The 57086-nt window shown below is 41.3% G+C and carries 62 protein-coding genes (1 of these 62 only partly in view); 46 read left to right on the top strand and 16 right to left on the bottom strand.

Features of this window, described 5'->3' with window-relative positions; translation table 11 throughout:
- The first annotated feature begins 60 nt into the window (after positions 1–60).
- On the top strand, positions 61–255 hold the full coding sequence (locus CYL18_RS11710) for a hypothetical protein (protein ID WP_104849696.1): 195 nt from the start codon (positions 61–63) through the stop codon (positions 253–255).
- A gap of 42 nt (positions 256–297) precedes the next feature.
- On the opposite strand, the gene CYL18_RS11705 is transcribed toward CYL18_RS11710, so the two are convergent.
- The gene (locus CYL18_RS11705; protein WP_104849695.1) at positions 298–792 is read right to left on the bottom strand and encodes a sigma-70 family RNA polymerase sigma factor; all 495 of its coding nucleotides are present in this window, start codon (positions 790–792) and stop codon (positions 298–300) included.
- Positions 793–1010: 218 nt separating this feature from the next.
- Here CYL18_RS11705 and CYL18_RS11700 point away from each other — a divergent pair, with 218 nt between their 5' ends.
- The 4 genes from CYL18_RS11700 to CYL18_RS11685 all read left to right on the top strand — a co-directional run bounded on the left by CYL18_RS11700 (position 1011) and on the right by CYL18_RS11685 (position 5276).
- Positions 1011–1748 (top strand): SDR family NAD(P)-dependent oxidoreductase, encoded by a 738-nt coding sequence (locus CYL18_RS11700; RefSeq protein WP_104849694.1) that lies wholly within the window; start codon positions 1011–1013, stop codon positions 1746–1748.
- A gap of 461 nt (positions 1749–2209) precedes the next feature.
- Complete coding sequence (locus CYL18_RS11695) at positions 2210–2476, top strand: phosphocarrier protein HPr (RefSeq protein WP_104849693.1); 267 nt, start codon at positions 2210–2212, stop codon at positions 2474–2476.
- Positions 2476–4197 carry a phosphoenolpyruvate--protein phosphotransferase gene (ptsP, locus tag CYL18_RS11690; protein WP_104849692.1) on the top strand — a complete coding sequence of 574 codons (1722 nt, stop codon included), beginning with the start codon at positions 2476–2478 and terminating at the stop codon, positions 4195–4197. The genes CYL18_RS11695 and ptsP overlap by 1 nt, the downstream gene beginning before the upstream one ends.
- 173 nt (positions 4198–4370) lie before the next feature.
- The gene (locus CYL18_RS11685; RefSeq protein ID WP_330847594.1) at positions 4371–5276 is read left to right on the top strand and encodes an NAD(P)-dependent oxidoreductase; all 906 of its coding nucleotides are present in this window, start codon (positions 4371–4373) and stop codon (positions 5274–5276) included.
- Positions 5277–5323: 47 nt separating this feature from the next.
- Here the strand turns inward: CYL18_RS11685 and CYL18_RS11680 are convergent, their stop codons facing one another.
- A complete protein-coding gene (locus tag CYL18_RS11680; RefSeq protein ID WP_104849691.1) occupies positions 5324–6472 on the bottom strand; it encodes an aminotransferase A in 1149 nt (382 codons plus the stop codon).
- Positions 6473–6624: 152 nt separating this feature from the next.
- Here CYL18_RS11680 and corA point away from each other — a divergent pair, with 152 nt between their 5' ends.
- Positions 6625–7593 carry a magnesium/cobalt transporter CorA gene (gene corA / locus CYL18_RS11675; RefSeq protein ID WP_104849690.1) on the top strand — a complete coding sequence of 323 codons (969 nt, stop codon included), beginning with the start codon at positions 6625–6627 and terminating at the stop codon, positions 7591–7593.
- Between the two features lie 29 nt (positions 7594–7622).
- On the opposite strand, the gene CYL18_RS11670 is transcribed toward corA, so the two are convergent.
- The gene (locus CYL18_RS11670) at positions 7623–8120 is read right to left on the bottom strand and encodes a YkyB family protein (protein WP_104849689.1); all 498 of its coding nucleotides are present in this window, start codon (positions 8118–8120) and stop codon (positions 7623–7625) included.
- A gap of 201 nt (positions 8121–8321) precedes the next feature.
- Here CYL18_RS11670 and CYL18_RS11665 point away from each other — a divergent pair, with 201 nt between their 5' ends.
- Both CYL18_RS11665 and CYL18_RS11660 read left to right on the top strand, forming a co-directional pair.
- Positions 8322–8708 carry a fluoride efflux transporter FluC gene (locus tag CYL18_RS11665; RefSeq protein WP_104849688.1) on the top strand — a complete coding sequence of 129 codons (387 nt, stop codon included), beginning with the start codon at positions 8322–8324 and terminating at the stop codon, positions 8706–8708.
- A complete protein-coding gene (locus CYL18_RS11660) occupies positions 8705–9076 on the top strand; it encodes a fluoride efflux transporter FluC (protein WP_104849687.1) in 372 nt (123 codons plus the stop codon). Before CYL18_RS11665 ends, CYL18_RS11660 begins: the two co-directional genes overlap by 4 nt.
- Positions 9077–9110: 34 nt before the next feature.
- Here CYL18_RS11660 and CYL18_RS11655 read toward each other — a convergent pair whose 3' ends face one another.
- A complete protein-coding gene (locus tag CYL18_RS11655; protein WP_236636413.1) occupies positions 9111–9899 on the bottom strand; it encodes a metallophosphoesterase in 789 nt (262 codons plus the stop codon).
- A 311-nt stretch (positions 9900–10210) separates the two neighbouring features.
- Between CYL18_RS11655 and CYL18_RS11650 the strand changes: the two genes are divergently transcribed.
- Positions 10211–10417, top strand: a complete 207-nt coding sequence (locus CYL18_RS11650) for a hypothetical protein (protein WP_104849685.1) — start codon at positions 10211–10213, stop codon at positions 10415–10417.
- A 228-nt stretch (positions 10418–10645) separates the two neighbouring features.
- Positions 10646–11287 (top strand): DUF3993 domain-containing protein, encoded by a 642-nt coding sequence (locus CYL18_RS11645; protein ID WP_104849684.1) that lies wholly within the window; start codon positions 10646–10648, stop codon positions 11285–11287.
- A 49-nt stretch (positions 11288–11336) separates the two neighbouring features.
- Here CYL18_RS11645 and CYL18_RS11640 read toward each other — a convergent pair whose 3' ends face one another.
- On the bottom strand, positions 11337–11567 hold the full coding sequence (locus tag CYL18_RS11640) for a glutaredoxin family protein (protein WP_104849683.1): 231 nt from the start codon (positions 11565–11567) through the stop codon (positions 11337–11339).
- A 302-nt stretch (positions 11568–11869) separates the two neighbouring features.
- On the opposite strand from CYL18_RS11640, the gene CYL18_RS11635 reads away from it, so the two are divergent.
- The 6 genes from CYL18_RS11635 (at position 11870) to CYL18_RS11610 (ending at position 17188) form a co-directional block, all read left to right on the top strand.
- Positions 11870–12109, top strand: a complete 240-nt coding sequence (locus tag CYL18_RS11635; RefSeq protein WP_104849682.1) for a YkuJ family protein — start codon at positions 11870–11872, stop codon at positions 12107–12109.
- 90 nt (positions 12110–12199) lie between these two features.
- Positions 12200–12646 (top strand): cyclic-di-AMP-binding protein CbpB, encoded by a 447-nt coding sequence (cbpB, locus tag CYL18_RS11630; RefSeq protein ID WP_104849681.1) that lies wholly within the window; start codon positions 12200–12202, stop codon positions 12644–12646.
- 101 nt (positions 12647–12747) lie between these two features.
- Positions 12748–14259: an MDR family MFS transporter gene (locus CYL18_RS11625; protein WP_330847590.1), complete on the top strand. Its 1512-nt coding sequence runs from the start codon at positions 12748–12750 to the stop codon at positions 14257–14259.
- A 77-nt stretch (positions 14260–14336) separates the two neighbouring features.
- A complete protein-coding gene (locus tag CYL18_RS11620; protein WP_104849680.1) occupies positions 14337–15200 on the top strand; it encodes a LysR family transcriptional regulator in 864 nt (287 codons plus the stop codon).
- Between the two features lie 93 nt (positions 15201–15293).
- Positions 15294–16004 carry a 2,3,4,5-tetrahydropyridine-2,6-dicarboxylate N-acetyltransferase gene (gene dapD, locus CYL18_RS11615; protein WP_104849679.1) on the top strand — a complete coding sequence of 237 codons (711 nt, stop codon included), beginning with the start codon at positions 15294–15296 and terminating at the stop codon, positions 16002–16004.
- Positions 16005–16075: 71 nt separating this feature from the next.
- Positions 16076–17188 (top strand): N-acetyldiaminopimelate deacetylase, encoded by a 1113-nt coding sequence (locus tag CYL18_RS11610; RefSeq protein ID WP_104849678.1) that lies wholly within the window; start codon positions 16076–16078, stop codon positions 17186–17188.
- A 61-nt stretch (positions 17189–17249) separates the two neighbouring features.
- On the opposite strand, the gene CYL18_RS11605 is transcribed toward CYL18_RS11610, so the two are convergent.
- Positions 17250–18086 carry a mechanosensitive ion channel family protein gene (locus CYL18_RS11605; protein ID WP_104849677.1) on the bottom strand — a complete coding sequence of 279 codons (837 nt, stop codon included), beginning with the start codon at positions 18084–18086 and terminating at the stop codon, positions 17250–17252.
- A 293-nt stretch (positions 18087–18379) separates the two neighbouring features.
- Between CYL18_RS11605 and CYL18_RS11600 the strand changes: the two genes are divergently transcribed.
- Positions 18380–19399: a cytochrome d ubiquinol oxidase subunit II gene (locus tag CYL18_RS11600; RefSeq protein ID WP_104849676.1), complete on the top strand. Its 1020-nt coding sequence runs from the start codon at positions 18380–18382 to the stop codon at positions 19397–19399.
- Positions 19400–19428: 29 nt separating this feature from the next.
- Here the strand turns inward: CYL18_RS11600 and rnjA are convergent, their stop codons facing one another.
- Positions 19429–21096 (bottom strand): ribonuclease J1, encoded by a 1668-nt coding sequence (gene rnjA, locus CYL18_RS11595; protein ID WP_104849675.1) that lies wholly within the window; start codon positions 21094–21096, stop codon positions 19429–19431.
- 3 nt (positions 21097–21099) lie between these two features.
- On the bottom strand, positions 21100–21312 hold the full coding sequence (locus CYL18_RS11590; RefSeq protein WP_104849674.1) for a DNA-dependent RNA polymerase subunit epsilon: 213 nt from the start codon (positions 21310–21312) through the stop codon (positions 21100–21102).
- Between the two features lie 571 nt (positions 21313–21883).
- On the opposite strand from CYL18_RS11590, the gene CYL18_RS11585 reads away from it, so the two are divergent.
- The gene (locus tag CYL18_RS11585; protein WP_104849673.1) at positions 21884–22654 is read left to right on the top strand and encodes a Cof-type HAD-IIB family hydrolase; all 771 of its coding nucleotides are present in this window, start codon (positions 21884–21886) and stop codon (positions 22652–22654) included.
- Positions 22655–22698: 44 nt separating this feature from the next.
- Here CYL18_RS11585 and def read toward each other — a convergent pair whose 3' ends face one another.
- Positions 22699–23253, bottom strand: coding sequence for a peptide deformylase (gene def / locus CYL18_RS11580; protein ID WP_201741273.1), 555 nt, complete (start codon positions 23251–23253; stop codon positions 22699–22701).
- 173 nt (positions 23254–23426) lie between these two features.
- Between def and CYL18_RS11575 the strand changes: the two genes are divergently transcribed.
- From CYL18_RS11575 to CYL18_RS11545, 7 genes are all read left to right on the top strand, one after another.
- Positions 23427–24095: a YkyA family protein gene (locus CYL18_RS11575; RefSeq protein ID WP_104849671.1), complete on the top strand. Its 669-nt coding sequence runs from the start codon at positions 23427–23429 to the stop codon at positions 24093–24095.
- A 536-nt stretch (positions 24096–24631) separates the two neighbouring features.
- Positions 24632–25747, top strand: coding sequence for a pyruvate dehydrogenase (acetyl-transferring) E1 component subunit alpha (gene pdhA, locus CYL18_RS11570; RefSeq protein ID WP_104849670.1), 1116 nt, complete (start codon positions 24632–24634; stop codon positions 25745–25747).
- Positions 25748–25750: 3 nt separating this feature from the next.
- On the top strand, positions 25751–26728 hold the full coding sequence (locus CYL18_RS11565; protein ID WP_104849669.1) for an alpha-ketoacid dehydrogenase subunit beta: 978 nt from the start codon (positions 25751–25753) through the stop codon (positions 26726–26728).
- Positions 26729–26987: 259 nt separating this feature from the next.
- Positions 26988–28325 carry a dihydrolipoamide acetyltransferase family protein gene (locus CYL18_RS11560; protein ID WP_104849668.1) on the top strand — a complete coding sequence of 446 codons (1338 nt, stop codon included), beginning with the start codon at positions 26988–26990 and terminating at the stop codon, positions 28323–28325.
- 3 nt (positions 28326–28328) lie between these two features.
- The gene (gene lpdA / locus CYL18_RS11555) at positions 28329–29738 is read left to right on the top strand and encodes a dihydrolipoyl dehydrogenase (protein WP_104849667.1); all 1410 of its coding nucleotides are present in this window, start codon (positions 28329–28331) and stop codon (positions 29736–29738) included.
- A gap of 127 nt (positions 29739–29865) precedes the next feature.
- Positions 29866–30696 (top strand): polysaccharide deacetylase family protein, encoded by an 831-nt coding sequence (locus CYL18_RS11550; protein WP_104849666.1) that lies wholly within the window; start codon positions 29866–29868, stop codon positions 30694–30696.
- Positions 30697–30859: 163 nt separating this feature from the next.
- A complete protein-coding gene (locus tag CYL18_RS11545; protein WP_104849665.1) occupies positions 30860–31291 on the top strand; it encodes a VOC family protein in 432 nt (143 codons plus the stop codon).
- A gap of 233 nt (positions 31292–31524) precedes the next feature.
- Here the strand turns inward: CYL18_RS11545 and CYL18_RS11540 are convergent, their stop codons facing one another.
- The gene (locus tag CYL18_RS11540) at positions 31525–31938 is read right to left on the bottom strand and encodes a DUF1885 family protein (protein ID WP_104849664.1); all 414 of its coding nucleotides are present in this window, start codon (positions 31936–31938) and stop codon (positions 31525–31527) included.
- Between the two features lie 227 nt (positions 31939–32165).
- Here CYL18_RS11540 and CYL18_RS11535 point away from each other — a divergent pair, with 227 nt between their 5' ends.
- The 3 genes from CYL18_RS11535 (at position 32166) to CYL18_RS11525 (ending at position 33787) form a co-directional block, all read left to right on the top strand.
- Positions 32166–32279: a GapA-binding peptide SR1P gene (locus tag CYL18_RS11535; RefSeq protein WP_104849663.1), complete on the top strand. Its 114-nt coding sequence runs from the start codon at positions 32166–32168 to the stop codon at positions 32277–32279.
- A 240-nt stretch (positions 32280–32519) separates the two neighbouring features.
- Positions 32520–33479: an NAD(P)H-dependent flavin oxidoreductase gene (locus CYL18_RS11530; protein WP_104849662.1), complete on the top strand. Its 960-nt coding sequence runs from the start codon at positions 32520–32522 to the stop codon at positions 33477–33479.
- A 32-nt stretch (positions 33480–33511) separates the two neighbouring features.
- Positions 33512–33787 carry a UPF0223 family protein gene (locus CYL18_RS11525; RefSeq protein ID WP_104849661.1) on the top strand — a complete coding sequence of 92 codons (276 nt, stop codon included), beginning with the start codon at positions 33512–33514 and terminating at the stop codon, positions 33785–33787.
- Between the two features lie 67 nt (positions 33788–33854).
- Here the strand turns inward: CYL18_RS11525 and CYL18_RS11520 are convergent, their stop codons facing one another.
- Positions 33855–34475 carry a YktB family protein gene (locus CYL18_RS11520; RefSeq protein WP_104849660.1) on the bottom strand — a complete coding sequence of 207 codons (621 nt, stop codon included), beginning with the start codon at positions 34473–34475 and terminating at the stop codon, positions 33855–33857.
- Between the two features lie 176 nt (positions 34476–34651).
- Here CYL18_RS11520 and CYL18_RS11515 point away from each other — a divergent pair, with 176 nt between their 5' ends.
- Both CYL18_RS11515 and CYL18_RS11510 read left to right on the top strand, forming a co-directional pair.
- A complete protein-coding gene (locus CYL18_RS11515; protein WP_104849659.1) occupies positions 34652–34849 on the top strand; it encodes a hypothetical protein in 198 nt (65 codons plus the stop codon).
- A 170-nt stretch (positions 34850–35019) separates the two neighbouring features.
- The gene (locus CYL18_RS11510; protein WP_104849658.1) at positions 35020–35808 is read left to right on the top strand and encodes an inositol monophosphatase family protein; all 789 of its coding nucleotides are present in this window, start codon (positions 35020–35022) and stop codon (positions 35806–35808) included.
- 126 nt (positions 35809–35934) lie between these two features.
- Here the strand turns inward: CYL18_RS11510 and CYL18_RS19715 are convergent, their stop codons facing one another.
- The gene (locus CYL18_RS19715) at positions 35935–36111 is read right to left on the bottom strand and encodes a DUF5325 family protein (protein WP_161497130.1); all 177 of its coding nucleotides are present in this window, start codon (positions 36109–36111) and stop codon (positions 35935–35937) included.
- A 120-nt stretch (positions 36112–36231) separates the two neighbouring features.
- Between CYL18_RS19715 and typA the strand changes: the two genes are divergently transcribed.
- The 3 genes from typA to CYL18_RS11495 are packed head-to-tail and all read left to right on the top strand — an operon-like array spanning position 36232 to position 38731.
- Positions 36232–38070 (top strand): translational GTPase TypA, encoded by a 1839-nt coding sequence (gene typA, locus CYL18_RS11505; protein WP_104849657.1) that lies wholly within the window; start codon positions 36232–36234, stop codon positions 38068–38070.
- A 35-nt stretch (positions 38071–38105) separates the two neighbouring features.
- A complete protein-coding gene (locus CYL18_RS11500; protein ID WP_104849656.1) occupies positions 38106–38441 on the top strand; it encodes a YlaH-like family protein in 336 nt (111 codons plus the stop codon).
- Complete coding sequence (locus tag CYL18_RS11495) at positions 38441–38731, top strand: hypothetical protein (protein WP_104849655.1); 291 nt, start codon at positions 38441–38443, stop codon at positions 38729–38731. Before CYL18_RS11500 ends, CYL18_RS11495 begins: the two co-directional genes overlap by 1 nt.
- 334 nt (positions 38732–39065) lie before the next feature.
- Here CYL18_RS11495 and CYL18_RS11490 read toward each other — a convergent pair whose 3' ends face one another.
- On the bottom strand, positions 39066–39266 hold the full coding sequence (locus tag CYL18_RS11490) for a YlaI family protein (protein ID WP_104849654.1): 201 nt from the start codon (positions 39264–39266) through the stop codon (positions 39066–39068).
- 234 nt (positions 39267–39500) lie between these two features.
- Here CYL18_RS11490 and CYL18_RS11485 point away from each other — a divergent pair, with 234 nt between their 5' ends.
- Entirely contained in the window at positions 39501–40829 is a 1329-nt protein-coding gene (locus tag CYL18_RS11485) for a PhoH family protein (RefSeq protein WP_104849653.1), read from the top strand.
- A 412-nt stretch (positions 40830–41241) separates the two neighbouring features.
- Here CYL18_RS11485 and CYL18_RS11480 read toward each other — a convergent pair whose 3' ends face one another.
- A complete protein-coding gene (locus tag CYL18_RS11480; RefSeq protein WP_104849652.1) occupies positions 41242–41748 on the bottom strand; it encodes a molybdopterin-binding protein in 507 nt (168 codons plus the stop codon).
- A 192-nt stretch (positions 41749–41940) separates the two neighbouring features.
- Between CYL18_RS11480 and CYL18_RS11475 the strand changes: the two genes are divergently transcribed.
- The 3 genes from CYL18_RS11475 (at position 41941) to pyc (ending at position 47063) form a co-directional block, all read left to right on the top strand.
- Complete coding sequence (locus CYL18_RS11475; RefSeq protein ID WP_049671543.1) at positions 41941–42222, top strand: YlaN family protein; 282 nt, start codon at positions 41941–41943, stop codon at positions 42220–42222.
- Positions 42223–42320: 98 nt separating this feature from the next.
- On the top strand, positions 42321–43517 hold the full coding sequence (locus CYL18_RS11470; RefSeq protein ID WP_104849651.1) for an FtsW/RodA/SpoVE family cell cycle protein: 1197 nt from the start codon (positions 42321–42323) through the stop codon (positions 43515–43517).
- Positions 43518–43604: 87 nt separating this feature from the next.
- Positions 43605–47063: a pyruvate carboxylase gene (pyc, locus tag CYL18_RS11465; RefSeq protein WP_201741272.1), complete on the top strand. Its 3459-nt coding sequence runs from the start codon at positions 43605–43607 to the stop codon at positions 47061–47063.
- Positions 47064–47170: 107 nt separating this feature from the next.
- On the opposite strand, the gene CYL18_RS11460 is transcribed toward pyc, so the two are convergent.
- Complete coding sequence (locus CYL18_RS11460) at positions 47171–48133, bottom strand: COX15/CtaA family protein (protein ID WP_104849650.1); 963 nt, start codon at positions 48131–48133, stop codon at positions 47171–47173.
- 540 nt (positions 48134–48673) lie between these two features.
- On the opposite strand from CYL18_RS11460, the gene cyoE reads away from it, so the two are divergent.
- From cyoE to CYL18_RS11420, 8 genes are all read left to right on the top strand, one after another.
- Positions 48674–49636, top strand: coding sequence for a heme o synthase (gene cyoE, locus CYL18_RS11455; protein WP_407984529.1), 963 nt, complete (start codon positions 48674–48676; stop codon positions 49634–49636).
- Between the two features lie 90 nt (positions 49637–49726).
- A complete protein-coding gene (gene coxB, locus CYL18_RS11450; protein WP_104849649.1) occupies positions 49727–50797 on the top strand; it encodes a cytochrome c oxidase subunit II in 1071 nt (356 codons plus the stop codon).
- 33 nt (positions 50798–50830) lie between these two features.
- Positions 50831–52711: a cytochrome c oxidase subunit I gene (ctaD, locus tag CYL18_RS11445; RefSeq protein ID WP_104849648.1), complete on the top strand. Its 1881-nt coding sequence runs from the start codon at positions 50831–50833 to the stop codon at positions 52709–52711.
- On the top strand, positions 52711–53343 hold the full coding sequence (locus CYL18_RS11440) for a cytochrome (ubi)quinol oxidase subunit III (RefSeq protein ID WP_104849647.1): 633 nt from the start codon (positions 52711–52713) through the stop codon (positions 53341–53343). The genes ctaD and CYL18_RS11440 overlap by 1 nt, the downstream gene beginning before the upstream one ends.
- Before the next feature lie 6 nt (positions 53344–53349).
- The gene (gene ctaF, locus CYL18_RS11435) at positions 53350–53682 is read left to right on the top strand and encodes a cytochrome c oxidase subunit IVB (protein WP_104849646.1); all 333 of its coding nucleotides are present in this window, start codon (positions 53350–53352) and stop codon (positions 53680–53682) included.
- A 209-nt stretch (positions 53683–53891) separates the two neighbouring features.
- Positions 53892–54770, top strand: coding sequence for a cytochrome c oxidase assembly factor CtaG (gene ctaG / locus CYL18_RS11430; protein WP_104849645.1), 879 nt, complete (start codon positions 53892–53894; stop codon positions 54768–54770).
- A 110-nt stretch (positions 54771–54880) separates the two neighbouring features.
- Positions 54881–55348 (top strand): DUF420 domain-containing protein, encoded by a 468-nt coding sequence (locus tag CYL18_RS11425; protein ID WP_104849644.1) that lies wholly within the window; start codon positions 54881–54883, stop codon positions 55346–55348.
- 78 nt (positions 55349–55426) lie between these two features.
- Positions 55427–55924, top strand: a complete 498-nt coding sequence (locus CYL18_RS11420) for a hypothetical protein (protein WP_104849643.1) — start codon at positions 55427–55429, stop codon at positions 55922–55924.
- 45 nt (positions 55925–55969) lie between these two features.
- Here CYL18_RS11420 and CYL18_RS11415 read toward each other — a convergent pair whose 3' ends face one another.
- Positions 55970–56338: a YugN family protein gene (locus CYL18_RS11415; RefSeq protein ID WP_104849642.1), complete on the bottom strand. Its 369-nt coding sequence runs from the start codon at positions 56336–56338 to the stop codon at positions 55970–55972.
- 306 nt (positions 56339–56644) lie between these two features.
- On the opposite strand from CYL18_RS11415, the gene CYL18_RS11410 reads away from it, so the two are divergent.
- A protein-coding gene (locus CYL18_RS11410; protein WP_236636427.1) for a CAP domain-containing protein crosses the window boundary here: on the top strand, positions 56645–57086 show its 5' end (the start). 596 nt of this gene lie beyond the right edge of the window; 442 of the gene's 1038 nt are visible here — the first part of the coding sequence; its start codon is at positions 56645–56647; the stop codon falls past the right edge of the window.

Below are 57086 nucleotides of genomic sequence, written 5' to 3'. Positions count from 1 at the left end.
CTTGAACGTCCTAATGATAAAAATGTATGATGGAATCATATTAAAGGAGTGGTTAGCGGAATGAATCAGGAAGAAATTGAGCGTCTTTTTGAGCAATTAAAAAACAAGGAGATTGCCCGGTTAGATGTGAGTAAGGAAGATTTTCTCAGCTTTCGTGCGGTATTGGTAAAACGGGCCGACTTTAAGCATTTCAGAGGGATTGCCCATCTCGGAGGCAGCGTCACCTATGAATATTTGGATGAGCCGAGAAGTTAAATATGGACTGGCCAATGCAAAGAAAGCATTGGCCAGTTTTTTTCATGAAAAAGCTTCTGGGTGTAATCTATAGTATGCTTGTAGCTTCTTAATCGTTGTCCGTTTCCACGATTTTACGGATGCGGTGGTTGTGAGACAGTCTTTAGCGATTTCTGCCGTGGTTTTGCCATGCTGGATGTGATGGAACAGCCAGCAAGATTGATTAGGTGTTAAAGAATCGAGGAAGGCTCTTGGAATGAGCCATTCGAGCGTCATCATCTCATGTTGAGCAGAGTCCTCCAATTCTACTTCTTTGCTTGTCTCCCTGTCATGGATTTTGTTTGTTTTCTGTATATGTGACAGCATCCTACCTTTTATGGTCGTAAATGCGTAGGACATAAATTGTCCTTTGGCGGGATCGAAGGCCCTGCTTGCCTCCCAAAGTGCAATCAGGCCAATCTGAATAAACTCCTCCTTATCTTTATAGATATTTAACCGCTTAATCATGTGATGAATCAATGGCGTATATTGTTCAGCTATGTTTTCGAATTCCTCCATTATATCAGCCTGCTTTGAGGAGCGACCTCATTTATTCCCGGGTATCTATTAAGGTACAGAGGATTTGATGATGTGTAAAAAGGGGAAATGGTGATATGACAAGGTATATTTCAATAAATAGAATGTTTTCTATAGAGAAACGATCGATATTTAGGGGAATCTTTCCTGAAATTTGAATTTTCTCGGAAATTAACACAATTTTATAAGAGGTGATCTATATGGTGAATAAAGAATCAGTTGTAGTGGTAACCGGAGCTGCAAATGGAATTGGAAGAGAGATTGTAAAGCTTTATGGCGAGCTAGGGGCAAATGTTATCTTAGTTGATCAGGATAGAAAGGGCGGAGAGGAGGCAGCCGCTACCTTAAAGGATGCAGGTGTGAATGCATTATTCATTGAGGGGGATGTCGGTGAAGAAGCGACAGCTCTTCATGTAATGGATGTTATTCGAGGGCAGTTCGGACATCTTGATATCTTAATTAATAATGCTGGTGTGTCTGCTTTTGTTCCGTTGCTTGAAATGACGACAGAACAATGGGATCGTATTATTCATTCTAATTTACGATCTGTATTTTTGTTTGCCCGGGAAGGTTCGAAGTTAATGGAGGAGAATGGATGTATCATCAATATTGCATCCACAAGAGCCTTTCAATCAGAACCTGATTCGGAAGCCTATGCAGCGACAAAAGGAGGAATTATAGCCCTGACTCATGCCTTAAGTGCATCATTGGCTGAAAAAAGGATACGTGTCAATGCTGTTAGCCCGGGCTGGATAGAGACGAAGGAATACGAAGAGCTGCGTGAAAAGGACCATGAACAGCATTTCTCCAAGAGAGTGGGCACTCCAGCTGATATAGCTAGATTATGCTTATTCCTAAGCGATTCACGCAATAATTTCATAAATGGAGAGAATATTATCGTGGATGGTGGCATGACGAAAAAAATGATTTATGAGTAATAAGTGAATTTTTACGCAAATAAGGTTAAAGTCTACTCCTTCTAGTTGTTTTCTCACATTAATCTAGTGTAAAATTAAGATGGCCGAATGGCGCTATTTCCTTGTGATTTTGATTTCCTTGTTCTCTTTGGCTATGGAATTAGTGTCATCTTGCGGTTTACGTATAAAGTGTTTAATGGATGTTTGATTTTTTCTTCTTTGCATCGGTAAACACACTCTTATTATTCAGGAGTATCCGCGGGAAAATTATCATTCATGAAATAAAAAGCGTTGAAGTATTTGCGAATTTTCGGTACATTTTATGTGATAGGAGTTAACCTGTCTATTGATTAGGGTCCGGAAATTTAGACTGCTCAATGCTTTATACATAGAAACCGCAGAGTTTGGGTAAAATCACATAAAGATACAGCAGCTAGAAAATACTAATGGCCTGAAATTATTTATAAAGGAGTTTGATTATTTTGGTACAAAAATCTTTTCACGTAATCGACGAAACAGGAATTCACGCACGTCCAGCGACTTTGCTAGTTCAAACAGCAGGTAAATTCAACTCTGATATTAATTTAGAATATAAAGAAAAGAAAGTGAACTTGAAATCCATTATGGGTGTTATGTCCCTTGGTATTGGCGGTGGCTCTGATATCACGATTTCTGCAGAAGGCAGCGATGAGCAAGAAGCATTGAATGCAATCGAAGAGACTCTTACTAAAGAAGGCTTGGCTAAGTAATGACAGCGATGTTAAACGGAATAGCAGCATCTAATGGGATTGTCATAGCAAAAGCTTATCGTTTAATTGAACCTGATTTAACTGTTAGCAAGAAATCGATTGAGGATACTGAGACAGAGCTAGCGCGTCTTGATAACGCTGTTAAGAAAGCCCAATCAGAATTGGAAGCCATCCGTGAGAAAGTAAAAGTAGAACAAGGTGAAGACAAAGCGGCAATTTTTGACGCTCATATCCTTGTTTTAAATGACCCTGAATTGCTTGGTGCAGTTCAAGAAAAAGTGAAATCAGAGAACATTAATGCTGAATTTGCGTTGCGCGAAATTGCAGACATGTTCATTACGATGTTTGAACAAATGGATAATGAATACATGAAAGAACGTGCTGCTGATATTCGTGATGTTACGAAGCGTGTTATCAGCCACTTACTTAATGTACAAATCCCTAACCCGAGCATGATCTCCGAAGAGGTAATTGTCGTTGCGGAAGATTTAACACCGTCTGACACAGCACAATTGAACAGAGATTTTGTAAAAGGATTCACAACTGATATCGGCGGGCGTACTTCTCACTCTGCTATCATGGCTCGTTCACTTGAAATCCCAGCTGTTGTTGGGACAAAGCAAGCAACTGGGTCGATTCAAAATGGGGATATCATCATCCTTGATGGCCTTAAAGGTGAGGTTCACATCAATCCAACACCAGAATTGATTGAACAGTATGAGAAGGCGGCTGAAGCATATGCACAGCAAAAACTTGAATGGGCTAAGCTTGTAAATGAGAAAACCGTTACGGCAGATGGCCATCATGTTGAGCTTGCAGCAAATATCGGTACGCCAAATGACCTGTCTGGTGTAATTTCAAATGGCGGGGAAGCAGTGGGCCTTTACAGAACTGAGTTCCTTTACATGGGCCGTGAAAATCTGCCTTCTGAAGATGAACAGTTTGAATCCTATAAAGCCGTTCTCGAAGGCATGGAAGGAAAGCCTGTTGTGGTTCGTACACTTGATATTGGTGGCGATAAGGAGCTTCCATACTTAGATCTTCCTAAGGAAATGAATCCATTCCTAGGTTTCCGTGCAATCCGTTTATGTCTTGAAGAAAAAGATATCTTCAGAACGCAATTAAGAGCCCTTTTGAGAGCATCTGTTTATGGAAACCTGCGTATCATGTTCCCAATGATTGCTACATTGGATGAATTCCGTGCAGCGAAGGCAATCCTTGAAGAAGAGAAAGCGAAATTGGTTCAAGAAGGAATTCAAGTATCTGATTCCATCCAACTTGGAATCATGGTTGAAATTCCATCTACAGCCGTTCTTGCTGATCAATTCGCGAAAGAGGTTGACTTCTTCAGTATTGGAACAAACGACTTGATCCAATACACAATGGCTGCAGACCGTATGAATGAACGGGTTTCGTACCTGTACCAGCCATATAACCCGGCAATCTTGCGTCTTGTTAAGATGGTGATTGATGCAGCGCATAAAGAGGGTAAATGGGCAGGCATGTGTGGAGAAATGGCAGGCGATGAGCTAGCAATCCCACTTCTTGTCGGTTTAGGATTGGACGAGTTCTCAATGAGCGCGACTTCTATCCTTCGTGCTCGTTCGCAAATCAAAACTTTGTCATTAACAGATATGCAAGAATTGGCTGAAAAGGCATTGCAAATGCAAACAGCATCCCAAACTGTCGAACTAGTTAAGGAAGCTACAGCAAAGAAATAAATTTTTGGTAGAAATATATTTTTATGTTTGGCAACTTAAAAATAGGGGTAACTTAGTAGTGGACACAACAGCAACATGCTTTTAGTGACCCCCCTTTCTTAATCAACTGGGAAACCAGTTGATTTTTTTTGCGCTCTGTCTCTTGGCGGCGAGCCGTGATTCTATATGATAGAATAAATGAAGAAGATGTGAACTTTTTGGGGGGCTTATTGATGGAAAAACAGACAATTGGCTTTATTGGGTTAGGTGTAATGGGGAAAAGCATGGCAAGAAATATTATGAAGGCCGGCTATCCTATAATCGGCTATTCAAGAACAAAAGGGAAATGCCAAGATTTAATCGAAGAAGGCATGGAATGGGCAGATACGGTTGAGGATGTGGCCGTAAAAGCAGGGATTATTATCACGATGGTCGGATTTCCCTCAGATGTGGAAGAAGTCTACTTAGGCAATCATGGTTTAATCAATAGAGCGAAGGCAGGAACCTATTTGGTCGATATGACAACGTCTGCTCCGCGGCTTGCCAAGAAACTATATGAAGCAGGGAAAGAGAAGGGAATCCATGTACTGGATGCACCTGTTTCTGGTGGAGATATCGGTGCAAGAAATGCCGCGCTTACCATAATGGCAGGCGGAGAATATCAAGTCTTTGAGGCATTACTTCCACTTTTGCAAACAATGGGCTCTAATATCGTCTATCAAGGAGAGGCAGGTGCAGGCCAGCATACAAAGCTTTGCAATCAGATTGCCATTGCCAGCAATATGATAGGGGTTTGCGAATCATTAGTATATGCCAAAAGAGCAGGACTTGACCCAGAGAATGTGCTTAAGAGCATTTCAGGCGGAGCGGCAGGCAGTTTTTCATTGACGAATCTTGCTCCGAGAATCTTAAAGGGAGACTTCGAGCCTGGTTTTTATATTAAGCATTTCATTAAGGATTTGAAGATTGTGCTTGATGAAACAGAGGCGCTTGGTCTTGAATTCCCGGGTGTATCATTAGCGAAATCGTTATATGATGAGCTCGCAAATGAAGGACTGGGAGAAGAGGGTACACAAGCGTTATATAAATATTGGAAATAAGAAGGTGGAAAGCAGCATCCCTCCACAGTGATTGGGATGCTGCCTTTTTATCTTTCCTTGAGAAATCCTTCTAAACGATCTAGGCCGGTCATAAGTGACTCCATCGATACTGCGTAAGAAAAACGGAAATAACCTTCTCCATATGCAGAAAAAGCAGATCCAGGTACTACGGCTATTTTTTTTGAGCGAACCAATTCAAGTGCAAAATCAAGTGATGATTGGAACCCTTCTGGAACTTTTATAAAGAAGTAGAAGGCTCCATCGGGGAGGACGGTCTTCAAGCCCATTTGCTGCAAGCGTTCAAAAACATAATCCCGTCTATGCTTATACTCTTCCTTCATATTAACTGCATCGTTTATTCCATTTTGCATGGCCTCAAGCGCAGCCATTTGCGAGATAGAGGAGGCGCAGGAGACATTGTATTGATGAACCTTAAGCATATGCTGAGTGATACTTCCAGGCGCCATTAAAAAGCCGATTCTCCAGCCTGTCATGGCATGTGATTTAGAAACGCCATTAACAATAATTGATTGCTCTCTCAACATCGTACCAATGGAGGTGTGCTTTCTATCAAGGGTCAATTCACTGTAAATCTCATCGGCCAGGACAAAGATTTCTTTGCCGCGGATGAGTTCGGCAATTTCCGCTAATTCTTCCTTGGTTAAGGAAACGCCAGTCGGATTTGATGGATATGGAAGAACAACGCATTTCGTTTTCTCAGTCATGTGGGAGGCAATCACTTCTTTTGTCATCTTGAAGGATGTGGCCGTCGTGTCAGCATAAACAGGCACAGCCCCAGCGAGTTTAATGAGCGGCTCATATCCAGGGTAAACCGGACCAGGAAGAATTACCTCATCTCCCGGCTGAAGGATTGTGCGAAAAGTAATGTCGATTGCCTGGCTGGCTCCCACGGTCACGATTATTTCGCTGTCAGGGTCATAAACCAAGGAATACTTTTCATCCATAAAGGAAGAAATGGCCTTGCGGAGTTCTGGCATGCCAGCATTATGGGTGTAGGTAGTAATATCATTTTCAATAGCCTCAATGGCTTGTTCTTTAATATGCATGGGGGTCGGGAAATCTGGTAGGCCAATTGTAAAAGATAGGACTCCCTCTATCTCTGAAACAAGATTATAAAACTTCCTGATGCCGGAAATTTCGATTTGCCGTACATTCGGGTTAATCAGGTGTTCCATGTTTGCTCTCCTCTCTAGTATGTATCCTTCTATTATAAGCATGCTTTCTTAGTGTGTACACCTTCCGAATTTGCGCTCTTCCGATTATAGAAAATAAATCCAGGAATGTTTGGGGACGCTACCCATAATGGAATCAGTCGGGAGGAATCGAGATGAAACGCATGCTGGTGAAAAAGCATACAGGTGAAGTGGAGGAGATGCGCTATTCCTTATCGGAACTGAATGCATATGAATGGGTCTGGATTGATCTCTCTTCCCCTGCAAAAGAGGAGGCGGCCGCCCTTTTTCGCTTCTATCACTTTCACCCACTGGCAGTGGAGGATTGCTTAGATGCGATTAATCAGCGGCCTAAAGTAGATTTTTTTGATGAATATATGTTTCTTGTCATTTATGCCCTAAAAGAAAATTATCTGATGGAAGAGCTTGATATTTTCGTGAGTGAGAGATTGATTATTACTTATCATCAAAAGGCAATCAAGGAGATTGAGGATGCATGGGGAATGGCGACTGAAAGTCCGCCGGCAACCACGATAGATGTCCTTCATCAATTAATTGATAAGGTCGTGGATGAGTATTTTCCAAAGGCGTACGATATAGAGGAGCGATTGAATGCGCTGGAGGAGAATGCGGATTTGCTTTCTATCAAGGAATTGATGAACCACTTATATGATTTAAGAATGATTATCTTTCGTATTCGGAGAGTCATCCTGCCGATGAATGATTTACTGTACCGAATCACTCATACAGAAAAAATGCACCTTATCTCTGAGAAGCAATATTATTTTAATGATGTGTATGATCATCTTTTGAAATTGCGTGAGATGATAGAGGGGTACCGGGACTTTTCTGCAGATTTGCGTGATAACTATATGAGTGTCAATTCAAATAATATGAATGAGACTATTATGGCATTGACCGTCATTACGACGATTTTCATGCCGCTAAGTTTTATTGCAGGATTATACGGAATGAACTTTTCCTTTATGCCGATGGCTGGCTGGAGAAATGGTTTCTGGTATGTGATGCTTGTTATGGGGATATCCGCTGTTCTTATGATTATCTTCTTTATGGCAAAAGGATGGGTGTTTCGCACGAAAGTATATACGAGAAGAAAGCGTTAGAACTGCTGAAATTTTTGAGTCAGCAGTTCTTATTTTTTCCATTCGGTATATGGATAGCTTTCTCCCAGGCGGGTGAACGTAGGCTTATAATATTTCCGCGTTGATTGAGGTTTGTTCCGCGGCTCTTCTTTTTCCTCTTTAATGCCTGTATAGAGCATCAATCGTTTTTTTGCTTTGGAGAGCGGAATTCTAGAAGCGGGATTCCGGACGTTTTTTGATAGATGACCTAAATGAGGCAGCTGATCAAAATCTCCTTTGCAAGGAGGGATATGGAAGGTGTATTTGCCGCATTCAATCAGAACATCGGACTGCTGGAAGCTGTGGTGAGGATGGTCTGAGAACTGGAGCCCAATTTTTCTTGCCTTTCCTTCTTCAAGCATTTTGGTTAAAGAACACTTTTTTAAGTGATAGAGAAATTTTGGGTTAGAGGCGGTTTTGGCGTGTCTGTTTACAGAATAAATGGCTTCAGCCAAGTCATCTGCTGAGTAGGATTTTTGGTTGTGGTTGTTTCCTCTCGTTTCTTTCATGGATAATCCTTTCTATACTTTAATATTAAAATATATGCGCAATGAAATGATTGTAATAATTATACCTCGTCTTGCAAATGGATGAAAGAGAAAACGTCAGCTAGTTTTGTTTCGGCTAGATTTGCTGAAGGGGGTATATTGATTTTTTGAGGGTGGATGAGTATCCTAAATGCATATCTAACTGATAGGTGAGTGGATGAAATGATAAAGAATAGTATTTTGGTGTCTGTCGGAGGTGGAATTGGTGCCATTCTCCGTTACGGCTTAAATCAGTGGATTCCATATGCGGTCATTCCTTGGACAACTTTGTTGATTAATGTCATTGGCTCCTTTGTTTTAGCCTTTTTAACCTTTTCCCTTTTTCAGGATACCCGTTATTCAAAGCTGAAGCTGTTTGTTGGCACTGGGCTTTGCGGAGGATTCACGACAATGAGTACCTTTGCTCTTGAGACCGTCAAACTTTTGAATACATATCCAGCAGCAGCCTTGCTATATACAATGCTCACATTGTTTATTGGTGTCGGAATGTCTTTTGCAGGAATGGCTGCGGCATCCCAATGGAGCCGAAGAAGGGAAGTGCTTAAATGATATCAGTCCTGTTGGGCGGATTTATCGGCACGTTCCTTCGATTTACAATCATAGAACGACGAAAAGGGAGGACATCCATTTTTCCCTCTGCTGTCCTTTTCGTTAATTTAAGCGGCTCCTTATTGATTGGATTGATGGCTGGAGCCGGATTAAACGCAGCTTCTATGATAGGGAAGTTCCTATTTACCGGTTGTTTGGGCGCTTTCACAACATTTTCGACCTTTAGTGTTGAGGCTCTAGAACTATGGAAGGATGGGAAGAAAAAATTGTTTCTCTTCTATCTCCTTTTATCCTTGGTTGGTTCATTGCTATTGTGCTTTGCTGGATATTGGCTGGGACATATAACAAGGGGAGGGGCAGGCATTTAGTAAATGCCTGCTTTTAATGTAATCGGCTGCGGTTTTAGGATGGCAGTATGCCACCATTTCCTTTGTGCAAATCAAAAATTGTAATTTCCGGTCTGCAAAGCAGTCGGTATGGAACCCGGGTTGTCCCAAGTCCCCGGTTAACGTATAGGGAAAAATGGCTGTTTAACTCATATAACCCCTCATAATACTTCTTGGCGTGCGGCGGTGTAATGAGCGGGCCGATAAACGGGATTTGTATTTGTCCCCCGTGGCTATGACCGCTTAATTGCAAATTGACAGGATAGGAGGAGGCGGTTTCGGCATAATCTGGCGCATGTGACAAGAGAAGCGTGAATAGCTTATCAGGCTTTCCTCGGAGTGCCTGATTTATGTCCGGCACTCCGAGGCTCGCGTCATCCACTCCGGCGATAAGAATCTTTTCACTGCCTTTATACAGTATATCTGCCGAATTCTTTAGAACCTTAAAGCCGGATTTATTCATTATTAGTTCGTATAGTTCCGTTCCATACCCGCCGTGGTCATGATTTCCATATACGGCATACTTGCCTATAGGAGCTGACAAAGAGTTTAATATTTCATAAAGTTCAGGTGTAACTTTATAATCAACAGGGTTATCGAGGAGGTCCCCGGTAAAGCAAATCAAATCAGGCTTATAGGCGTTAATTATTTTAACCGTCTTTTTTAGGTTGTCCAGGTCATATTGGAATCCAATATGCGTATCATTAAACTGAACGATGCGGGTGCGATGGAATGACGGAGGAATGAGAGGATGTGAATATGTATACTGGTTGATCTCTACCCATTCTGGTTCAATCTCTTCCATGTAATATCTTCCTCCAGCCACCGAAGTGAGCAGAGTGACACCATATAGAGCACCTTTTTTTAAAAAAGAACGTCTAGAGAGTGTTTTCATGGAATATTCCTTTTCTTAAAAATTTTGCATAAGTTCTTCTCCAATCCTATCATGCGGGGCTTTCATTTGTTAAGCAATTAGAATGCAGGTAAGACTTTTTCTCAATTGATGGCAAAAGCTGGTGATATAAGATAAACTATACTTATAGCCTTATGCTTTTCAGGAGAAAGCTGATCATCGATGTAAATTTCCCGGAATCTAATAGGTGAGGATGTTGAAAAATGAATAAACAAAAGCAATATGAAATGCTGTATATTCCTTCACAATTCGGGATGATAAAAGTATATATTTATGGTTTTAAACGAGATGGCAAGACAGGTCGTGTATTTATTGTACTAAACGGCATCAAGGTTAACGGGAAAGGGATTCACAAAAAGCAAACGCTGATAAGCACATTAACAAAGTTTAACGAGAAGATTAAAGCATAGCTTTTAAGGAACTTCCATTTAATTTCATAAATATAGAGGGCGGAAACCTAAATGGTTCTCCGCTTTTTTATTGTCCGTTTACAAAGAATGATGAAGCTGTTATTGATCAAAGCAGAAGTCTCCTGGAAAGTTAAATACATTCATTTCTTCTAAAAAGTGTATTGCCTGTATAAATGGGGAATAGCCTAATAATACTTAGAGAATTCACAACTAGGAGGATAATAAAGGATGAAATATTTATTGAGGACGTTTCTTGCCTCTTTAGCCATATTTATCGTCATACCCATTTTAAATGTAAATGCAGATAGACAATTAAACGAAGAGGAGGCATTCCGCTTATTGCAGAATGCTTTTAAGACCCAGGTAGCGCTATCGGAGAAGCCAAGAAGTATGGAAGAGGTTAAAGAATCTTTAGGACGTTATTTTACACCTGAATATACGAATGATTTTATTGAAATGAATGTGCAGGAGAATTTGGATGGTGAAGGGTATTTGGCTTACGGTACGGACTTTGCCTTATATTATATCCCTTTCTTTACATACGATGAGAACACAAAGGTCGGGTATGACAGCGATCTTAATCAATGGTATGTGTATGAATGGTTTGAGGAATCATCTGAGGGACCTGTCACCTATAATGGTCACTATGAGGCTGTCGGCCTTACTTTTGAAGATGGCCGCTGGGCAGTCGATGACTACCAGATTCAATTTAATCCAGATGAATTGAGTACTAGTGCAGATTTAGAGGACGAACCGAATAATAAAAGTGTAAAGGAAGTTTCCACAGAGGAGCGCGGAATATGGGAATCGGTGCTTGGGTTTATCAGGTATACCTCCATCAAATCTCTCGCTTCATTAGGTTGGATATAGCCCGCATAGGGTTCCAAAGCCACTCAATATAAGAGTGGCTTTTTTCTGTCTAACCCAGCGCTTTGGTAATACGCTCTTGATCGAAGCCGATGATTACTTCATCGTTGATGACAAAGGTTGGTGTAGAGAAGGAGTCATATTTGTTCATTAATGTATTTCTTGCTTTAGCATCCTTCTTGATATCGAGTAAAGTATAGGGAATTTGATGTTCGTCAAAATAATTTTTGGCATAGGCGCACGGAGGGCAGCCGGGCTGTGTAAAAAATAAGATTGGTTCCATATTGATTGATCCCCTTTTTTAGTCATTTTAGGTCCATTTTATAGTAACACGGATGCCTTGTGGCATATATCAATTTGTCTCTCCAAAATATTCCGGTTGAAAAATAATGAAGCGGAATTTTTATCCTCTTAATTTTATGTTAAAATGGGTTAGTCTCTTAAAAAGGAAACATAATGTCATAATTGACAAAGAATAAGTAAAGACTTTTGGTGTACAATTGAGGTTTATTCCTCTATCCTATAACTGATAGATACCCAAGAGAATCTATTTGCTTGAAGTCATGAAAGGAGCATATATTAAATATGTCACGTTTACAAGGAATTCTTACCCGATTAAAAAATTTGCAAGAGCAAGCGAAAGTATCCGATACAGCACAACGTGTTTTTGAAGTAGAAGGTCAAGTGAAATGTCAGGTTACATTCTTTGACAAGACAGAAACATACGAATTAGAAATTTTCCAAGATAAAGGAAAGACTTTGAAGTATCAATTTGATAATATTGATATGATCGCGATTGAAATTTTCGAATTAATTTACAGCTGATTGATAAAAGGTGCTGACCCAAGCTATGCAAGCCATCCAAGAAATTAGCATCTGCAAATGATTGATGACTAGATAAAGGGGTTCTTTTCCATGTTGGAAACACAAAAATTAGATGGTTTTGAACTGGCTGTCAAAGATTTTATGATATCGTCGGAACGTGTGGCACATGTACAGAAGGGGAATAATCTTGAGCATGCGCTGCTCGTCCTGACAAGAAGCGGATATACGGCTATTCCAGTCCTTGATCATACTTTCAAGCTTCAAGGTCTGATCAGTACACCGAGAATCATGGATGTGATTATGGGAATCGAGCGGATTGAATTCGAGAAGCTTGACCAAATTAAGGTTGAAGAAGTGATGAATGCTGATCTTCCATGCCTTGATGAGAATGACCCGCTCGAGGAAGCGTTAGAATTGCTGATTGATCACCCGTTTATCTGTGTTGTTGAGGGAAAAGGCACTTTCGCCGGCATCCTCACCCGCAGACAAGTATTGAAGCAAGTAAACCGCTTAATTAAAAAAATCAAATATAATTGAATGAAGGGCCTCCGGAAACAGGGGGCTTTTTCCGTATATCCATAAGGATTTTTTCTTTGTTTGGCCGATCTGGATATTTTGTGTTTTAGGGGGGATTTGTTTTGAAGGCACCGAAGGAGAAGAGAATAAGAAAAGAAACAAATCGCCCGCTCGTTCTCATGTCTATCATTCTGGCGACCTTTATGAGTGCAGTTGAGGGAACAATTGTTTCAACAGCATTGCCTGAAATTGTTGGCGAGCTTGGCGGTTTTTCTTTATATAGCTGGGTATTTTCCGCATACTTACTAATGAATACCGTGACAGTATTGATATATGGAAAACTGGCTGATTTATTTGGACGTAAGCCTGTTTTGCTGTTTGGCATTATCGTATTTATGATAGGTTCCTTATTTGCTGGTTTTGCCGAATCGATGCAAAGCCTCATACTCTTCAGGCTTATTCAAGGATTTGGTGCGGGCGCCGTCACGCCAATAGCCATGACGATTGTCGGTGATATTTATTCAAGGGAAGAGCGGGCAAAGGTCCAAGGTTATTTATCAAGCGTTTGGGGAATATCGGCCATTCTTGGTCCTGCCCTTGGCGGCTTTTTTGTCCAATTTTCTACGTGGAGCTGGATTTTTTGGATTAATATTCCCCTTGGCTTATTTGCGGCTTGCGGATTGATTTTCTTTTTCCATGAGGAGGTTAATCGGAAGAAGCACAAAATTGACTATATGGGGGCAGCCTTGATTACCGGGTCCATTACACTGGCTATGTATGTCTTCGTGGAAGGAGGCATCCGTTTTAATTGGGTATCTCTTCAAAGTCTTATGTACATATGTATTATCGCGATTTTGTTCTATTTATTCGTTAAGCATGAGACTCGGTTTGAGGAACCGGTCATGCCTTTTTCAGTGTGGAGAATCCGCCCCATCCTGATTGCGAATTTGACCTCTCTACTAACAGGGATGATTTTAATTGGGATCTCAAGCTATCTGCCGGCTTTTGTGCAAGGTGTTATGGGACTCTCCCCGACGATTGCCGGATTTACCTTGACGGTTATGTCAATCGGCTGGCCCATTGCCTCTACGGCATCAGGGCACTTGCTGTTGAAGATTGGTTATCGCAACACCTGCATTATAGGCGGTTTCTTTTTGGTCCTCGGAGGGTCGGTATTCATGCTGCTGCCTCATTTCCCAAATCCCTTATTGGCTGCATTCGGTTCCTTCCTAACAGGTGCTGGCATGGGGCTGACAAGCACGGCTTTTATCGTCTCCATCCAATCTACTGTAGAATGGCAGGATCGGGGCGCAGCTACAGCGGCCAACATGTTTATGAGAAATCTGGGCAATACAGTTGGTGCTGCTATTCTTGGGGGACTATTGAACAACCGTTTACAGGCCTATTTTGCCGGTCAGGAGCTAAACGGCGAGAAGCTGGATCTTAACTCGGTGAATGAGCTGCTTAGTGTAGAGGTGCGGAGCTCATTGGCTCCGGATAGATTGACAGAGCTGCAGAATGGTCTTACTAACGCCTTGGGATATGTGTATACGGGGGTATTTATTCTTGGCCTTTGTGCGCTCTTTCTCATCCTATTAATGCCGAAGAAAGAAGTCAAGAACTCACATAGTTAATATTTGCCGTCACCCACAGAGAAAAGGTACAATAACTGTGCGTTCGATTAAAGGAAATAGGGCAGTGAGGGAACCGAATGGTCATTACGGATTTTGAATTATTGGACACGTTGGCAGAGGAACTGAATTTACGGAAGACAGCTGAGAGAATGTTTGTCTCCCAGCCGGCTTTATCCCAGAGGCTTCAATCAATTGAGAGAGAATGGGGAACCCCGCTTTTTATTCGGTCACCTAAAGGGATGATGCTCACGGAAGCTGGAGAGATTGTCGTTCAATATGCCAGAGATTCATTAAGGCTGAAAAATAAAGCTCGAGAGAAAGTGGATGCTCTGACGCATGATGTTCAAGGGACATTAAAAATAGCGAGTGCGTCGATTGCTGGTCAATACTGGCTTCCTTCTGTTTTGAAGAAATATGTGACAGCCTACCCTAATGTGAAAATCTCACTTGTAACGGGATGGAGCAGCGAGATGATTGAGAATTTATATAATGGAAATTCTCATATTGGCATTTTAAGAGGAAGCCCGGATTGGAGCGGCTATAAGAAGCTTTTATTCAATGATCCTTTGTATTTGGTCGATACTGAATTAAGTCAGCTGTCTGATGCAATGAACACAGAAAAACCCTTTATCTTATTTAAGAGTGATTCGAATTATTATCGTGAAATCCAGAATTGGTGGATTCGCCATTACAGCATTCCGCCGACTAGAACCATTCTTGTCGACCAGATTGAGACTTGCAAGCAAATGGTGATGAATGGTATAGGCTATGCCATTTTGCCCGGCATTTCGTTAAGGGAAGGGGAGGCTTCTTATTATAAGCTTCCTTTATATGATAAAGATGGGGAGGCAGTTGACCGGAAAACCTGGCTTGTTTGCAGTGAAGTATCCTTGGAGCTTAGACAGGTGAAGGCATTCGTTGAGCTGGCACAAAGCACATAAGTCTCATAATGAAATCTGCAAGAAGTGACTTGAATTTCATATTTTTGTTTGTTAAAGTTAAGAAAATTATGTATTTGGAGAGGGAGAATCAGGATGAATATGATGGACGCTAACGAGATTATTTCTTTTATCGGGAACAGTGTTAAGAAAACACCGGTAAAGATATATATAAAAGGACAGTTGGAAGGTTTAGACTTTGGGCCAGAGGCTTCGGTCTTTATTAATGGCAGCACAGGAGTTATCTTTGGAGAATGGTCGGTTATTCAGCCAGTGCTTGAAGAAAATGCGGACAAGATTGAGGATTATGTGGTCGAGAATGACCGCCGCAATTCAGCTTTGCCGCTTCTTGACCTTAAAGGCATAAATGCCCGCATTGAGCCAGGCGCTATCATTCGTGATCAAGTTCATATTGGCGATAATGCAGTTATCATGATGGGTGCTTCTATTAATATCGGCGCAAGCATCGGTGAAAAAACCATGATTGATATGAATGCGGTGCTCGGAGGACGTGCGACGGTCGGAAAGAACTGTCATATTGGTGCTGGTTCTGTCCTGGCTGGTGTCATCGAGCCGCCTTCTGCTAGCCCGGTCGTTATTGAGGATAACGTCCTTGTCGGTGCGAATGCAGTTATTTTAGAAGGTGTGCGTGTTGGTGAAGGCGCGGTTGTCGCAGCTGGTGCCATTGTTGTTGAGGATGTTCCTGCGCGTACGGTTGTAGCAGGTGTTCCGGCTCGCGTTATCAAACGTATCGATGAAGTTGAAAAATCAAAAATAGAAATCAAAGACGAGCTACGCCAGCTCTAAACCTAAATTATAGAGGCGCGGAAATGTTTATTTCCGCGCCTGTTTTCACATTAAAATTGAGGTGAAGAAAGTTGAATAACTTGGTTAAAATTCGAAGGGACCTTCATCAAATTCCTGAACTGGGATTCAAGGAATTTAAAACCCAGGCTTATTTGCTGGAATACATAAAAAGTCTGCCTCAAGAAAGGCTGCAATGGGAAATCTGGAAAACCGGGATTTTTGTGCGCGTTAAAGGACTTAAAGGAGTAAGAACAATTGGTTATCGAGCTGACATAGATGGGCTTCCAATTAAAGAAGAGACCGGCTTTCCCTATTCCTCTCTGCATGAGGGCAGGATGCACGCCTGTGGGCATGATTTCCACATGACGATCGCTCTCGGCGTATTAACGAACCTAATTAATGATCCTATCGATGATCATATGCTTTTTATGTTTCAGCCTGCTGAAGAAGGACCGGGCGGAGCTGAGGAAATGATCAAGACTGAGACATTCGCTAAATGGAAGCCGGATATGATTTTTGGACTTCATATAGCTCCAGAATATCCAATTGGAACAGTTGCTACAAAGCCTGGCCTCTTGTTTGCGAATACATCTGAATTATTCATCGATTTTATTGGAAAAGGCGGTCATGCAGCCTATCCGCATTTAACGAATGACATGGTAGTAGCCTCTTGTCAGTTTGTTAATCAGCTTCAGACAATTGTCTCTCGAAATATTAATCCGATGGACGCCGCTGTCGTCACGATTGGCAAGATTACAGGAGGGACTGTTCAGAATATCATTGCGGAGAACTCGCGAATCGAAGGAACGATTCGTACCCTATCAGAGGAATCGATGAATCTAATCAGAGACCGTATCCAACAGATGGCCAAGGGTGCGGAGATAACCTTTAATTGTCAAGTGAAGATAGACTTTGGCGCGTCTTACACCCAAGTGTACAATACAGAGCAGGTGACAAAGGATTTCATGGCATTTGTAGAAAGGCATAGTGAGGCAACTCTGTTTGAATGCAAGGAAGCGATGACCGGGGAGGATTTTGGCTATATGATTAAGGACATTCCAGGCTTTATGTTTTGGCTCGGGGTGAATTCCCCATATGGCCTTCATCATAGCAAAATGAACCCTGATGAGAGAGCAATTGAGTTTGCTGTTAACTTGATCAATGACTATTTACACCAGGCTTAAGGATTTTTCATTAAATAAAGGCCAAGTCCGACGTTGCTCGAGGACTTGGCCTTCTCTCGTTTTATTCAGCTGCTCTCGCTTCTTCCTGATGTCTGATTTCATCTATCGCTAGTTTGATTTGCTGACGCAGAACGCGCTCCACATAGGCTTGCTGACCATTGGCTGTTCTCGCGACGATTCGGATGGTGAAATCGGAAACGCCGATTTCCTGAATACCGAGGATATCTGGGCCAAGGACGATATCTTCATTTTCCTCTGCCATTTTTTTGCAAATATCCTGTATGACCAGGGTAATAAGCTCGAAATTATCATCCTTGCTTAATTTGATTTCAACCATAGCTCTCATGGTCCCTCGTGAATGATTGCTTACTGTGGCAATCTGTCTATTAGGGATGAAATGAAGGCTTCCGTCATAATCCCTTACTTGAAGGGTCTTAAGACCGACGACTTCAACGGTTCCTTTAATCACCCCGATTGTAACCTCGTCACCGACATCGATTTGTCTTTCAAGGAGAATGAAAAAGCCTGTGACGACATCACTGACAAGGCCTTGGGCACCAAAGCCGACAGCAAGCCCGACGATTCCTGCACCGGCAAGGATGGCGGTTACCCTGATATCGAATAGCTCCAATATCGTGACGATTAATATAAATGAATAAATATAGCTGATAATGTTTTTCGTTAAAGATTCAAGTGTTTTCGTTCGATTTTCTGTACCATTGCTTTTCGCTTGAAGGCGGGAGAAAATGGTTTCAACCACTTTGTTTGTAAAGATCTTGATGAGTTTGTAAACTAGATAGAAGAATAAGACCTTTAATAAAACTCCTCCTATATCAAAAAGTAATTGCTCCCATTGGAATTCAGCCCAATTGATTGCAGCGGACAGGTAATAACTCATGTAACCAATTCCTTTCTATGTGTTTGAATAGAGGTTCATCTAATAGAATAAAGGAAGAATAGAAAGGAAGACAATAGTTTCCCATTATAATAGGTGAATTTTTGACTTTGATGAATATTTACTTCATTTATGGATATTTAGAAGGTCTTGATTTTTGTCTGTCCATGCAATGATTTCTTCTGTATTTTTAAATTAGGCAAATTTGTCACTATTTATCCATATGATTGATTGGGTTAAAAACTATATAATGGTCAAATGGAGAAAACTTTACCGAAAGAAGAGGCGTAAGATTCATGACAGTTGAACTTATTACCATGGCAATATTATGGTGCTATTTGTATATTTATATCATTATTGCCTCCATTGAATTTGGAGTAGGATTTTACGCATACTACGGAAGATTCGTAAGCAAAAAACCAATTGTACATAAACTTGAGGATGCCTATGACCCGCGTCTTTGGCCAATTACGATTGGCTTTTTCGCTGTTTTTGTCATAGGGGTAATTGGATTCTTCCCTGAAACCCTCGAGTATTTTGGGAGAGCATTGATCATTCCAGGGATTGTCGTACTTTTGTTGGTTCTTATACGCTTTTTGGCGCATTTACTATACAAGAGAGAAAAGAATGCAGGACGATTTTTGTTTGTATATGGATCGACAGGCTTACTAATCCCGGCAGCGCTCTCGATTGGTCTAACAATCTCTGAAGGGGGCTTCATTCGACGAGCGGGAGGAGAGATTGAGCTCCTAACTCGAAAGCTGTTTTTGAGCCCTTATTCCTGGAGTGTCGTTTTCCTCGCCGCTGTCAGTGTCTTGTTCATAAGCGCTTCATTCTTATATTTCTATAAGCAGCATAAGGGAGATAAAGCGGCCAGCGAAATGACAAGGGGGTATGCTTTGTTCTGGAGTGTGCCGACAATATTCGCCTCCATACTTGTCATCGTTTCACTTAGAGGGCATAATTTACGTCATTTTGAGAGTGGCTTGAATCTATGGTGGTTATTTGCGCTTTCGTTAGTCTTTTACTTTGCAGCTGTTTATTTGATTTATAAGAGGAAAAGGCAAGGACTTGCTTTCTTATTTGTATTATTGCAATTCTTGACTGCTTTTATAGGGTATGGCGCCTCCCATTTGCCTTATATTCTCGACCCGTTTATAACTGTGCATGCCTTTGAGGGAGAGCGAGTGTGGGTGTCGCTCGGAATGTTATTATTGGTTGGCATATTATTAATCATTCCATATGGACGATTGATCATGAAGTTATTGATGAGTAATCAAAAGCAAGAAAATGAAAAAGCGCAGGGCACCTTATGAAAAGGGCCTTGCGCTTTTTTATGTGTTCATCAGACTTCCATGATAATAGGAAGAATCATTGGGCGGCGTTTTGTCCGCTCATATAGGAATGGTCCAAGTGTGTCCGTCACTTGATTCTTTATTTCAGACCACTGAGTGGTTTTCTTGGCCATTGTTTTGTTCAAATGTTGCGTAATTAAGTTTTGGGCATCACTGATCAAATCACCGGATTCTCTCATATACACAAATCCTCTTGAGATGATATCTGGTCCAGCCGCAATCTTGAATTCCTTCATATTGATGCTTACAACAACGATAACAAGTCCTTCCTCGGAAAGAATACGGCGGTCACGGAGAACGATGTTTCCGATATCCCCAATGCCGCTTCCGTCAATATACACATTTCCGGAAGGAACCTTTCCGGCTACTGATGCGCTATCCTGTGTAAGAGCGAGTACCTCGCCGTTATCCATAATGAAGCAGTTTTCTTCTTTTACACCGCAATCAACAGCTAGCTGGACATGTGTACGCTGCATACGATATTCCCCATGAATCGGCATGAAGAATTTCGGCTTCATTAAGCGAAGCATGAGTTTTTGTTCTTCTTGCCCGCCGTGACCGGATGTATGAATATTGCTAAGCGGTCCGTGAATTACATCTGCACCGGCACGGTACAGCATATTAATCGTGCGTGAAACACTGATTGTGTTTCCTGGGATTGGGGAGGAAGAAAAGACGACTGTATCTCCCGGGATAATTTGAATTTGTCTATGTGTTCCGTTGGCAATCCTTGATAGGGCAGCCATCGGCTCACCTTGTGATCCAGTACATAGAATCGTTACTTCATTCGCTGGCATACGATTCAATGTTTGGGTATCAATAAATGTTTCTTTTGGTGCATTGATATAACCAAGCTCGAGACCGATTTCAATTGCATTCTCCATGCTTCGGCCGAATACAGCAACCTTGCGTCCGTTTTCAACGGCGGCCTCTGTGACTTGCTGAAGACGATGGATATTGGATGCGAATGTAGCGAAAATAATCCGTCCGTCCACTTTCCTGAATATATCTTGGATGCTTTCGCCGACTTTGCGTTCAGACATGGTGAAATTAGGGATTTCACTGTTTGTGCTGTCTGACAGAAGACAAAGAACCCCTTCTTTTCCGATTTCAGCCATTTTGGTTAAGTTGGCAGGTTCTCCAACAGGCGTGAAGTCGAACTTAAAGTCCCCGGTATGAACAATATTCCCTTGTGGCGTCTTGACGACAATCCCGTAGGAATCAGGGATACTATGGGTTGTCCGATAAAAAGTCACAGAAGTTTTACGGAACTTGATAATGTCATCCTCTTTGATCTCATGGATTGTTGCTTGACGTAGCAGTCCGTGCTCTTCTAATTTTTTCTTGACCAATCCAATCGCAAGCTTACCGCCGTAGATTGGGATGTTGATCTGTTTTAGTAAATATGGGATTCCGCCAATATGGTCTTCATGGCCATGAGTGATGAATAATCCTTTAATCTTGTCAACATTCTTGACGAGATAGGAATAGTCAGGAATAACGTAATCAATTCCTAATAGTTCATCCTCGGGGAATTTGATGCCGGCATCAATCAAGACGATCTCGTCCTGAAATTGTACGGCATACGTGTTTTTGCCGATTTCGCCAAGCCCTCCAAGGGCGAAAACAGCCGTTTGATCATTCTTTACGAATTTCATAAATTACTCAATCTCCATTATGCGGAAATCCGGATTTTGTTTTTCAAACTCCAAATATTCCGCATCAAGAACTTGAACTAATTCGATATTATATGGAAGGCTTTTTAACTTTTGGCGAACATCTCGTTCAGATGTTCCTTCTACATAAGCAGTTTTTGTTTTTTCGCGCACAGGTACCTCAGCGGCATTTTCCTGGAAAAAAACTTTAAAAATCATAATAAAAATCTCTCCTAACTAACTCTAATAAAATTTATAAATAAAGAGGCGGCATGGAGCAACAACCAGGCCACCTTTTCTATTCTGCAAAGTGTTATCCTTTTTTGGTTTGTTCCTTTAAGTACTATTATAAGAAAATATCCCATCTATTGCATGTTTAAACAACTGTATGGACTGTTATCTACTTTACCGAAAGAATAAGCCCTCCGCAAGGATATTTGAAGGGCTTTTCAAAAAATTATGCAATTGACTTCCTGCCCATCAGGTCCTTCCATTGTTTAATAAGCTTTTTTCTGAGCTTTTTTAACATGGCTGACCATCTCCTTTACTTCTTATTTTAATGGTTATTCAATGAAAGTAAATACATATGGATATTTATATGCGCGCTTTTCATTAAATTCTTGCCGCTTTTGATATTCGTAGTATATGTGGGATGTGGTTTGTTTAGTTTGTTATATATTTACAGGGATCTTTTTTGCTCGTTGTTTTAAAAACGCTGCAAGAGGAGTATATGTGATAGGATGGAAAATGGAGAATAATTAATTTAATGTTTAGCAGCTGGAGGATAGACATGAGAAAGATTTGTTTTTTTGACATCGATGGAACTTTATTGGACTCTGATAAAAAAATTCCTCAATCCACTAAGGAAGCACTGCATTTATTGAAAGAAAATGGTATTTATACAGCCATCGCTACCGGAAGGGCACCCTTTATGATCAAGGATTTATTGGAAGAACTAGAGATTGACTCTTATGTTTCTTTTAACGGTCAATACGTGGTTTTTGAAGGGGAGGTTATCTACCGAAATCCCTTATCTAAAGAACAGTTGACCCAGCTGCAGGCTGGTGGCAGGCAGCATGGTCATTCCATGGTATTCATGAATGATCGAGCGATGAAAGCGAATGTCAAACATGACAGGTTCATTGAAGAAAGCTTTGCTACCCTTCACTTCCCGCATCCAGAACAAGATGAATCTTATTATAACGAACATGATATATATCAAGGTCTGCTATTCTGCGAGGAACAGGACACAGTTCTTTATGAGGGCAAGTATCCTGATATTCAATTTATTCGCTGGCATCCATATTCCATGGATGTTGTTCCATTAGGAGGCTCTAAGGCGATAGGGATTGAGCAGGTCATTAAGCGCAAGGGATTTAAGATGGAAGAGGTCTATGCCTTTGGCGATGCGCTAAACGATATAGAAATGATTCAGGCAGCAGGCTGCGGAATTGTAATGGGGAACGGCCTGCCGCAGCTGAAGCAGCATGCAGACTTTATCACCAAAAGTGTGGATGAAGATGGGATTTACTATGCATTAAAGCACCTAAAGCTTATTTAAGTAAAAACCCCCTTCCCGCATATTAGCTGGAAGGGGGTACTTCATTAGCGTTCGATAACGACAGCATCTGCAACTTCGGCAAAAGGCTGATCGTCATTAATATGATCATAAAACATTACACCATTTAAGTGGTCAATTTCATGCTGGATGACAATAGCCATCAATCCTGTTAAACGCAGGGTAACAGGTTCACCGTCAATATTAAAAGCCTGGACTTTTACTTTATGATACCGAGGAACATAGCCTGGAACAGGACGGTCCACTGATAGACAGCCTTCCCCTGAAGATAAATAGGCTTTTTGAACGGAGTGACTGACAATCTTAGGGTTAAATAAGGTATAGGAATGGAGTTTATCCTTCTCATCTGTTCCATAAATAGCGAGCATTCTTTTAGAAATATTAATTTGTGGCGCTGCTAAACCGATGCCTGCTCTGAGACCGTATTTCGCTGCTACTTCTGGATTTTGGCTGTTCTTTAAGTATTCTAGCATGTTGCTTAGAGTAGACTTATCCTCCTCAGTAGGAGGCATGGTCACTTCGCTAGCCCTTTGACGAAGGGTTGGATGGCCTTCCTTGATAATATCTGCCATAGTAATCATTATGTTTCACCTCATGAACATCTGCATTAATACCTTCTAGTGTATCAAATGAATCACTAAATGTTAATTGGCTTGATGATTTTTCATATGGTTCAAATCCGCGCAGGTAACATGATTTCAGTTGTCAAAATATGGCTGTTTGGATATAGTTATAGTGATGGGAGTGTAGAATAATGACAGGACAAAGAAAGTTTATGATTTTACTTCTAGGAATTGTGCTGGTTTTATCCGCAGCTGGGTGCAGCAACAAAACTCCTGAAGAGAAGAGCTACGATTTTTTAGAGGAGCTAGCCTCCATTGAAAAAGGATATGAGGAGCAGCATGAACCGCTGCAAAAGCTCGAAGCAGAAGATAATGAGATTTATGCACAAATCATCGAATTAGGCATGAAAGAGATGGAGGAAATTACCTCTCTATCTAATGATGCAATTGAAGGAATCAAAAAAAGAGAAGAGTTAATGAAGAAAGAAAAAGAAAGCATTGATGATTCGCGCCAGCAGTTTAGTGAGTTTGAAGAGCTGATTGACAAACTTTCGGACGAGAAGGCGAAAGAAGAGGCTGAAGAGCTCCAAGAAATTATGCAGAAGCGGTATAAAGATTACGATAAGTTATATGACCTCTATCTTGTGAGCCTCGATGAAGAGAAAAAGCTGTATGAGCTTTTTAAAGATGAGAATACAACTAGAGATCAGCTTGAAACGCAAATTAAGAGTGTGAATGAAGCTTACACTAATTTATCGGAAGCAAATAATCAGTACAATAAACAAACGGAAAAATATAATGAGAAAAAAATAAGCTTCTATAAAACCACTGGAATTGAAATTGAGAGTGAACAACCATGACCGCCGCTTAATTAAAGGCGGTTTTCTTTTTGTGTGCATGCACTGTTTGGAAAGAGAATTTTCACCCTCTTTACTATATGGCTAAAGGCAGTGGAATATGAAGATTAACCTGTATAATCCTATTTATTTTACAGTGCTTTCAATGGAAGTTTAGTAAATATGTTCCAATTCATGTTTCGAAATAATGACCTTTTTCGTGTTTTGTATGGCGTTATATGGGGGAGTATAATAACGGACAAACATATGAGGTATCTATGTTTGATAAATCTGTATTAAAATAAACTTCGCTTAATATATAACAGTACAGGACTAAAGAGTCCAAATATTTCAGATGATTTTGGATAAAATCATTTTAATTGACTACTTTATGTATGTTGAGTAAACTTACAGTATTCATACAATTGTACTAATTTAGCCAGAGGAAAAATTGATACAGATGACTTCAATAACTGATTTTTTAGTTTTCCTGTGGAAAGCTAGTGATTGTATATTTATTTCACTATTTACTATATTGAGAAAGGGAGATGTGGAATCTTATGGCTTCTAAACAACAAAAAGTCCTATTTGAGGCACAGAAGCAATTGGATAGCGTCAACGAGCAATTCAAAACGTTACAGATTTTGAATGAAGAGGGGGAAGTTGTTAACGAGGCAGCAATGCCTGAATTAACAGATGATCAGCTTCAAGAGTTGATGAAACGAATGGTTTACACACGTATTTTGGACCAGCGCTCCATTTCCTTGAACAGACAAGGAAGACTAGGTTTCTATGCACCGACTGCTGGTCAAGAAGCTTCCCAGCTTGCATCACAATTTGCCCTTGAAAAAGAAGATTTCATTCTTCCAGGCTATCGTGATGTTCCGCAAATGGTTTGGCATGGCCTTCCATTAAGTAAGGCATTTTTATTCTCTCGCGGACATTTTGCCGGGAACCAAATTCCAGAAGGCGTTAATGTGATTTCTCCGCAAATCATCATTGGTGCTCAATACATCCAATGTGCCGGTGTTGCACTTGGCATGAAGAAAAATAATGCGAAATCAGTCGCTGTTACATACACAGGTGATGGCGGTACATCTCAAGGTGACTTCTACGAAGGTATTAACTTTGCAGGTGCTTACAAAGCTCCAGCCATCTTTATCGTTCAAAACAACCGATTTGCTATTTCTACACCTGTAGAGGCTCAATCTGCGTCTCGCACGCTTGCACAAAAAGCGGTTGCAGCCGGAATTCCAGGTGTTCAAGTAGACGGTATGGATCCGCTTGCTGTATATGCGGTCGTGAAAGAAGCTCGTGAAAGAGCAATTAATGGCGAAGGTCCTACATTAATCGAAACATTAACTTATCGTTATGGCCCTCATACAATGGCAGGCGATGACCCAACTCGTTATCGTACAGCTGACCTTGATAATGAGTGGGAGAAAAAAGATCCGCTTGTTCGTTTCCGCAAGTTCTTAGAAAAGAAAGGACTTTGGAGCGAGGAACAAGAAAACCAAGTAATTGAACAAGCGAAAGAAGATATTAAAGAAGCCATTAAAGAGGCTGACAATACACCAAAACAAAAAGTCACAGACTTGATTACAAATATGTTCGAAACGCTTCCTCCTAACCTAGAGGAACAATATGAAATTTATGCAGAAAAGGAGTCGAAGTAAGCCATGGCCCAAATGACAATGATTCAAGCCATCACAGATGCATTGCGTACAGAAATGCGCAATGACCCGAAAGTTCTCGTATTTGGTGAGGACGTTGGAGTTAACGGCGGGGTTTTCCGTGCAACGGAAGGATTACAAAAAGAATTTGGTGAGGACCGTGTGTTCGATACTCCTTTAGCTGAGTCTGGTATCGGCGGTTTGGCAATCGGTCTTGGTCTGCAAGGTTACCGCCCTGTCCCTGAAATTCAGTTCTTCGGATTCGTATTTGAAGTTATGGACTCCATCGCAGGACAAATGGCCCGTATGAGATACCGTTCTGGCGGAAGATACCATTCTCCAGTTACGATCCGTTCACCATTTGGCGGTGGTGTTCATACACCTGAGATGCACGCGGACAGCCTTGAAGGCTTAATGGCTCAAACACCAGGTGTTAAAGTTGTTATTCCGTCTACTCCATATGATGCAAAAGGTTTGTTGATTTCATCTATTCGTGACAATGACCCGGTTATTTTCTTGGAGCATATGAAACTCTATCGTTCATTCCGTCAGGAAGTACCTGAAGAAGAGTACACTATTCCACTTGGAAAAGCAGATGTGAAAAGAGAAGGTACAGACCTTTCCATCATCACTTACGGTGCAATGGTACAAGAATCTCTTAAAGCAGCTGAACAGCTTGAAAAAGAAGGCATTTCTGCAGAAGTTGTTGACTTGCGCACAATCAGCCCGCTTGATATTGAAACAATCATCGCTTCTGTTGAAAAAACAGGGAGAGCGATTGTCGTTCAAGAAGCACAAAAACAAGCAGGAATCGCTTCTCAAGTTGTTGCTGAAATCAATGACCGTGCGATTTTGAGCTTAGAGGCTCCAGTTCTTCGCGTAACTGCGCCTGATACAGTCTTTGCATTCTCTCAAGCTGAACCAATTTGGCTTCCAAATCACAAAGATGTTCTTGAAACAGCGAAAAAAGTTCTTGAGTTTTAATTTTATTTAGCGGAAATCTCCTACTTCTATAAGTGACGAGACGAAAGCGAGTTAACAATAGTATTCAGTAGTGAGTGATACTCCCCCTGGATACAGATAAAGCCTCCGGCGGATTACAGGAAGGTTTTCGGGAGGTGCCCGAACAATTCTTCACTGCAAAGCTTTGAGGCGCTATTGATGGATAAGGAGGAAATGCGAAAGCATTTCCTCTCCGTAAAAGAAAGAGTATGGAAAAATAGATCTTAGGAGGATGATAGCCGTGGCTTTTGAATTTAAACTTCCGGATATCGGCGAAGGTATACATGAAGGGGAAATTGTTAAGTGGTTCATCAAACCGGGCGATAAAGTACAAGAGGATGATGTGCTTTGTGAAGTACAAAATGACAAAGCAGTTGTAGAAATCCCATCACCGGTTGAAGGAACTGTTGAAAAGATTTTTGTAGAAGAAGGTACAGTAGCGGTAGTAGGCGATGTACTTGTATCATTTGATGCTCCAGGATATGAAGATGTACAATTTAAAGGGGAGCATGGAGAAGAAAAAACGGAGGCTCAAGTTCAATCAACATATGAGAGCGGCCAAGATGTTGAAAAACAATCTGCACCTGCTGAAAAACAAGACTCCCAAACTGGTGCAGGTGCGCAAGTACAGATGGATCAAGCTTCAGATAAACGCGTAATCGCTATGCCATCTGTCCGCAAATTTGCCAGAGAAAATGGCGTGAACATTCAAGAGGTTTCTGGAACTGGAAAAAATGGCCGTGTGCTAAAAGAAGACATCGAAGCGTTCATGAATGGCGGAAACGTTCAAGAAGCGGCTCCTGCAGAAGCTGCTGATACTGTTGAAACTGTTGAAGCAGAACAAAAAGCAGCACCACAGCCTATTCCTGCTGGTGAATATCCTGAAACACGCGAGAAAATGAGCGGTATCCGTAAAGCCATTTCTAAAGCAATGGTTAACTCCAAGCATACAGCTCCGCACGTAACCTTAATGGATGAAGTAGATGTAACGAAACTTGTTGCTCACAGAAAGAAATTCAAAGAAGTGGCAGCGGAAAAAGGCATCAAGCTTACGTTCCTTCCATATGTCGTAAAAGCATTGACAAGTGCGCTTCGTGAATATCCAGCTCTTAATACATCTTTAGATGATGCTACATCTGAGATTATTCATAAGCACTACTACAACATCGGAATCGCTGCTGATACGGAAAAAGGCTTGCTTGTTCCGGTCGTAAAAGATGCTGATCGCAAATCCATGTTTGCAATTTCAAATGAAATTAACGAGCTTGCTGGTAAAGCGCGTGAAGGTAAATTAGCTCCAAACGAAATGAAAGGTGCTTCTTGCACAATCTCTAATATTGGTTCAGCGGGCGGACAATGGTTCACACCAGTTATTAACCACCCAGAGGTAGCAATCTTAGGTATTGGCCGTATTGCAGAAAAACCAATCGTTCGTGATGGTGAAATCGTTGCAGCACCAGTATTAGCATTGTCCTTAAGCTTTGACCACCGTATGATTGACGGAGCTACTGGCCAAAATGCATTGAATCATATCAAACGCTTATTAAATGATCCAGAACTACTATTGATGGAGGGGTAAAACATGGTTGTAGGTGATTTTCCAATTGAAACAGATACTATAGTAATTGGTGCCGGTCCTGGGGGATATGTTGCAGCTATCCGTGCAGCTCAGTTAGGACAAAAAGTAACAATCGTAGAAAAGGGAGAACTTGGTGGCGTATGCTTAAATGTTGGATGTATCCCATCTAAAGCCCTCATCACAGCTGGACACCGCTATCATGATGCGAAACATTCAGCTGATATGGGTATCACTGCTGAGAACGTTAAGATTGATTTCTCTAAGGTTCAAAAATGGAAAGGTTCTGTTGTAGAGAAATTAACGAGCGGTGTTGGCGGCCTATTGAAAGGCAACAATATTGACATCGTAAAAGGTGAGGCATACTTCGTTGATGCCAACAATATTCGTGTCATGACTGAAACGAGCGCTCAAACGTATACATTTAAAAATGCGATCATCGCGACTGGTTCCCGTCCGATTGAACTGCCTGCATTCAAATATTCTAAACGCGTTCTGCACTCAACTGGCGCATTGAATTTAGATCATATCCCTGCAAGCATGGCTATTATTGGCGGTGGTGTAATCGGAGTTGAGCTTGGTAATGTATATGCTAATTTCGGCACTAAAGTAACAATTCTTGAAGGTATGGATGAAATCCTTGCCGCTTTTGAAAAACAAATGTCTTCCATTGTTAAACGCAACTTGAAGAAAAAGAATGTTGACATCTTTACAAAAGTAAAAGCTCAAGGTGTTGAAGAAACAGAAAATGGCGTAATCGTTACTTACGAAGAAAAAGGCGAAGAGAAGAAACTTGAAGCTGAATACTTATTGGTAACTGTCGGAAGAAAACCAAACACAGATGAAATCGGTTTGGAACAAGTCGGCATCGAGCTTGATGAGAGAGGCTTCATCAAAACGGATAAACAATGCCGTACTTCTGTAAGCAACATCTTCGCGATTGGTGATATTATCAGTGGACCGCAATTGGCTCATAAAGCCTCTTATGAAGGCAAAATTGCAGCTGAAGCCATTGCTGGACATGCTTCTGAAATTGATTACCTCGGCATTCCAGCCGTTGTATTCTCAGAGCCTGAGCTTGCGACTGTAGGTTATACAGAAGCCCAAGCGAAAGAAGAAGGCTTAGATTTCGTTGCAGCGAAATTCCCATTTGCGGCAAATGGTCGTGCCCTAGCTCTAAATGCAGCTGAAGGTTTCATGAAAATGATCACACGCAAAGAAGATGGCCTTGTTATCGGTGCCCAAATTGCCGGACCAGGAGCATCTGATATGGTGGCTGAGCTTGGATTAGCGATTGAAGCAGGTATGACTGCTGAAGATATCGCCATGACAATCCATGCGCACCCAACATTAGGTGAGATTACAATGGAGGCGGCTGAAGTAGCTTTAGGAAGCCCAATTCATATCATTAAATAATTTATGAAAAAAGCGCTGAAAACGAAATGGTTTTCAGCGCTTTTTTATGGGGATTTTATTCGCATTCTAATGATATGAATGGTAAAATTTAGTGGCTGGTTTTAGTTGTAGGAAAGGAGCGATAAGATTGAACTATATTCCAGTAATTTTAGCTGTATCTTTGCTGGTTCTTACGGGTTGTTCAGAGAAGAGTCAAGGAGAGAATCCGCCGCAAACCAATGAAAAAGCTGCGCTCCAAAAAGAGGAGAAACAGACCGAGGAACAAAAAAAAGAGCAAGAAGAGAGTAAAGAACAAGAAGTGTTAGATGAAGAAGCCATGTCACAGCCGGTGCAGGATTATCAAGTGAATACGAATAATTGGAAGATTGAGCCGGTCAGTGATGAAAACGCGAAGGTTGCTTTACTCACGATTGATGATGCCCCGGACGAACATGCACTGGAGATGGCTGAAATATTGAAGGAGCTGGATGTATCGGCTGTCTTTTTTGTTAATGGGCATTTCATAGAATCAGAAGAAAAGCAAGCTATTGTTAAACAAATCGCTGATATGGGATTTGAGATTGGCAACCATACATATAGCCATGCCTCCTTGCCTTCCATAACGGAACAGGAGCAAGAAGAGGAAATTAAGCGGGTAAATAGTCTAGTCGAGAAGGCAACCGGTTCAAAGCCACGGTTCTTCCGCGCACCTTTTGGTCAAAATACAGAATTCTCTAAGAAAATAGCGGAAGAAGAAGGTATGCAATTAATGAATTGGACGCTTGGATATGATTGGGAGAAATCGTATCAATCAAAGGATCCTCTTGTCGAAGCCACTTTGAATAGTGAATATTTATATGATGGTGCGAATATTTTGATGCATGACCGTGCCTGGACGAAAGAGGCTCTTGCGGATATCGTGCGCGGTTTGCAGGAGAAAGGCTATGAAATTTTGGACCCGAAGCGAATAAAATCCTGATTATTACTTAAACGGGACCAGCAGGCCTGAAATATTGCGATTAGCATGGACGATTTGTTGTTCTGCTTGGTATAATTTCCCTTGAGTGGGTGTAAAAATAGATAATTGTCATGTGTATTAAGTTGTATGGTAACTATCAGTTAAGTGGAAAGGTGGTTTTAAGTTGATTAAGGCACTGCTTCCCTATTTAGTCACAAATGGCAATGGTCAAGAAGTTTTATCCTTTTATAAACAAGCATTAGATGCAGAGATTCTCCATCTCCAGACATTTGGCGATCTTTCTGATAACCCTGAAAATCCAATGCCTAAAGAGAACAATCATTTAATCCTAAATGCATTGGTCAGAGCGGGTGAAGCTGAATTCATGCTTTCAGACAATCAGCCGGGTCTTCCATTTCAACTTGGTAACCATATTACACTATCAATTCAGTCAGATAATGCTGAGGAGACAAGATGGTTATTTGACCGGTTGAAAGAAAAGGGAGAGGTTATCATGCCCTTGCAGGAAACCCCTTGGAGTTCTTTATACGGCCAATTAATTGATCAGTTCGGCGTTTGTTGGCAATTAAACACATTGAGTCATCATATGGATTAAATGATAAGAGGACCAGCCTTTTCCAGGACTGGTTCTCTTATCATTTGGTTCTGTTAAAGTTTAGTGTTGATATCTTAGCAACGTTGATTGAAGTGGAAGGTGGCTGACTCCTGCGGGATCAGCGGACAGGGGGAGACCCCACAGACGCTGAAAGCGTCGAGGAGGCTCCCCGACCGCCCCGCGGAAAGCAGCCACCTGTAACGAAAATCAACATTTATATTTAACAGAGCTTATCATTTATGGAAGAGCATTCTTCTCCCATTGAACAGCTGTAATTCGCCTTGAAGCTTCTTGGCCATATATTTGGCAAGCTCATTCGCTTTTCCTTTATCAGCAAATGTTGAGTTCCTCTCAAGGCTTATCTCAATGTAAGGCATTAATGAACCGTTCATCCCCATACTTGGCTCTTCTCCGATCCCTATCCTAATAAGATGATAATCCGGATCATTGGAAGAGAGATAAAGCCACTCTCCGTTTCCTAGATTGTCGGGCTCATGGATGGTGTAAGGAAAAGCCCTCTCATTGTATGGATAGTTTAATTGTTCACCAGTTTTACGCAAGGATTGTTGGTAATCGTCAATCAATTTCCTTGCTTCCGAGATTGTGACAGAACGATTGGGTAATCGAATATAGGAATGAATAGACATAGGGGCCTCCTTTGTATCTTTTGGTAATCCTTGTAAGTAATTTTATCATGCTTGAAGAATGATAGGCTATCGTTTTATTAGATGATGTTTTATATAATGATGTACTATTTTTTAAATGTAACATACAATTTAGGCTTGATATTTTAATTGTGTTATATTATTATTGGTTGTATAGAAATAAAGCGCTTTCTTAAAAAGCGATTAATAATCATAAAGGAGTGGAATGAATGGGTACAATCGTATGTACAGGATGTAATGCAACCATTGATCATTTTGAAGACGAGAAAGTGTCTGTATTATACGCAAACTGCGCTGATTGCCAGCAATGTCACGGAGAGTAATCAATTGTCGCAAAACCGGTTCATTTCAATAAAGATATAGCAATACACGTGATTCTGGTTAACGTAAACAGCCGATAATCAGCTTACAGTCATGAGGCAGCCGCTCATTAAATTTGCGGCTGTTTTTTTGTTTGATTCTGTTTTCAGCCAAATGAAATAAATAATTGGAAAGTATTGTATAATCAAAGTTGTCTGCTGCTTCAATTTAAAAAGGATAATATGATAATGGGAGGGAAAGGTATGTGGGAAACAAGAGTGACTGAGTTACTGGGGATTAAATTGCCGATTATCCAGGGAGGTCTCGCCTATCTTGCTTATTCAGATTTGGCTGCAGCTGTATCAAATGCTGGAGGATTAGGCCAAATCACCGCCTTGTCATTAGGCAGCCCGCAGGAACTAGCTGAGGAAATCGATAAAGTTCAAATTTTGACTGATAAGCCTGTAGGAGTTAATTTTGCCATCGGGACACATGGAAGGGAATATGAAAAGTTTGTTCAAGTAGCGATTGATAAAGGAATTGAAGCTATGTCGGTCACTGGCGGAAATCCAGCTTCATTCCTTGATATGCTGAAGGGAACCACGGTGAAGAAACTCGTTTTGACAGCGGGAGTCAGGCAAGCTGTGAAAGCCGAGGAGCTAGGGGCAGATGCGGTCATGGTTGTTGGCAATGAAGGAGGGGGCCATCTTGGAAGAGATGAATTAAGTACGATGGTTCTCGTGCCAAAGGTCGTCGATGCGGTAACCATTCCGGTAATCGCTTCAGGCGGTATTGCAGATGGGAGAGGAATGATGGCTGCATTGGCGCTTGGAGCAGAAGGAATTGAAATGGGGACGAGATTCATTGCTGTGAGGGAGTGTGTTCATGCCCATCCTGCATATAAAGAAGCAATCATTAATGGAACTGAGAGGGACACAGTCGTAATTAAAAAGACCCTTGGAACCCCTGGCAGAGCAATTTCTAATTCTCATACTTCCTCTATCCTCTCCCTGGAGAATAAAAGCTGTACATATGAAGATCTAAAGGATTATATTAGTGGTGAGACGAATAAGAGGTTCATTTATGAGGGAAATCCTAATGAAGGATTTGGATGGGCCGGACAAGCAATCGGTCTCATTCATGACGAACCGACCGTTGCTGATTTATTTGAACAAATGCTCATGCAAGCTGAATCGATTCGAAGCAAATGGCAGTACAGCTGACAAGCAAGAACAAAGCAGAAGAGGTGTTAAGGATGGATTACCAATATCCAATCGATTTTACGTGGAAGACGGAGGAAATCGTCCAAGTGATTTCGTTCTTTCAAGGAATTGAGAAAGCCTATGAGAAAGGCATCTACCGTGAGGAGCTGATGGCGCTTTATAAAGATTTCAAGCGAATCGTTCCATCTATTGCGGAAGAAAAGAAAGTGTGCGGTGAGTTTGAAGAGGTAAGCGGATATTCAAGCTATCGGGCCATGCAAAAGGCTAAGAAATGTGCAGATGGCGAACTAGTTAAAATGAAAGGTTAATCAGAACAGGATAAATTAAACCAGGCAAGCCTGCTTTTTTAAACAGGATGGCCTGGTTTTTTTGAGTTTATTCGACATTATAGAGGGGTAATAAATGTACAAACACATCACGTATCATCTCAATTAGTTCGTCTCCGTGAATCTTGACAGCCTCATCTCTCGGCACTTGGAAGCCGCATAGGAGTTCAGCTTTCTTCACATTAGCTAATCTCTCGAACATCTTGCTTAAATCATCTGTTGATAGATCATCGTGGTGAAGAACATCGGGCTTCATATGGTCTATTGACCACACATAAGTTCCCGGAATGGTTTGTTTGATCTCTGAGGCTTTTGATAAAAAGCGTTGTCCAATTGGTTCTTTTCCTTTTGCTTCATATATGACAGCGTACCAAATGAATAGATGGCTTTCCCATAAACCGATTTGGAAATGAGGGACCATCTTGTATCCGCGGGGATTGGATGAAAAGGCAACCCAAGTATCATTAGGCGGGTTGATAGTCCGTCTGGCATGCTTAGCGATGTGCGCATACATTGGCTCATTTGTCATTACTGAAAGTTCTTCTGTGAATACATTGCTCAAGATTTCAAATTTGGGACGGATAATGGATTTAATGGCATCCATACGAGCATCTAAGCCATCTATTTGAAATACATTGAAATCGTCATTCGTAAAGCCTTTAAATGTCATTTGATTCCCTCCTATTCTCAACTATTTTATCACACTAATACTATTGAGAAATAGGATTATGCCTAAACTGATAGGCATATGTGTATTTTGGTTGCAAATGTATGAAGGAAGACATACTATATATCAATCACAATTTAATATCTGAATTTTCAATATTTATCAAGGAGTGGATTTCTATGAAACAAGTAGTCAATCATGCTTTGAAAGCAACGGAAGTTGAAAGACATCGGAAAGCCGTCCTCAGAATGGAAATGGATTATGAGCTGGCCACGTTATTTGAGGCAATGGAGCAGGAAAACGAAATGCAAAAAACAAAATCTAAACAAAAACTTGAAAGAATCAGAAAAGAACTAGTACGTCTAAAAGCGATTTAATTAATATAAGGGCTTTTCCGAAATCTATGATAATGATGAAATAGAAAAGACAGATTTCATGCTGGTCTAACATGGTCTGTCTTTTCTTGTTTATTTTGATTAATGGGATTAAACTGTAAATAATATACATAATAACTCGTGTAGATTTTTAAGGATTTGAGGTGGGAGAAATGGCAGGTATTGAAGAAATACATGTACAAGCAGTTCAATGGATAAAAGAAGCTGGGCAGAGAATCATTCAATCCTTTGAAACAATCTTGGATATTGAAACGAAGTCTAACATGAATGATTTGGTCACCAATATGGATAAAGATGTCGAACATTTTTTTATAGAGAGGATAGCCGAACGTTTCCCGGACCATAAGGTGCTTGGAGAGGAGGGCTCAGGCCATGATCTTGATGAGCTCAATGGAATTGTTTGGATCATAGACCCGATAGACGGGACGATGAACTTTGTGCATCAGCAAAGGAATTTTGCCATCTCGATTGGCATCGTGGAAAATGGGGTTGGCAGGATTGGGCTGATTTACGATGTGGTTCATGATGAATTGTATCATTGCATCAAAGGCGAAGGTGCATTCTTGAATGAAAAGAGAATAGAGCCGATGAGAGAGGCAACGCTTGAAGAATCGATTGTCGGTTTGAATGCGATATGGCTGACAGATAACAAGAAGATTGACAAAAACATCACGGCTAAGCTTGTAAGAGAGGTACGCGGGAGTAGATCCTATGGTTCAGCCGCTCTGGAACTGATTTATGTGGCGACCGGGAGGCTGGATGCCTATATTTCCATGCGTCTTGCTCCTTGGGATTTTGCTGGGGGGACAATTATTATCGAGGAGCTTGGAGGAAAAGTGACAGATCTTCAAGGCAACCCCGTGCATTATTTGAAAAAAAGCTCGCTGATTGCAGCTGCTCCAAAGCTGCATCAGACCATTATAGAACGATATTTATCCTAATTATATGAGACGCAAAAAAAAGCCAGCAAGGGTAGTTTTGCTGGCTTTTTCGTCCTTCTATTTTGGTGCAGGAATGCATTTATGTTGCAAAAAGAAATAAAATGTGGGAGAATTGCCTAATTATTGTTAAAGTTTTTCTCTCCATCGCTTTTTGAGGGTAAAACCGCTTCCCATAACGACTATGAAAGCCACTAAGCTTACTACGCTTAAGAGAATGCTTTCAGTTGATATGGAAATGGCAATTCCTGAAAGACTGACTACAGCTAATATGGATAATGCCAAGAAAACAATTTTAATATTCACAAGTATCACACTCCAATCTTATTCATCATTGTACACAAAATGTTGGCGGTTTTCTACTTTCAGTATGGTATAATGGGAAGGTTGGTTACAATATGCATAAAAACTGGGAGTTGAAATAGGTTGCAATACAGAAACGATATTAAGAATATAGCGATTATCGCTCACGTTGACCATGGTAAAACAACATTGGTTGACCAGTTGTTAAAACAAGCGGGTACATTCCGTTCAAATGAGCAGGTCGCTGAAAGAGCAATGGATTCAAATGATCTTGAAAGAGAACGCGGTATTACCATTTTGGCGAAGAATACGGCGGTTAACTATAAAGATACGCGCATCAATATTTTGGATACACCAGGACACGCTGACTTCGGCGGAGAAGTGGAGCGTATCATGAAGATGGTTGACGGTGTACTTTTAATCGTGGATGCCTATGAAGGCTGCATGCCGCAAACACGATTTGTTTTGAAAAAAGCGCTTGAGCAAAAATTGACTCCAATCGTTGTCGTTAATAAAATCGACCGCGATTTTGCTAGACCGGAGGAGGTTGTCGATGAGGTTATTGATTTATTCATCGAACTTGACGCGACAGAAGACCAATTGGAATTCCCTGTCATCTATGCTTCAGGTATTAATGGAACTGCATCATTAAGCCCAGATCCTGCTGATCAGGAAGAGAATATGGAATGCTTGTTTGAATCAATCGTTCAAAACATTCCATCTCCAGTCGATAACCGTGAAGAACCACTTCAATTCCAAGTAGCCCTTCTTGATTACAGTGATTATTTAGGAAGAATCGGAATTGGCCGTGTGTTCCGCGGAACGATGAAAGTTGGTCAGCAAGTATCTTTGATGAAGCTTGATGGCACAGCGAAAAACTTCCGCGTAACAAAAATCTTTGGTTTCCAAGGGTTGAAGCGTGTCGAAGTAGAGGAAGCATTCCCTGGTGATTTAGTAGCAGTCAGCGGTATGGAAGATATCAACGTAGGGGAAACGGTTTGCCCTGTTGATGTTCAAGATCCGCTTCCAGTTCTTCGTATCGATGAACCTACACTGCAAATGACATTTGTCGTTAATAACAGCCCGTTTGCAGGACGTGAAGGAAAATGGGTAACTTCCCGCAAAATTGAAGAACGCTTGATGGCTCAATTGCAAACAGACGTCAGCTTGCGTGTAGACCCAACAGATTCACCTGATGCATGGATCGTATCCGGACGTGGTGAACTTCACTTATCTATCTTGATTGAGAATATGCGCCGTGAAGGGTATGAGCTTCAAGTATCTAAGCCTGAGGTTATTATCCGTAATATCGATGGAGTCAGATGTGAGCCTGTTGAGCGCGTTCAAGTGGATATTCCAGAGGAGTACACTGGTGCTATCATGGAATCCCTTGGGGAAAGAAAAGGCGAAATGCTTGATATGATCAACAATGGAAGCGGACAAGTTCGTCTTGTCTTCAATGTCCCTTCCCGCGGTTTGATTGGTTATACAACAGAATTCCTGACTTTAACACGCGGATATGGAATCTTGAACCATACATTTGATTCCTATCAGCCAATGCAAGCGGGTCAAGTTGGCGGAAGAAGACAAGGTGTGCTTGTTTCCATTGAAACAGGAAAGGCAACTCAATACGGCATCATCCAAATTGAAGACCGCGGCGTGATTTTTGTCGAGCCTGGTACGGAAATTTATGAGGGCATGATTGTCGGAGAACATAATCGTGAGAATGATTTGACTGTTAATATTGTTCGTGCGAAACAACAAACAAACGTGCGTTCAGCTACGAAGGATAACACCGTGACAATGAAGAAACCAAGAATCATGTCACTGGAAGAGGCGCTTGAGTATTTAAATGATGATGAATACTGTGAGGTTACTCCAGAATCCATCCGCCTGCGTAAGAAAATCCTTGATAAGAACGAACGTGAAAAGGCAGCTAAGAAGAAAAAACTCGCTGAATAATCATTACCTTTTGGGGAGAGGGAGTGCTATTTCGAGTGGATATTACAAGTAATTTGCCGTTCTTTGCCGAGTTATACAGGGTAGGTGACCCGGAGTATACACAGATTGGAATGTGGGCTTTATACTTGACCATTGTTCTGCTTAGCGGTTTAGTTTTTAAGCTTGGTTTTGCGAGGAAACTTACATGGGGTAAAACAATCATAGTCTATGCCATTATGGCTTTTTCTTGCTCGTTCCTGACGTTCCTGGCCTTGTTCCTGCCGGTGACAGAGGTCTTGGCGGTAGCAGCGATATTCCTTGCTATTTATAAATACCGCCTTCATAAGGATACAAAACAGGGATTTGGAGAAGAAGGAAGGGACGCCAGCTGATGAATAGTCTTATGGATGCAGTCTATAACTGGCTAACCATACGAATTGTTTATGATGCTCGGCCTGAAGACACGGCAGCCCGTGATACCGTTCATTTGTTTGAACAAACATTAGAGGCTGATCACGGGGTTGACCGTTATTCCTATGAGAAAAAGGATGGCTGGTATACGGTCGTCTTCACAAAGGATGGAAATGCTGATGAACTACGCTTTCGCGAGGAAATGGTTGAGATAATGCTTAAACAGGTCCTTAGCCATCCGGAGAGATATAAGCAATTTCCATCAGAATAATATAGTTGAATATATTCATTTCTTTAGTTAGCTGTCGATTTAATCGGCAGCTATTTTTTATCTGTTTTTCCTTTCCAAGTTCCTTGCTGGATTGCTGGATTTGCTCCGCTAAATGCTGGGTAAAATACCTTTATTCCTACGACTAAGGAGTATATTAAAGTCCATTTGAATCAATTCTAATGAATAGGATTAATCTTTCGCCTGGGGTTGACTCATCTCGTTTAAGGAAAGATTATATCGAGAAATAGCGGAAGTATAACGAGATATACATAAAAAAACAGGAAGACCAATCGTTTTTGATGGTTTTCCTGTTTTTATCGAAAATATCATTCGTTTACCAATTATCCTCGTTTTCGGCGGCGCGATACAGGCGGAAATTTCCGGTTTCGATTCTGGCGTTTGTCCGTTCCTTAATCCGCTCGTTGCAATCCTTGCACATATATGTATGAATGGGACGGTTGCGAAGCCTCTTGGCCATTAATGTTTCGTCCTCGATGGATTCAATTTTATCGCAAATGACACATTTCACTCTCATGATAACACCCCAATCGATTTCCTCTTTCTTAAGTATACCATTTTTGCCTGGACTTGTAGATAGGCTCCGATTTTTTTAAAAGGAAGACAAATAACGCATAGTGTATTTTTTGTTATGGCCTTCTTTTTTTGAATTAAGGCTCATATAGTTGAGCATGGAGTTTGTCCCGAACATAAATTGGTATAGAAGTTTAAATCATGGCTGGATAATCTACTGGGGACAGGAGGATATAGTTTGAGCAAAATCTATGTTCTGGATACAAATGTACTGCTGCAAGATCCAATGTCGATTTATTCATTCTCTGATAATGACGTGGTTATTCCGGCGGTTGTGTTAGAGGAATTGGATTCAAAGAAAAGAAATATGGATGAAGTGGGAAAGAATGCCCGTTATGTATCAAGGCTCATCGACCAGCTTCGAACTACCGGAAAGTTACATGAGAAAATCCCTCTGCGCAACGGGGGGAATCTAAAAATAGAACTGAACCATCGTTCCATTCAAAATGTTGCGGACTACTTTTTGGAGAAATCCAATGATAACAGAATATTGGCAGTCGCCAAAAACCTCTCTTTGGAAGAGGAGACAAAAAAGGATGGCAAGGCTGTTATATTGGTCTCTAAGGATATTTTAATGAGAGTAAAGGCAGATGTCATCGGATTAATTGCTGAAGATTTCTTAAGTGATCGGGTTGTGACGGTCAATCAGCTATATGCAGGTTTTAAAGAAGTCTATGTGGAGCGGGAGGCTATTAATCAATTTTATTCTGCAGGGGAATTACTTCTAAAGGATACATCGATTGGAGACATGGTATACCCTAATCAGTTCATGATTATGAAAAATCATGAAGTACCTTCCCTGTCTGCTATTGGGATTGTGCGAGAGAGGGGCAAGCTCGTAAAGCAAAGGTATAATCACGAACAGATATGGGGGGTTAAGCCGCGTAATGCCCAGCAGCATATGGCATTTGAACTCCTTCTTCGCAAGGATATCCAGCTTGTGACGCTGACTGGCAAGGCAGGGACGGGGAAAACCTTGCTTGCACTTGCAGCCGGGCTTTTGCAAACGGAAGATTTAGGTGAATATAATAAGCTTCTTGTCTCAAGGCCTATAGTGCCAATGGGAAAGGATTTGGGCTTTTTGCCGGGAGAAAAGGAAGAAAAGCTAAGGCCATGGATGCAGCCTATTTATGATAATCTAGAGTATTTGTTCAACACGAAGAAACCGGGTGAGCTTGATTCCATTCTTGCGGGTATCCATTCAATCGAGGTGGAAGCATTGACTTATATCCGCGGCAGAAGCTTGCCAGACAGCTTCATTATCATGGATGAAGCTCAAAACTTAACGAAGCATGAGGTGAAAACGATTCTTACGAGGGTAGGTGAGCGCAGTAAAATCATCCTGCTTGGTGATCCGGCTCAAATTGACCATCCTTATTTAGATGAAGGGAATAATGGATTGACTTATGTGCTTGAGAAGTTCAAGGATGAACCGATAGCCGGCCATGTGAACCTTGTGAAAGGGGAGCGTTCAGAACTGGCTCAGCTTGCTGCAGACTTGTTGTGAGCTGGAAACTTGGCGGTTAGTTAAAGAGAGGTCTGGGACATAACTTATACAACCCTAAAAGACGAACAATATCTCAATAAATCATAATAGACTTTGTTTCTCTTATTAATGTATTACGGTAAAAAGCAGGTTCGTTCTATTGCGCTTTCGTCCACTTGCTTTGCTTTACGCGGGGAGGAAGCAGAGCCTCCTCTCGGCTACGCCTGCGGGGGTCTCAGCCTTTCCTTGGCGATCCACAGGAGTCGGGTAGCCGCAGCGAAATTCCACTAGTTATTCATAATAGTATGCAGAATGAACAAATCTATAGAAAACAAATAAAACCCTGAACTAATAGGCGTAATATTGATTAAAATATCACCTAATAGTTCGGGTTTATCCTTGACTAAAATACTTATGTCCCAGCCACTGACCTTTATACGATTGTAATGCCTGTTACATACTTTATCGGTTTATCACGATTTGACCCATCACCTTTATAGAGGTAAAGAGGGCCGCCTGTTTCTTCTGATAGCGGTTTGCCATTTAAGGAGAACCCGGCGATGAAGGCAAGAGTTTCTTCTAAGGAAAACTCCAGTTCCTCATCAATTGTATGTATGATGACACGGCTTGCATCAGGCATAGGCTCAGTATTCAAGATGAATGGCTTGAAAGCGATGACAAAATTCCCTTCAAGCAATTCTTGCTTTTTTGTTTTTCTCGCAGGTTTTTCTGCAGGCGGAGGTGACGATCCCTCAATAATTTCTGTATCCCATTGGGAAGAAACGGATTTCAAGTAATTCTCATGCTCGCTGTCTTCTTGTGCGCTTTTCTCAGGATGCCAATCTTCTATATTGAATTTCCTGTCATCAAAAATCCACACACCTGTATCAATATAAATTGGATATTTAACATTTCCCTTAATCTGAATGATTTCTGCCATCTCACTCACTCCTTTTCCTTCTAATCTTATAATTACAATAAAATGTTGTACAGTAATACGCGTCTTCATTCTTTTCTAATTTTTTTACATAAATGAGCAATTGTCTGCCTCGGTGTCCTTGCATTTTTGGGCTTTTAAGGGTAAAATTTTATAATAGATTGGTTCATTGGGCCATAATGGGGGGATTGTACATTGACATCTGATATCCTTGTCAATCATCAAGAAAAGGCCTATGCATTATTAAAGGCCGATGCTGATAAAATATTTAAACTTATTAAAGTTCAAATGGATAATTTGACTATGCCTCAATGTCCTTTGTATGAAGAAGTTTTGGATACACAAATGTTTGGCTTATCCAGAGAGATTGACTTTGCTGTCAGATTGGGGTTAATAGAGGAACAGGACGGTAAAGGTTTGCTAGAGTTTCTGGAGAAGGAATTATCCGCTCTTCATGACGCTTCCATGAGAAAATAAGTAAGGGTCAAAACTCAAACGATACGGTTGTTGTTTGAGTTTTTTGTTTTATACATACATCACATTCATCAAAACGAATTAGAGCAAGGATGATATTCATGTTAAAAAGAATAGTAAAATCGTATGATTATACGCTGATTGCCGTCATTCTCGTTTTGAGCATTTTTGGGCTCGTCATGGTATACAGCTCAAGTATGGTCACAGCTGTAGCCAGATGGGACTTGCCGAGTGATTTTTTCTATGAAAAGCAAATCCGGCATTTAATCATCGGGCTCATTTTATTTACGATTATGGCAATCATACCTTACCCGCTGTATAAATCAAATAAGGTTTTGGTTCCGCTTGTTATCGGTTCCGTTTTTGGATTGTTTGCCCTGCAATTCTTTGGACATACAGCCGGGAATGCGGAGAGCTGGTTTAAGCTTGGCGCGCTTGGGAGCATTCAGCCGTCTGAGTTTGTAAAGCTAGGGGTTATTATTTACTTATCTGCTGTCTATTCCAAAAAGCAGGAATACATAAATGTTTTTAATAAAGGGGTTATTCCGCCGTTATTTTATTTGCTGATTGTCTGTGGATTGATTGTCCTGCAGCCGGATATTGGAACGGCGATGATTATCTTTTTGGTCGCTTGTACTATCATCATTTGTTCGGGAATGAATTGGAAGAGTTTCGCGAAGCTGCTTTCAATCTTAGTTGGTACGATATTGATTGCAATCCCTGTGATTATAATGAATAAAGATAAGATTTTTACGGAGAAGCGTCTCGAAAGGTTTACCGGTTTTCTTGATCCGTTCTCCACTGAGAAATATGAAGGATATCAGCTTGTCAACTCATATGTGGCTATTGGAAACGGAGGCCTAACAGGTGTTGGCTTTGGCCAGAGCACGCAGAAATATGGGTATTTGCCAGAACCTCATACAGACTTTATTATGGCTGTCATCTCTGAAGAACTGGGCTTGATAGGCGTTGCCTTCGTTATTATCTGTCTTGGGACTATTGTGCTTAAGGGAATCCGAACAGCTATTAAATCTAATGACCCGTTTGGAAGTATGCTTGCAGCAGGAATTTCCAGTATGATTGGCATCCAGACTATGATTAACTTAGGGGGAATCACTGGTTTAATCCCGATTACAGGTGTTACTCTTCCGTTTATCAGTTATGGAGGCTCTTCCATGATACAGCTGTTTTTGTCAGTGGGATTATTGGTTAATGTGTCCATGAAGACGAGATATGATGCTGTATATAAAAAAGGACAGGCAATCCCCGAACAGAGTGAAGGGATAAGCGGATTATAGCATGTGTAATGTAAAGCAGGGACAAGTGTCTCTGCTTATTTTTTTCTATTTTGACAGCTAAGAATAGCTACAAAAGGAGTGGTCTCTATGAATCAGACTCAAGAATTGAAAAGTCAGGGAATTAAGAAGGTCCTTGTCGCGAACCGGGGCGAAATCGCTATTCGTGTTTTCAGGGCGTGCAATGAACTTGGTATCCGTACAGTGGGGATATATTCGAAAGAGGATTATATTTCTTACCATCGCTATAAAGCGGATGAAGCCTATTTGGTTGGTGCCGGAAAGAAGCCGATTGATGCTTACCTGGATATTGAAGGTATCCTGGAGATTGCCAAGATGAGCGGGGCAGATGCAATCCATCCTGGATATGGCTTTCTTTCCGAAAATATTGAGTTTGCAAAACGCTGTGAAGAGGAAGGCTTTGTTTTCATAGGTCCGAGAATCAAGCATTTGGATATGTTTGGTGATAAGGTAAAGGCGAAGGAGCAAGCAAGACTTGCCGGCATTCCTGTCATACCTGGAAGCAATGGTCCTGTATCAGGGCTCGATGAAATCATTCGTTTCGGAGAGGAATACGGCTATCCGCTCATCATTAAAGCGGCGCTTGGCGGCGGCGGGCGCGGAATGAGAATTGTGCGTCAAGCGGATGAGATTGAAGAAGCCTATCAGCGAGCGAAGTCTGAAGCAAAGGCCTCCTTCGGAAGTGCTGATGTATATGTTGAACGCTATATTGAGAACCCAAAGCATATTGAAGTTCAAATACTAGGTGATCAATATGGAGAAATCGTTCATTTATTTGAGAGAGATTGTTCTGTTCAGCGCCGGCATCAAAAAGTGGTTGAAGTAGCACCAAGTGTTTCTATCTCCGATGAATTAAGAAAAAGGATATGCCGTGCCGCTGTGCATTTAATGGAGTATGTCCAATATGTCAATGCCGGAACCGTAGAATTCCTTGTCTCAGGGGATGAATTTTACTTCATCGAGGTAAATCCGCGCGTTCAGGTCGAGCATACAATCACGGAAATGATTACAGGCGTAGATATCGTCCAATCGCAAATCATGATTGCCGAGGGGCATCATCTGCATGGAGACCAAATGCATATTCCGTCACAGGAAGACTTGAAAATGAATGGATATGCCATACAAGCGAGGGTAACAACAGAAGATCCGTTAAATCAATTTATGCCTGATACCGGCCGGATTAAAGTGTATCGATCAGGAGGCGGATTTGGTGTGCGTCTTGATGCGGGCAATGCCTATCAGGGATCGGTCATCACGCCCTACTATGACTCCCTATTAGTAAAGGTGTCTACTCATGCACCTGAATTCAGGCAGGCGAGCGCTAAGATGCTACGAAACCTGCGAGAGTTTCGGATTCGCGGCATTAAAACGAACATCCCATTTCTTGAAAACGTCATTGGTCATGCCCAATTCTTAAAGGGTGAATATGATACCTCTTTCATTGACACCACTCCGGAACTTTTTCTATTCCCGGAACAAAAGGATCGGGGAACGAAGATGCTGAATTACTTAGCGAACGTAACGGTGAATGGTTTTCCTGGAATCGGCAAGAAGGAAAAGCCTGATTTCGATTCCTTCAAAATGCCTAAAGTTCCATCCGGTCTTCTTCATACGACAGGCACGAAACAAAAGCTCGATGAATTAGGTCCGGAAGGTTTAGCAGAATGGGTGAAGGATCAAAAACAGGTCCTGATTACGGATACAACCTTCAGGGACGCTCATCAATCCTTGTTAGCCACACGGGTAAGGACAAAAGATATGCTTCGTGTTGCTGAATCAACCTCCCGATTGCTGCCAAACCTGTTCTCGATGGAATTATGGGGCGGGGCAACCTTCGATGTCGCATATCGGTTCCTGAAGGAAGACCCATGGGAGCGTTTATTCAAATTAAGAAGTGAGATGCCAAATCTGTTGTTCCAAATGCTCATCCGCTCTTCTAATGCGGTTGGCTATAAGAACTATCCGGATAATGTCATTAAAGAGTTCGTTCAAAAATCAGCCTATGCCGGCATAGATGTTTTCCGTATCTTTGATAGCTTGAACTGGGTAAAGGGAATGGAGAAAACCATTGAAGCCGTCCGGGATGTAAACCGGGTAGCTGAGGCGGCCATTTGCTATACAGGCGATTTATTGGATCCGACAAGAACAAAGTATGATCTAAACTATTATAAGAAATTAGCAGTAGAGCTACAGGCGCAGGGGGCTCACATACTGGCCATCAAGGATATGGCTGGTTTATTGAAGCCTGAAGCAGCCTACCGGTTAGTATCTGAGTTAAAAGATACTGTCGATTTGCCAATTCATCTTCACACACATGACACAAGCGGGAATGGTATATTCCAATATGCAAGAGCCATTGAGGCTGGTGTTGATATCGTGGATACAGCGCTTGGATCCATGGCTGGATTAACCTCACAGCCGGGATTAAACACTTTGTATTATGCTCTTCTCGGAAATCCTAGACAGCCTGAAGTTGACATAGCAGGAGTAGAGCAGCTATCCCAGTATTGGGAAGGAGTCAGAAGTTATTATCAGGATTTTGAGAGCGGGATGAAGTCTCCGCATACAGAAGTCTATCAGCATGAAATGCCTGGAGGACAGTATTCAAATCTCCAGCAGCAGGCTAAGGGTGTCGGACTCGCTGAACGCTGGGATGAAGTGAAAGAAATGTATGCTCGAGTGAACATCCTGTTTGGGGATATCGTTAAAGTAACTCCTTCATCCAAGGTTGTAGGCGATATGGCATTATTTATGGTGAAGAATCATTTATCTGAGCAAGATGTGCTGAACAATGGGGACTCATTGGATTTCCCTGATTCAGTTATTGAATTATTCAGTGGTCAACTTGGACAGCCATATGGAGGATTCCCAAAAGAGCTTCAAAAAGTAATCTTAAAGGGACAAGAGCCGATAACGGTCCGACCTGGGGAGCTTCTTGAAGATGTCGATTTCCAAAAGCTGAAGGCGGAGCTGGAGTCTGAGATAAAACGGCCTGCGACAGAGTTTGATAGGATCGCATATGCTCTTTATCCGAAAGTCTTCCTGGACTTTGAAACAGCCAGAAACACCTATGGCGATGTGTCTGTTTTAGATACCCCTTCCTTCCACTACGGTATGCGGCTTGGTGAAGAGATTGAGGTGGAAATTGAAAGGGGGAAAACCTTAATCATTAAACTGATCTCGATTGGGGAACCGCTTCCTGATGGAACTAGAATTGTGTATTTCGAACTAAATGGTCAGGCAAGGGAAGTAACTGTCAAGGACGAAAGCATTAAGAAGGTCACTGGCTCAAAAAGAAAAAGTGACCCATCCATGAAGGGGCAAATAGGGGCCGCCATGCCAGGAACGGTCGTGAAAGTGAACGTTCAAAAAGGCGACCGAGTGAGCAAAGGAGATCATTTAATGATAACTGAGGCAATGAAAATGGAAACGACTGTACAAGCCCCATTTGATGGAGTTGTTAAGGCTGTCTTTATTACAGGGGGAGAGACAGTTGAAGCAGGGGATCTATTGCTAGAAATGGAATGATATCAATCCCGGGAAATGAAGAAGAGCTGCAAAAGAGGCTATGTAGGCCTCTGTGCAGCTCTTTTTTTCGTGGGTGTAAGATATTACGAGTATCGAGATTGGGTGTCTTATAACGCTTTATACGTTGTATTTGAATCTGCTTCTTTACTGGAAAGCAAGGATTTCTGGATATTCTTCTTATTCCTTGACACGAGCAAGAGGAAATAAGAAAAGACACCAAATAGGCAAGAGATAAATAATGCGTGCATCAAGGCTATATAAAGGTTTGAACGGGTATAGATAATAAATGCGCCCGCAATCACTTGCAAGCAAACTAAGATAAGGGAGATGTTCCAGCCGTGGAACAGTACTTTGATATCCCTATGGTGCCTCCAGATGACAAACGCCAAATAGACAATCCAAATAAATAATAAGCCGGCCGCGAGCCTGTGTCCCATCTGAATCCATTGATAAATATTATAGTTAAAGCCAATGGCATTATTGAAACAAAAAGGCCAATCTGGACAGACAAGGCTTGCTTCGGTATGCCGGACTAGAGCTCCGCTATAGATGACTAAATAAGAATAAATGGTGATGGCAATGAAATGGAATGAGACTCGTCTAGGCAGAATCAGCTTATCTGCATCGAATTTCTTATCTACCTCAAATATCAGAAGCGTAAGAAGCAGCACCGCTGCAAAGGAAATCAGTGAAATGCCGAAATGAAGAGCCATAACAAAATCAGACTGACTCCAGATAACTGCTGCCGCACCAATTAATGCCTGAATGAGCAAAAAAGAAACAGAAAGGATAGCGAGAAATTTTGTTTCTCTTATATGACCGATCGTCTTCCAAGACCAAAGAGCTAGTCCGGCAACCATGAAAGTGCCTATTCCGCTGAATAGCCGATGAGCCAGTTCAATGATAAGCTCAGGTGTGATGTTGTCAGGAATCAGCTGACCGTGACAGAGGGGCCATGAACGGCCGCAGCCCATACCGGAGTCTGTTTTTGTGACAAGTGCTCCCCCGAGTAGGATGCAAAGCATGACAAAGGTTGTCATTACCGAAAACCACTTTAACTTTGTATGCATGTTGAATATACACCTGCTTTTTTTAGTAGTAGACTTTTGTGCAGTGATAGAGTTTATATGCTAAAAATACCAATCTTGGATAATCATTACTTACATATCATAATGAATATTTAATGGAATTACAAAGGAAATATTTCATTTTTCCCTGTTCATTGCATTAAAAGCTGAAGACTTATTATAGGCGAATAGTATGCAGAATAACTGTACTCTATGATAGGATAGGGGGGAAAGATGGAGAATTTATATACAATAAAGAGGTAATAGTTGAAAGATATGGTATAGTTTGTTAGAAATAAGAAAGAGTTTATATTTTTCATATATTTGACAAAATGTCACAATATAATCATTTACAGGTTAGATTTACCGCTATATAATTACATCGTCACGCATATTACATAATTTAGACAAATTTCATTCACATGTTATGGCAATTCTATGTTTAAATATATATAGGTAAAATATTGGAAAAACATCACTATGGCCAAATGGAAGCTTCATCGCATAGCTTGGAATTTATTTATTTGATTGGGGGGATCATCCGTGGAATCGAAAGCAGCTGCACATACCTCATTTGAAAACCAAGAAGGCCTGAAAACGGAGAAGGAAACGGGGAACACTCTTTTGAAGGACTTTCTGGTATTGATAAAAGTAGGAATCGTAAACTCAAATGTGATTACAGCATTTACAGGGATATGGCTGGGATTATATTTCACTGATCAGCATTTTTTTGCTAACTTGGATATTGTTTTGCTTGGAGTTATTGGTATTGCGCTAATCATAGGCGGGTCAGGATGCTTGAATAATTATATTGACAGGGATATTGACCATTTCATGGAGCGGACGAAAAAACGTCCAACTGTAACGGGCAAAGTTAATCCTTTAAAGGTGCTTTATATGGGATTGTCCATGGTCATTATTGGCTCTCTTATGCTCCTGGTCGCTTCTCCTGCAGCTGCCCTGCTTGGCTTGTTTGGGGTTTTTGCCTATGTCGTAATGTATACAATGTGGACAAAACGAAGAATCGTATCGAACACTGTCGTGGGAAGTATATCTGGAGCGATGCCGCCGTTAATTGGATGGGCAGTTGTTGACCCAGCTCTTCACCCGGTTGCATGGGGACTGTTTTTACTCATGTTTGTTTGGCAGCCGCCTCACTTCTATGCACTTGCTATGAAGAGGACGGAAGAATACCGGGCAGCCGGAATTCCGATGCTTCCTGTGGTGAAAGGATTCCATTCAACAAAGGTTCATATACTCATATGGGTCGCTTTATTATTGCCAATCCCATTTCTGTTAGCACCTGTTGGCATGTCGATTGTTGTGCTGATTACTTTGTTGAATATTGGCTGGCTATTATTAAGTTTTAAGGGGTTCTCCTTCAAAAAGAAATTCACGAAGGAAGAAGACTTGAAGTGGGCTAATAAGATGTTCATATATTCATTGAATTATATGACGATATCTTTCGTTTCTATGGTTATTGTATCTTTGATTAACCTTTTTTGAACAATGGGGGTTCTTTCTTTAAGAAATTCATTATATACATGGTCCTTTGGAAAGAAGAAATTTTTCACGGAAGAGGGGTAGATCATTGCTATGAAAAAATGGCGAATTGCTTCCTTGATTGCAGTGTTCACGCTAATTTTATCCGGATGCGGGCTACCGCATTTATCAGCGTTGAACCCTGCGGGAGAGGTCGCGAAGAAGCAATATGACTTAATGGTTTTAAGTACTGCTATCATGGTTTTAGTCATCGTAGTTGTCGTAATTTTGTTTGTTCTCGCAATTTTAAGATTTCGTCGTAGGAAAGGGGATAACTCGATTCCAAAGCAAATTGAAGGCAATCACAAGCTGGAGATTCTTTGGACAGTCATCCCGATTGTATTGCTTATCATATTGGCTGTTCCGACTATTTACTATACGTTTTATTTCTCTGACGTATCGGCAAAGGACGGAAAGGACAAAGATGGGAATCCTACTGCAGTACAAATTAATGTTAGGGCCAGTTTATATTGGTGGGAGTTTGAATACCCAAATGACGGGATTGTCACTGGACAGGAGCTCGTTGTGCCAACGGATGAAAAGGTTTACTTTAATCTGAAGGCCTCTGATGTTAAACACTCATTCTGGGTGCCATCAGCAGGAGGTAAGCTCGATACGAATACAGACAATGTAAATGAATTCTGGCTCGAGTTCGATGATGAGAAAAGCGAAGAGGCAGAGAGGGTTTTCTACGGAAAATGTGCTGAGCTTTGCGGACCTTCTCATGCATTAATGGATTTCAAGGTCAAAGCATTGCCTAGGGATGAGTATGATGCTTGGGTGGCTGAGATGAAGGAAACGAAGCAATCTGAAGTAGAATTGACAGATGCTACTGCACAAGAGGGACAGGAAATATTCAACAAGAGCTGTATTGGCTGTCATGCCATTGACACTAATGACCAAAGGCCGGAACAGGCTAGGCTTGCCCCGAACTTAGCGAACTTCGCCGATCGCGAACTAGTTGCCGGTTATCTAAAAAATAACGAGGAAAACGTAAAGAAATGGTTAGAAGATCCTGAGGCACTTAAAGAAGGAAATAAAATGACAGATACATATGGAGAACTAACCGATGAACAGATTAATGCGCTAACAAAATACTTAGGAACCTTATCCGTTGAAGATTAAGAGATTCTAAGGTTGCAAAGGGGAGGTTTATCAGTGAGTACTCTTACTCAGAAAAAGGGGTTTCTTGGGACGATTTGGGACTACCTGACAACGGTTGACCACAAAAAAATCGCCAAGTTATATTTGATTGCTGGAGGTTTTTTCTTCCTCGTCGGCGGTCTCGAAGCCATGTTTATCAGGATTCAGCTTGCGAAGCCTGAGAATGATTTTATTAGTGGCGGAACGTTCAACGAAATTATTACGATGCATGGAACAACGATGATTTTCCTTGCTGCGATGCCGCTGTTATTAGGATTTATGAATGCAATCATGCCGCTGCAAATCGGTGCGCGTGACGTTGCATTCCCGTTTTTGAACTCATTGGGATTTTGGCTGTTCTTCTTTGGCGGAATCTTTTTGAACCTGAGCTGGTTTATGGGAGGAGCACCTGATGCGGGCTGGACGTCTTATGCGTCTCTGTCACTAGAATCAAGCGGTCATGGAATTGACTTTTATGTGCTTGGTCTCCAGATATCAGGTATTGGGACGTTAATCGGGGGTATTAACTTCTTAGTGACCATCATAAATATGCGTGCACCAGGAATGACCTTTATGCGTATGCCATTGTTCACTTGGACAACTTTTGTGGCATCTGCGCTTATCCTATTTGCATTTCCTCCGCTTACAGTCGGCTTAACACTGATGATGTTTGACCGCATGTTTGGCTCAAACTTCTTCGTAACGGCTATGGGCGGTAACACAATTATCTGGGAGCATTTATTCTGGATATTTGGACACCCGGAAGTTTATATTCTAGTATTGCCAGCTTTCGGTATATTCTCAGAAATTATTCCGACGTTTTCCCGGAAAAGGCTTTTCGGTTATTCATCGATGGTGTTCGCCACCATTTTGATTGGATTCCTTGGCTTCATGGTATGGGCTCACCATATGTTTACGGTTGGAATGGGACCGGTTGCCAATGCCATTTTCGCAGTTGCTACAATGGCCATCGCGGTGCCGACAGGGATTAAAATTTTCAACTGGCTGTTTACGATGTGGGGTGGTCGAATAACGTTTACAACCCCGATGCTTTATTCAGTTGCCTTCATTCCTTCGTTTGTAATGGGCGGTGTGACGGGTATCATGAATGCAGCAGCACCGGCAGATTACCAGTATCATGACAGCTATTTCGTTGTCGCTCACTTCCACTATGTTATCGTAGGTGGAGTTGTATTAGCCTTATTGGCAGGTACGCATTTCTACTGGCCGAAAATGTTTGGAACAATGTTGAATGAATTTTGGGGGAAGGTCACTTTCTGGTTATTCTTGATTGGATTCCATCTGACATTCTTCATCCAGCATTTTCTTGGACTGCTTGGCATGCCAAGACGTGTGTTCACCTATCTCGATGGGCAGGGCTGGAACAATGCCAACCTGATCTCAACAATAGGGGCTTTCTTGATGGCCGTGGCGGTTATTATCTTATTGATTAATGTCGTGATGACTTCCATCAGAAATGTTAAAGTCGGCAATGACCCATGGAATGATGGACGGACATTAGAGTGGGCAATCCCATCTCCGCCGCCTGAGCATAACTTTGATAGGCTTCCGCTTGTGAGAGGTTATGATACATGGTGGATAGAGAAGATGGAGGGCCGTAAATCACTGACGCCAGCTGAACCGCTTGGTGATATCCATATGCCTAGCGGGTCCATTTTACCGATATTCATATCCCTCGGCTTGTTCATTGCCGCATTTGGTGCATTGTATAATGCAACAGATAAAGAATGGACGGTACCGGTTATGATTCTTGGCTTGTTGATTACCTTTGGAGCTATGCTGGTTCGTGCCATGAAAGACGACCCTGGCTATCATATCCATAAAGAGGATTTAATCGCTTCCGAGCACAAAGATGATAAGGGGGTTGATCTATAATGGCAGTGCAGCAAAAATTCACTCCTGAAACATGGCCATCCCACCCGGAGCGATTCACGGAAGAAGGCAAGCATAAATTTCTTGGTTTCTGGCTCTTCATTGCTGCTGAAACAGTTTTATTCGCATCCTTGTTTGCTACATACTTAGCATTGAAGGACAGTGTACCGGCTAATAAGGATTTGCCGCTTGCGGCTGATATATTTGGATTGCCGCTTGCGTTTTTAGCTACGATGCTCCTGTTGACCAGCTCTTTGACCAGCGTTTATGCGATGTACCATATGAAGAATTTTGATTTTAAACAAATGCAATTTTGGCTTTTGATAACAGTTGTTTTAGGTCTCGCCTTCCTTATTCTCGAGATCTATGAATTTAATCATTATGTACATGAGTACCATTTTACTTTCACTGGGTCTGCTTTCGGTTCAGCCTTCTATACGCTGGTCGGCTTCCACGGGGCCCACGTAACGTTCGGGCTTTTGTGGATTACGACATTGATGCTCAGAAACTCTAAACACGGCCTTACATTAACGAATGCACCAAAGTTCTATATCGCGAGCCTATACTGGCACTTCATCGATGTTGTATGGGTCTTCATTTTCACGGTAGTATACTTAATGGGAATAGTGGGGTGATAGTAGATGGAAAATCATGCGCATACTCATCTTAGTAAAGAAGCCCTGAAATATAGACGCAAAAAACATGCTGAAGATATGAAGAGACAGGTTATCACATTTATCCTAATGATCTTCCTGACAGTGATTGCCTTCTTCGCAGTCGGATATGATGGCTATTCCAAATGGTTTGTGAAGCCATTCATTCTCCTGCTGGCAATCATACAAGTAGTCTTTCAATTGTATTACTTTATGCATATGAGCCAAAAGGGACATGGGACGATTGCTACTTTCTTGTATACAGGTTTATTAATTGGTCTTTCTGCTGTTGTCGCTTTTGTTCTTATTGTGTGGATTTAAAGAATGAGGAATCGGCTTAACGCTATGTGTTAGGCCGATTTTTTTAGAAGGCTCTGTTAAACTGTGTTCCATGCATGACGGTACTCAAACACCAACGGTATCAGGTGGAAAATGAAACGTTGGGTACCGTTTAACAGAGCCTTTTAAATGAATTGCTAACATTTCTGCCGCAGGATAATCAATCATGATAGTTAAAGGTGGAATTCGAAATGAATATACAAATGTTTGGGTTCGAGGCTTTATGGAGTCCGTATCTTCTTGTGAGTACGTTAGTTGTTATCCTTGCGTATTTTTATGTAACCTACTTTAGGGCAAGGGAGAATTTCAATAAAAAAGAGGGCCTGTACTTTACTGGTGCCATGATTCTTTTTTATATCACCAAAGGGTCTCCGGTTGATTTGCTTGGCCATCTATCTTTCTCCGTCCATATGGTGCAGATGGCTGTTTTGTTTTTGGTCATTCCGCCGCTTCTGCTACTTGGAATTCCTGAATGGATTTACAGGAAATTTGTCTTTAAGAAATGGTTTTCCGTGATATCCAATCCGTTATTCACGTTAATCTTTTTTAATGGTGTTTTCTCGTTCTATCATGTTCCGTCCATTTTTGACGTTGTGAAGGTAAACATGGTGCTCCATACACTATTTACGGGTATATTGTTTGTCTCATCCTTGTTTATGTGGTGGCATCTCGTTAATAGGGTGGAGGGGAGTGTTCAGCTCTCCGGTTTGAAGAAGATTGGCTATATTTTTGCCAATGGAATCTTGATTACACCTGCGTGCGCACTCATCATTTTTGCGAAGGCACCGATGTATGCCACATATTCAGACCCTGCAATATGGGCAGAAGCCTTGAAGCTTTGTGTTCCAGCTGGAACTTTGGCAGGCCTGAATTTGAGCGGACCTGAAATGTTTATTTCCATGCCTGTTTTGGAGGATCAGCAAACAGGCGGTGTAATCATGAAAATCATTCAGGAGATTGTTTATGGCATTTTCCTGGCAACGACGTTCTTTGCCTGGTTTAGAGATGATTCCAAGAAAGCTGATGATGCAACGGAGAAGTATTTAGAGGCAAATCCTCATTTAAGATAGTGCTAAGTTGTTTCAATATGGTGAACTTTTTAATAGCTCATTGAGAAAAATATGTATATATCTTAAACTTAAAATAATGAAATAGAATGCAAGAAACGAGGTTCAATATCATGAGCAGTTCCATTCCTATTTTGCCAACCATCAGTACAGCCTGTATCGTCATTAGTGCAGTCTTAGTTGCGTTTGGGGTTTGGCAAATCAAAAAGAAAAATAGAGAGACCCATCAGAAACTCATGTTTTGGGCAGCGGTCTTTGCGGTTGTGTTTTTCATCATCTATGCGAGCAGAACAATCTTCATCGGAAACACAGCGTTTGGCGGACCGGATTCATTGAAGATCTATTACACGATTTTCTTGATCCTGCATATCAGCTTCGCCACTATCGGGGCGGTCCTCGGCATTATGTCCCTTTATTATGGCTATAAGAAGAATTTCGTGAAACATAGAAAGATTGGACCGATTGCCAGTGCCATCTGGATTCCGAATGCTTTTGCTGGAGTAGCTGTGTACATGCTTTTGTATGTAATCTATAAAGGCGGAGAGACAACAAGCGTCTTTAAAGCCATCCTCGGTCTATAAAAAATAGCATATGAAAAAAGGACTGTCTCATAAGTTATTAGAGACAGTCTTTTTTATTGATTATGCGGAGGTGTGGCCATGAATGAGCAAGGGACAGAACATTTGGTTTTTATGCCATGTTCAATATCGATGGCAAGGTCACTTTTATTACATGGCAATACTCTCAGGGAGTTTGCTCCAATCGATATACCGGAGACTTTTCCAACTATTCGGGCAAGGGCGATATTGCCCTTGATAATTGAAGGACTTGAGCTTGAATTGGAACCGCTTTCTTGGTTGTGGTATGTGATTGATATTCAGAAAAGGAGAATGATAGGAGAATTGATTCTAGGAAAGAGAAAGTATGATGATCATACGCTTCAGTTCACCTTTTCGTTTGACACGGTTGATAGTGAAATAGCTTATACGGAGGATAGTGTTGATTGGCTGCTCTGTTTCTTAGCTAAAACGAAGGTCAAGTATGTTTTAACAGAAATGAAGGAAGAAGCATTCATGGCTAAAGCGATGCTTGAACAAAAAGGATTTCATTGTTTTGAAAAGGGTGGCTACATACAGCTTGTTCGCAAAATATCATAAAAAAAGCCTCGGAATCAGGGAAGATATCCGCAGGCTTTAATGACATTATTCGAACACTTCGACAAAGATGTCGAGCTCAGCTTTAACGGCAGCCAAGGTTGCTTCACATTGCTTTTGGAGTGATTCAGGGAAATACTCGTTTTCGCCGTATTCAACACCGTGAGGATAATAATGCTTTCCTAGTACAGGAGTCAGCAATTGAATGGTTGCGCGATGCGCCCCTACATCCCCTTCAACAGCATATCCAAACACTCGAAGATAATATGTACCATCCTTTATTTCGAATTTCTTGTCATAGGATACACGTTCGTAATCCCATTGTTCAGCACGAACTAGTCCATTTTCATGCATGACCTCGTCAAGTCGATTAAGGTCAACTTGATATTTTTCCAGACCAGTATTTTCAAATTTCATTTCTCCATTCCTCCCATCCTATATACAGTGAAAAAGATAAACAAGTTTTGGAAATTCTCATTTTTAATAATAGTATGAATTTGTCATAACTGCAAACAATTGTTTGAGAATTTATGCGACAGTGCGGAAAAGAACGGCATTTTTCGATTTTTATTGTGATTTCTTATCATGTATGCTGCTCTCCGGCATTTGCTAAGATGTAATCGTATATTTTGAGCGGGTGATAATGTTATACTAATAGCGAATATAGTATTAATGTTAGGAGGGCTAGATCTGAAAGCTCTTTTTAGAATATTCATTAGTTTGATGATGATCTTAGCAGGGACCTTCTATTTTTCTGTTTGGAAGGATGAACAAGATGATTCTGCCCTGATTGAGAAAAATACGGTTAACCATGAAGAAACTCAAGAAAAAGAAAATGACCCGATTGAAAGCTTCTCCGAAGACGGCACCAACCCAAACCAAGGACTAGCGATATGGATTGGCAAGACAGGTAAAGAGCTGATTGAGGAAATAGGTGAACCAAACCGCGTTGATTTGTCCGCATATGGCTATGAATGGTGGGTGTACAATGATCCGCTAGGCGGCTATGCTCAATTCGGTGTGAACGAAGATAATAAAATCGCTACGCTCTTCAGCTCGGCAGAGGAAGCTGATTTATACCCCTTTTATATTGGTCAGGAAGTAGATACTCTCTATAAGAGGCTGAATATGAATAGTTTTGTGGAAGTGAAATATAATGGCACAA

The sequence above is a fragment of the Pradoshia eiseniae genome (assembly GCF_002946355.1).
Taxonomy (GTDB): Bacteria; Bacillota; Bacilli; order Bacillales; family Pradoshiaceae; genus Pradoshia; species Pradoshia eiseniae.
This window is presented reverse-complemented; position numbering and strand designations above follow the sequence as displayed.

Coding starts and splice junctions, on each gene's coding strand:
- CYL18_RS11710 (WP_104849696.1), top strand. CDS start 61: ATGAATCAGGAAGAAATTGAGCGTCTTTTTGAGCAATTAAAAAACAAG.
- CYL18_RS11705 (WP_104849695.1), bottom strand. CDS start 792: ATGGAGGAATTCGAAAACATAGCTGAACAATATACGCCATTGATTCAT.
- CYL18_RS11700 (WP_104849694.1), top strand. CDS start 1,011: ATGGTGAATAAAGAATCAGTTGTAGTGGTAACCGGAGCTGCAAATGGA.
- ptsP (WP_104849692.1), top strand. CDS start 2,476: ATGACAGCGATGTTAAACGGAATAGCAGCATCTAATGGGATTGTCATA.
- CYL18_RS11680 (WP_104849691.1), bottom strand. CDS start 6,472: ATGGAACACCTGATTAACCCGAATGTACGGCAAATCGAAATTTCCGGC.
- corA (WP_104849690.1), top strand. CDS start 6,625: ATGAAACGCATGCTGGTGAAAAAGCATACAGGTGAAGTGGAGGAGATG.
- CYL18_RS11670 (WP_104849689.1), bottom strand. CDS start 8,120: ATGAAAGAAACGAGAGGAAACAACCACAACCAAAAATCCTACTCAGCA.
- CYL18_RS11665 (WP_104849688.1), top strand. CDS start 8,322: ATGATAAAGAATAGTATTTTGGTGTCTGTCGGAGGTGGAATTGGTGCC.
- CYL18_RS11660 (WP_104849687.1), top strand. CDS start 8,705: ATGATATCAGTCCTGTTGGGCGGATTTATCGGCACGTTCCTTCGATTT.
- CYL18_RS11655 (WP_236636413.1), bottom strand. CDS start 9,899: ATGGAAGAGATTGAACCAGAATGGGTAGAGATCAACCAGTATACATAT.
- CYL18_RS11650 (WP_104849685.1), top strand. CDS start 10,211: ATGAATAAACAAAAGCAATATGAAATGCTGTATATTCCTTCACAATTC.
- CYL18_RS11645 (WP_104849684.1), top strand. CDS start 10,646: ATGAAATATTTATTGAGGACGTTTCTTGCCTCTTTAGCCATATTTATC.
- CYL18_RS11640 (WP_104849683.1), bottom strand. CDS start 11,567: ATGGAACCAATCTTATTTTTTACACAGCCCGGCTGCCCTCCGTGCGCC.
- CYL18_RS11635 (WP_104849682.1), top strand. CDS start 11,870: ATGTCACGTTTACAAGGAATTCTTACCCGATTAAAAAATTTGCAAGAG.
- cbpB (WP_104849681.1), top strand. CDS start 12,200: ATGTTGGAAACACAAAAATTAGATGGTTTTGAACTGGCTGTCAAAGAT.
- CYL18_RS11620 (WP_104849680.1), top strand. CDS start 14,337: ATGGTCATTACGGATTTTGAATTATTGGACACGTTGGCAGAGGAACTG.
- dapD (WP_104849679.1), top strand. CDS start 15,294: ATGAATATGATGGACGCTAACGAGATTATTTCTTTTATCGGGAACAGT.
- CYL18_RS11605 (WP_104849677.1), bottom strand. CDS start 18,086: ATGAGTTATTACCTGTCCGCTGCAATCAATTGGGCTGAATTCCAATGG.
- CYL18_RS11600 (WP_104849676.1), top strand. CDS start 18,380: ATGACAGTTGAACTTATTACCATGGCAATATTATGGTGCTATTTGTAT.
- rnjA (WP_104849675.1), bottom strand. CDS start 21,096: ATGAAATTCGTAAAGAATGATCAAACGGCTGTTTTCGCCCTTGGAGGG.
- CYL18_RS11590 (WP_104849674.1), bottom strand. CDS start 21,312: ATGATTTTTAAAGTTTTTTTCCAGGAAAATGCCGCTGAGGTACCTGTG.
- CYL18_RS11585 (WP_104849673.1), top strand. CDS start 21,884: ATGAGAAAGATTTGTTTTTTTGACATCGATGGAACTTTATTGGACTCT.
- def (WP_201741273.1), bottom strand. CDS start 23,253: ATGATTACTATGGCAGATATTATCAAGGAAGGCCATCCAACCCTTCGT.
- CYL18_RS11575 (WP_104849671.1), top strand. CDS start 23,427: ATGACAGGACAAAGAAAGTTTATGATTTTACTTCTAGGAATTGTGCTG.
- pdhA (WP_104849670.1), top strand. CDS start 24,632: ATGGCTTCTAAACAACAAAAAGTCCTATTTGAGGCACAGAAGCAATTG.
- CYL18_RS11565 (WP_104849669.1), top strand. CDS start 25,751: ATGGCCCAAATGACAATGATTCAAGCCATCACAGATGCATTGCGTACA.
- lpdA (WP_104849667.1), top strand. CDS start 28,329: ATGGTTGTAGGTGATTTTCCAATTGAAACAGATACTATAGTAATTGGT.
- CYL18_RS11540 (WP_104849664.1), bottom strand. CDS start 31,938: ATGTCTATTCATTCCTATATTCGATTACCCAATCGTTCTGTCACAATC.
- CYL18_RS11535 (WP_104849663.1), top strand. CDS start 32,166: ATGGGTACAATCGTATGTACAGGATGTAATGCAACCATTGATCATTTT.
- CYL18_RS11530 (WP_104849662.1), top strand. CDS start 32,520: ATGTGGGAAACAAGAGTGACTGAGTTACTGGGGATTAAATTGCCGATT.
- CYL18_RS11525 (WP_104849661.1), top strand. CDS start 33,512: ATGGATTACCAATATCCAATCGATTTTACGTGGAAGACGGAGGAAATC.
- CYL18_RS11520 (WP_104849660.1), bottom strand. CDS start 34,475: ATGACATTTAAAGGCTTTACGAATGACGATTTCAATGTATTTCAAATA.
- CYL18_RS11515 (WP_104849659.1), top strand. CDS start 34,652: ATGAAACAAGTAGTCAATCATGCTTTGAAAGCAACGGAAGTTGAAAGA.
- CYL18_RS11510 (WP_104849658.1), top strand. CDS start 35,020: ATGGCAGGTATTGAAGAAATACATGTACAAGCAGTTCAATGGATAAAA.
- CYL18_RS11495 (WP_104849655.1), top strand. CDS start 38,441: ATGAATAGTCTTATGGATGCAGTCTATAACTGGCTAACCATACGAATT.
- CYL18_RS11490 (WP_104849654.1), bottom strand. CDS start 39,266: ATGAGAGTGAAATGTGTCATTTGCGATAAAATTGAATCCATCGAGGAC.
- CYL18_RS11480 (WP_104849652.1), bottom strand. CDS start 41,748: ATGGCAGAAATCATTCAGATTAAGGGAAATGTTAAATATCCAATTTAT.
- CYL18_RS11470 (WP_104849651.1), top strand. CDS start 42,321: ATGTTAAAAAGAATAGTAAAATCGTATGATTATACGCTGATTGCCGTC.
- pyc (WP_201741272.1), top strand. CDS start 43,605: ATGAATCAGACTCAAGAATTGAAAAGTCAGGGAATTAAGAAGGTCCTT.
- CYL18_RS11460 (WP_104849650.1), bottom strand. CDS start 48,133: ATGCATACAAAGTTAAAGTGGTTTTCGGTAATGACAACCTTTGTCATG.
- coxB (WP_104849649.1), top strand. CDS start 49,727: ATGAAAAAATGGCGAATTGCTTCCTTGATTGCAGTGTTCACGCTAATT.
- CYL18_RS11440 (WP_104849647.1), top strand. CDS start 52,711: ATGGCAGTGCAGCAAAAATTCACTCCTGAAACATGGCCATCCCACCCG.
- ctaF (WP_104849646.1), top strand. CDS start 53,350: ATGGAAAATCATGCGCATACTCATCTTAGTAAAGAAGCCCTGAAATAT.
- ctaG (WP_104849645.1), top strand. CDS start 53,892: ATGAATATACAAATGTTTGGGTTCGAGGCTTTATGGAGTCCGTATCTT.
- CYL18_RS11425 (WP_104849644.1), top strand. CDS start 54,881: ATGAGCAGTTCCATTCCTATTTTGCCAACCATCAGTACAGCCTGTATC.
- CYL18_RS11420 (WP_104849643.1), top strand. CDS start 55,427: ATGAATGAGCAAGGGACAGAACATTTGGTTTTTATGCCATGTTCAATA.
- CYL18_RS11415 (WP_104849642.1), bottom strand. CDS start 56,338: ATGAAATTTGAAAATACTGGTCTGGAAAAATATCAAGTTGACCTTAAT.